The organism is Streptomyces sp. NPDC085927 (genome assembly GCF_044540975.1).
Classification (GTDB): Bacteria; Actinomycetota; Actinomycetes; order Streptomycetales; family Streptomycetaceae; genus Streptomyces; species Streptomyces hirsutus.
Window position 1 is genome coordinate 535,683 of sequence record NZ_JBITSN010000004.1, and the last position, 54,340, is coordinate 590,022.

Annotated in this window: 51 protein-coding genes; 18 read left to right on the forward strand and 33 right to left on the reverse strand. The window is 73.1% G+C overall.

The genetic code is table 11. The annotated features are described in order from the left end of the window. Positions 1–134: 134 nt before the first annotated feature. Positions 135–1,022 carry a SigB/SigF/SigG family RNA polymerase sigma factor gene (locus tag ACIF80_RS14335; protein WP_399803989.1) on the reverse strand — a complete coding sequence of 296 codons (888 nt, stop codon included), beginning with the start codon at positions 1,020–1,022 and terminating at the stop codon, positions 135–137. Positions 1,023–1,208: 186 nt separating this feature from the next. Between ACIF80_RS14335 and ACIF80_RS14340 the strand changes: the two genes are divergently transcribed. Beyond that, a complete protein-coding gene (locus tag ACIF80_RS14340; RefSeq protein WP_399803793.1) occupies positions 1,209–1,625 on the forward strand; it encodes a helix-turn-helix domain-containing protein in 417 nt (138 codons plus the stop codon). A gap of 30 nt (positions 1,626–1,655) precedes the next feature. Here ACIF80_RS14340 and ACIF80_RS14345 read toward each other — a convergent pair whose 3' ends face one another. Together ACIF80_RS14345 and ACIF80_RS14350 are read right to left on the reverse strand one after the other, a co-directional pair. Continuing rightward, a complete protein-coding gene (locus ACIF80_RS14345) occupies positions 1,656–2,258 on the reverse strand; it encodes a ClpP family protease (RefSeq protein WP_399803992.1) in 603 nt (200 codons plus the stop codon). Between the two features lie 2 nt (positions 2,259–2,260). Further along, complete coding sequence (locus ACIF80_RS14350; protein WP_399803795.1) at positions 2,261–2,974, reverse strand: ATP-dependent Clp protease proteolytic subunit; 714 nt, start codon at positions 2,972–2,974, stop codon at positions 2,261–2,263. A 279-nt stretch (positions 2,975–3,253) separates the two neighbouring features. On the opposite strand from ACIF80_RS14350, the gene ACIF80_RS14355 reads away from it, so the two are divergent. Continuing rightward, on the forward strand, positions 3,254–3,736 hold the full coding sequence (locus ACIF80_RS14355; RefSeq protein WP_399803798.1) for a VOC family protein: 483 nt from the start codon (positions 3,254–3,256) through the stop codon (positions 3,734–3,736). Positions 3,737–3,834: 98 nt separating this feature from the next. Here the strand turns inward: ACIF80_RS14355 and ACIF80_RS14360 are convergent, their stop codons facing one another. Next, positions 3,835–4,803 carry an SGNH/GDSL hydrolase family protein gene (locus tag ACIF80_RS14360; protein WP_399803800.1) on the reverse strand — a complete coding sequence of 323 codons (969 nt, stop codon included), beginning with the start codon at positions 4,801–4,803 and terminating at the stop codon, positions 3,835–3,837. 183 nt (positions 4,804–4,986) lie between these two features. On the opposite strand from ACIF80_RS14360, the gene ACIF80_RS14365 reads away from it, so the two are divergent. The 6 genes from ACIF80_RS14365 to ACIF80_RS14390 all read left to right on the forward strand — a co-directional run bounded on the left by ACIF80_RS14365 (position 4,987) and on the right by ACIF80_RS14390 (position 10,731). Then, entirely contained in the window at positions 4,987–5,787 is an 801-nt protein-coding gene (locus ACIF80_RS14365) for a VOC family protein (RefSeq protein ID WP_399803803.1), read from the forward strand. Between the two features lie 107 nt (positions 5,788–5,894). Then, a complete protein-coding gene (locus tag ACIF80_RS14370; RefSeq protein ID WP_399803806.1) occupies positions 5,895–6,605 on the forward strand; it encodes a ribonuclease H in 711 nt (236 codons plus the stop codon). A gap of 215 nt (positions 6,606–6,820) precedes the next feature. Next, on the forward strand, positions 6,821–8,344 hold the full coding sequence (locus ACIF80_RS14375) for an MFS transporter (RefSeq protein ID WP_399803809.1): 1,524 nt from the start codon (positions 6,821–6,823) through the stop codon (positions 8,342–8,344). After that, on the forward strand, positions 8,341–9,072 hold the full coding sequence (locus ACIF80_RS14380) for a TetR family transcriptional regulator (protein WP_399803811.1): 732 nt from the start codon (positions 8,341–8,343) through the stop codon (positions 9,070–9,072). Before ACIF80_RS14375 ends, ACIF80_RS14380 begins: the two co-directional genes overlap by 4 nt. Before the next feature lie 12 nt (positions 9,073–9,084). Continuing rightward, a complete protein-coding gene (locus ACIF80_RS14385) occupies positions 9,085–10,068 on the forward strand; it encodes an aldo/keto reductase (protein ID WP_399803813.1) in 984 nt (327 codons plus the stop codon). Between the two features lie 165 nt (positions 10,069–10,233). Next, positions 10,234–10,731, forward strand: coding sequence for a DUF6328 family protein (locus ACIF80_RS14390; RefSeq protein ID WP_399803816.1), 498 nt, complete (start codon positions 10,234–10,236; stop codon positions 10,729–10,731). Positions 10,732–10,782: 51 nt separating this feature from the next. Here the strand turns inward: ACIF80_RS14390 and ACIF80_RS14395 are convergent, their stop codons facing one another. Beyond that, on the reverse strand, positions 10,783–11,208 hold the full coding sequence (locus ACIF80_RS14395) for an SsgA family sporulation/cell division regulator (protein ID WP_399803818.1): 426 nt from the start codon (positions 11,206–11,208) through the stop codon (positions 10,783–10,785). Between the two features lie 207 nt (positions 11,209–11,415). Between ACIF80_RS14395 and ACIF80_RS14400 the strand changes: the two genes are divergently transcribed. Next, complete coding sequence (locus ACIF80_RS14400) at positions 11,416–12,903, forward strand: serine hydrolase domain-containing protein (protein WP_399803821.1); 1,488 nt, start codon at positions 11,416–11,418, stop codon at positions 12,901–12,903. On the opposite strand, the gene ACIF80_RS14405 is transcribed toward ACIF80_RS14400, so the two are convergent. From ACIF80_RS14405 to ACIF80_RS14440, 8 genes are all read right to left on the reverse strand, one after another. Next, positions 12,856–14,484: a serine/threonine-protein kinase gene (locus tag ACIF80_RS14405; protein WP_399803823.1), complete on the reverse strand. Its 1,629-nt coding sequence runs from the start codon at positions 14,482–14,484 to the stop codon at positions 12,856–12,858. The two genes, ACIF80_RS14400 and ACIF80_RS14405, sit on opposite strands and share 48 nt — an antisense overlap. Positions 14,485–14,698: 214 nt before the next feature. Next, a complete protein-coding gene (locus ACIF80_RS14410) occupies positions 14,699–15,658 on the reverse strand; it encodes a threonine/serine dehydratase (RefSeq protein ID WP_399803995.1) in 960 nt (319 codons plus the stop codon). 135 nt (positions 15,659–15,793) lie between these two features. After that, a complete protein-coding gene (locus ACIF80_RS14415; RefSeq protein ID WP_399803825.1) occupies positions 15,794–16,471 on the reverse strand; it encodes an AIM24 family protein in 678 nt (225 codons plus the stop codon). A 191-nt stretch (positions 16,472–16,662) separates the two neighbouring features. Further along, positions 16,663–17,973, reverse strand: coding sequence for a CAP domain-containing protein (locus ACIF80_RS14420; RefSeq protein ID WP_399803827.1), 1,311 nt, complete (start codon positions 17,971–17,973; stop codon positions 16,663–16,665). A 99-nt stretch (positions 17,974–18,072) separates the two neighbouring features. After that, positions 18,073–19,341: a serine hydrolase domain-containing protein gene (locus ACIF80_RS14425; protein ID WP_399803830.1), complete on the reverse strand. Its 1,269-nt coding sequence runs from the start codon at positions 19,339–19,341 to the stop codon at positions 18,073–18,075. Between the two features lie 241 nt (positions 19,342–19,582). Then, the gene (locus ACIF80_RS14430; protein WP_399803833.1) at positions 19,583–22,546 is read right to left on the reverse strand and encodes a helix-turn-helix transcriptional regulator; all 2,964 of its coding nucleotides are present in this window, start codon (positions 22,544–22,546) and stop codon (positions 19,583–19,585) included. Between the two features lie 100 nt (positions 22,547–22,646). Continuing rightward, entirely contained in the window at positions 22,647–23,000 is a 354-nt protein-coding gene (locus ACIF80_RS14435) for a UBP-type zinc finger domain-containing protein (protein ID WP_399803836.1), read from the reverse strand. Positions 23,001–23,155: 155 nt separating this feature from the next. Continuing rightward, complete coding sequence (locus ACIF80_RS14440; protein WP_399803998.1) at positions 23,156–23,482, reverse strand: VOC family protein; 327 nt, start codon at positions 23,480–23,482, stop codon at positions 23,156–23,158. 85 nt (positions 23,483–23,567) lie between these two features. Between ACIF80_RS14440 and ACIF80_RS14445 the strand changes: the two genes are divergently transcribed. Continuing rightward, positions 23,568–24,440, forward strand: a complete 873-nt coding sequence (locus ACIF80_RS14445) for a universal stress protein (protein WP_399803838.1) — start codon at positions 23,568–23,570, stop codon at positions 24,438–24,440. Positions 24,441–24,511: 71 nt separating this feature from the next. Here the strand turns inward: ACIF80_RS14445 and ACIF80_RS14450 are convergent, their stop codons facing one another. From ACIF80_RS14450 to ACIF80_RS14460, 3 genes are all read right to left on the reverse strand, one after another. Then, entirely contained in the window at positions 24,512–25,747 is a 1,236-nt protein-coding gene (locus ACIF80_RS14450; protein ID WP_399803840.1) for a DUF4032 domain-containing protein, read from the reverse strand. Positions 25,748–25,818: 71 nt separating this feature from the next. Then, positions 25,819–26,565 (reverse strand): MBL fold metallo-hydrolase, encoded by a 747-nt coding sequence (locus tag ACIF80_RS14455; RefSeq protein ID WP_399804001.1) that lies wholly within the window; start codon positions 26,563–26,565, stop codon positions 25,819–25,821. 48 nt (positions 26,566–26,613) lie between these two features. Continuing rightward, a complete protein-coding gene (locus tag ACIF80_RS14460) occupies positions 26,614–27,921 on the reverse strand; it encodes an acyltransferase family protein (protein ID WP_399803842.1) in 1,308 nt (435 codons plus the stop codon). Positions 27,922–28,132: 211 nt separating this feature from the next. Between ACIF80_RS14460 and ACIF80_RS14465 the strand changes: the two genes are divergently transcribed. After that, a complete protein-coding gene (locus ACIF80_RS14465) occupies positions 28,133–28,786 on the forward strand; it encodes a TetR/AcrR family transcriptional regulator (RefSeq protein WP_399803845.1) in 654 nt (217 codons plus the stop codon). A gap of 16 nt (positions 28,787–28,802) precedes the next feature. Next, positions 28,803–30,476 (forward strand): FAD-binding dehydrogenase, encoded by a 1,674-nt coding sequence (locus tag ACIF80_RS14470; RefSeq protein WP_399803847.1) that lies wholly within the window; start codon positions 28,803–28,805, stop codon positions 30,474–30,476. 79 nt (positions 30,477–30,555) lie between these two features. Here the strand turns inward: ACIF80_RS14470 and ACIF80_RS14475 are convergent, their stop codons facing one another. From ACIF80_RS14475 to ACIF80_RS14485, 3 genes are all read right to left on the reverse strand, one after another. Further along, the gene (locus tag ACIF80_RS14475) at positions 30,556–30,915 is read right to left on the reverse strand and encodes a DUF488 domain-containing protein (RefSeq protein ID WP_399803850.1); all 360 of its coding nucleotides are present in this window, start codon (positions 30,913–30,915) and stop codon (positions 30,556–30,558) included. Between the two features lie 102 nt (positions 30,916–31,017). Next, positions 31,018–31,263, reverse strand: a complete 246-nt coding sequence (locus tag ACIF80_RS14480; protein WP_399803852.1) for a WhiB family transcriptional regulator — start codon at positions 31,261–31,263, stop codon at positions 31,018–31,020. 154 nt (positions 31,264–31,417) lie between these two features. Next, complete coding sequence (locus tag ACIF80_RS14485; RefSeq protein ID WP_399804004.1) at positions 31,418–32,314, reverse strand: LysR family transcriptional regulator ArgP; 897 nt, start codon at positions 32,312–32,314, stop codon at positions 31,418–31,420. Between the two features lie 70 nt (positions 32,315–32,384). On the opposite strand from ACIF80_RS14485, the gene ACIF80_RS14490 reads away from it, so the two are divergent. Both ACIF80_RS14490 and ACIF80_RS14495 read left to right on the forward strand, forming a co-directional pair. After that, on the forward strand, positions 32,385–33,002 hold the full coding sequence (locus tag ACIF80_RS14490) for a LysE/ArgO family amino acid transporter (RefSeq protein WP_399803854.1): 618 nt from the start codon (positions 32,385–32,387) through the stop codon (positions 33,000–33,002). 77 nt (positions 33,003–33,079) lie between these two features. Continuing rightward, on the forward strand, positions 33,080–34,468 hold the full coding sequence (locus ACIF80_RS14495; protein ID WP_399803857.1) for an MFS transporter: 1,389 nt from the start codon (positions 33,080–33,082) through the stop codon (positions 34,466–34,468). A gap of 42 nt (positions 34,469–34,510) precedes the next feature. Here ACIF80_RS14495 and ACIF80_RS14500 read toward each other — a convergent pair whose 3' ends face one another. Continuing rightward, a complete protein-coding gene (locus ACIF80_RS14500) occupies positions 34,511–34,966 on the reverse strand; it encodes a cyclic nucleotide-binding domain-containing protein (protein ID WP_399803860.1) in 456 nt (151 codons plus the stop codon). A gap of 454 nt (positions 34,967–35,420) precedes the next feature. Between ACIF80_RS14500 and ACIF80_RS14505 the strand changes: the two genes are divergently transcribed. The 3 genes from ACIF80_RS14505 (at position 35,421) to ACIF80_RS14515 (ending at position 37,385) form a co-directional block, all read left to right on the forward strand. Continuing rightward, entirely contained in the window at positions 35,421–35,909 is a 489-nt protein-coding gene (locus ACIF80_RS14505; protein WP_399803863.1) for an ATP-binding protein, read from the forward strand. A 202-nt stretch (positions 35,910–36,111) separates the two neighbouring features. Further along, complete coding sequence (locus tag ACIF80_RS14510; RefSeq protein ID WP_399803865.1) at positions 36,112–36,957, forward strand: SigB/SigF/SigG family RNA polymerase sigma factor; 846 nt, start codon at positions 36,112–36,114, stop codon at positions 36,955–36,957. Beyond that, a complete protein-coding gene (locus ACIF80_RS14515) occupies positions 36,954–37,385 on the forward strand; it encodes a hypothetical protein (RefSeq protein WP_042172336.1) in 432 nt (143 codons plus the stop codon). The genes ACIF80_RS14510 and ACIF80_RS14515 overlap by 4 nt, the downstream gene beginning before the upstream one ends. 72 nt (positions 37,386–37,457) lie before the next feature. Here the strand turns inward: ACIF80_RS14515 and ACIF80_RS14520 are convergent, their stop codons facing one another. The 8 genes from ACIF80_RS14520 to ACIF80_RS14555 form a co-directional block, all read right to left on the reverse strand. Next, on the reverse strand, positions 37,458–39,773 hold the full coding sequence (locus tag ACIF80_RS14520; RefSeq protein ID WP_399803868.1) for an FUSC family protein: 2,316 nt from the start codon (positions 39,771–39,773) through the stop codon (positions 37,458–37,460). 142 nt (positions 39,774–39,915) lie between these two features. Further along, positions 39,916–41,292, reverse strand: a complete 1,377-nt coding sequence (locus tag ACIF80_RS14525; RefSeq protein WP_399803871.1) for an NAD(P)/FAD-dependent oxidoreductase — start codon at positions 41,290–41,292, stop codon at positions 39,916–39,918. Positions 41,293–41,624: 332 nt separating this feature from the next. Continuing rightward, positions 41,625–43,379 (reverse strand): PP2C family protein-serine/threonine phosphatase, encoded by a 1,755-nt coding sequence (locus ACIF80_RS14530; RefSeq protein ID WP_399803873.1) that lies wholly within the window; start codon positions 43,377–43,379, stop codon positions 41,625–41,627. Next, positions 43,376–44,452 carry a SpoIIE family protein phosphatase gene (locus tag ACIF80_RS14535; protein WP_399803876.1) on the reverse strand — a complete coding sequence of 359 codons (1,077 nt, stop codon included), beginning with the start codon at positions 44,450–44,452 and terminating at the stop codon, positions 43,376–43,378. The genes ACIF80_RS14530 and ACIF80_RS14535 overlap by 4 nt, the downstream gene beginning before the upstream one ends. After that, on the reverse strand, positions 44,452–44,892 hold the full coding sequence (locus ACIF80_RS14540; RefSeq protein ID WP_399803878.1) for an anti-sigma regulatory factor: 441 nt from the start codon (positions 44,890–44,892) through the stop codon (positions 44,452–44,454). Before ACIF80_RS14540 ends, ACIF80_RS14535 begins: the two co-directional genes overlap by 1 nt. After that, a complete protein-coding gene (locus ACIF80_RS14545; protein WP_399803880.1) occupies positions 44,892–45,311 on the reverse strand; it encodes an STAS domain-containing protein in 420 nt (139 codons plus the stop codon). Before ACIF80_RS14545 ends, ACIF80_RS14540 begins: the two co-directional genes overlap by 1 nt. Then, on the reverse strand, positions 45,308–46,207 hold the full coding sequence (locus tag ACIF80_RS14550) for an STAS domain-containing protein (RefSeq protein ID WP_399803882.1): 900 nt from the start codon (positions 46,205–46,207) through the stop codon (positions 45,308–45,310). The genes ACIF80_RS14545 and ACIF80_RS14550 overlap by 4 nt, the downstream gene beginning before the upstream one ends. Before the next feature lie 224 nt (positions 46,208–46,431). Next, complete coding sequence (locus tag ACIF80_RS14555) at positions 46,432–46,839, reverse strand: STAS domain-containing protein (protein ID WP_399803885.1); 408 nt, start codon at positions 46,837–46,839, stop codon at positions 46,432–46,434. A gap of 264 nt (positions 46,840–47,103) precedes the next feature. Between ACIF80_RS14555 and ACIF80_RS14560 the strand changes: the two genes are divergently transcribed. Then, on the forward strand, positions 47,104–47,508 hold the full coding sequence (locus tag ACIF80_RS14560; protein ID WP_399803887.1) for a PRC-barrel domain-containing protein: 405 nt from the start codon (positions 47,104–47,106) through the stop codon (positions 47,506–47,508). A gap of 107 nt (positions 47,509–47,615) precedes the next feature. Here ACIF80_RS14560 and ACIF80_RS14565 read toward each other — a convergent pair whose 3' ends face one another. The 5 genes from ACIF80_RS14565 to ACIF80_RS14585 form a co-directional block, all read right to left on the reverse strand. Continuing rightward, positions 47,616–48,050 carry an ATP-binding protein gene (locus ACIF80_RS14565; protein ID WP_399803890.1) on the reverse strand — a complete coding sequence of 145 codons (435 nt, stop codon included), beginning with the start codon at positions 48,048–48,050 and terminating at the stop codon, positions 47,616–47,618. Between the two features lie 148 nt (positions 48,051–48,198). Continuing rightward, complete coding sequence (locus ACIF80_RS14570) at positions 48,199–50,103, reverse strand: AMP-dependent synthetase/ligase (RefSeq protein ID WP_399803892.1); 1,905 nt, start codon at positions 50,101–50,103, stop codon at positions 48,199–48,201. Between the two features lie 298 nt (positions 50,104–50,401). Next, the gene (glgB, locus tag ACIF80_RS14575; RefSeq protein ID WP_399803895.1) at positions 50,402–52,627 is read right to left on the reverse strand and encodes a 1,4-alpha-glucan branching enzyme; all 2,226 of its coding nucleotides are present in this window, start codon (positions 52,625–52,627) and stop codon (positions 50,402–50,404) included. Positions 52,628–52,630: 3 nt separating this feature from the next. Then, on the reverse strand, positions 52,631–53,989 hold the full coding sequence (locus ACIF80_RS14580; RefSeq protein WP_399803897.1) for a maltokinase: 1,359 nt from the start codon (positions 53,987–53,989) through the stop codon (positions 52,631–52,633). A gap of 28 nt (positions 53,990–54,017) precedes the next feature. Continuing rightward, a partial coding sequence (locus ACIF80_RS14585) for an alpha-glucosidase C-terminal domain-containing protein (RefSeq protein WP_399803900.1) occupies positions 54,018–54,340 on the reverse strand: 323 nt, incomplete at its 5' end.

The window sequence follows — 54,340 nt, forward strand, 5'->3', positions numbered from 1 at the left end:
GGGGCGCGCCCCCCCCCCCCCGCCCGCCCCCCCCCCCGCCCCCCCCCCCCCCCGCCCCCCCCCCCCCCGGCCGGGCCCCCCCCCCCCCCCCGGGGGGGGGGGGCCCCGCCCCCCCCATTCCGTGTTCCGTGCCGTCAGGCGCAGCCGAGCTCGCCGAGCATGCCCTCGCGCAGCCGGCCGATGATCCGCTTGATCAGGCGGGAGACGTGCATCTGCGAGCACCCGAGCCGTTCGCCGATCTCCGCCTGGGTGGCCTCCTCCGCGAACCGCATCCGGATGATCTCCCGGTCGCGGTCGCTGAGCTCGGCCATGAGCGGCGCGAGCGCGTGGAAGTCCTCGACGAGCCGCAGCCCCTCCTCCTCCATGCCGATGAAGTCGGCCAGGACGGACTCGCCGTTCTCGGGGCCGTCACCGGTGAGGGCGGCGTCCAGCGACGACGAGTTGTAGCCGTTCGCGGCCAGCCGGCCCTCGTTGACCTGCTCCTCGGTGATGTTCATCAGCGTGGCGAGCTCGGCGACCGTGGGCTCGCGGTCCAGCCTGCTGGCGAGCTCCTCGCGGGCCTTGGCCAGTTCCACCCGCAGCTCCTGGAGCCGGCGCGGCACGTGGACCGCCCAGGTGGTGTCACGGAAGAAACGCTTGATCTCGCCCACGATGTACGGCAGCGCGAAGGAGGTGAACTCGACCTCGCGCGACAGCTCGAACCGGTCGATCGCCTTGATCAGACCGATCATGCCGGTCTGGACGATGTCCTCCATGTCGTCGCCGCGGCCGCGGAACCGTCCGGCCGCGAACCGCACCAGCGACATGTTCATCTCGATCAGGGTGTTGCGCGCGTACTGGTATTCGTGCGTGCCCTCTTCCAGTTCCGCCAGGCGACGGAAGAACTGACGGGACAGCTCCTTGGCATCGCGCGGAGCGACGGCCCGGGGGTCGACGACTCCGGGCAGGCTTCCGTCACCCGTCCCGGCCTCGGCGTTTCTTTCGACGGCCTGCGCCTGCGAGCGGATCACGGCGGTCTTCATTACCTCTCCCCACGAAAGTCCGATGGACATGTGCCTTGGTCCTTCGGAGTTGCGGCTACCCAGCTTCGTTCCGAACACTCCACCCGACTTTCGCGAATCTTCACGGTGACGCGCAGTGCCGTCCCCTTCACTCAGAGCGGAACGTCGCCCCCTTCCCCTCGGGGCGAGGATTCCTACGCTGGAGGGGTGAGAAACCAAGTGCCCCTCGACGCCCGTGTCGTCCCCCTGCGGCCCGCGCCCGCACGCCGCGCCGCCGCCCCACCGGCTCCGGCCCCGGGTCCCGCCGCTCCCGCTCCCAAGGAGCCGCTGTGGCGCGACCTGGTCGGCGACGTGCTGCGCCGGGAGCGGCTCGCCCAGGAGCGGACGCTGAAGGACGTCGCCGACACGGCCCGGATCTCCATGCCGTACCTGTCGGAGGTGGAGCGGGGCCGCAAGGAGGCCTCCTCGGAGGTCCTCGCGGCCGCCGCCCAGGCCCTCGGTCTGGGCCTGGGCGACCTGCTGTCGCGGGCCCAGGGAGAACTCGTCCGCATCACCAGCCGGCGGGCTCCCGCGGGCCGGAGCACGGCCCGCGCCTCGTACGACGGACTGTGCCTGGCCGCCTGACCCCGGCGCGCCCGTACCGGATCCGGCGCCTCACACACCCACGAGGCGCCGGCTCAGCACCTCGTCGGCCAGGCCGTACGCCACGGCCTCCTGCGCGGTGAACACCTTGTCGCGGTCCATGTCCGCCCGCAGGGTCGCCACGTCGTGGTGCGTGTGCCGGGACAGGACCTCCTCCACCTGGGCACGGATCCGCAGCATCTCCTTGGCCTGGAGCGACAGATCGGAGACCGTGCCCCGCTGCCCGCCCGTGGCCGGCTGCCCGAGGAGCACACGCGCGTGCTCCAGCACGAACCGGCGCCCCGCGTCCCCGCCGGCCAGGAGCACGGCCGCCGTGGACGCGGCCTGCCCGACGCAGTACGTCGAGATCGGAGCCTGCACGAACGCCATCGTGTCGTAGATCGCCATGAGCGAGGTGTACGAGCCGCCCGGGGAGTTGATGTAGACCGCGATCTCACTCTCCGGGGCCGACGACTCCAGATGGAGAAGCTGTGCGATGACGACGTTGGCGACCCCGTCGTCGATCTCGGTACCGAGGAAGATGATCCGCTCGGACAGCAGCCTGCTGAACACGTCGTAGGACCGCTCACCCTGCGGAGTGCGCTCGACGACGTTCGGAATCGTGTACGTCCCCATCGTCACAGCCCTATCCTGCGTCGTGTCGCGGCCGGGCGGACGTCGTCGAGCGACTCCACCACCCGGTCCACCATCCCGTACTCCCTGGCCTCCTCGGCCGTGAACCAGCGGTCGCGGTCGCCGTCCCGGGAGATGGTCTCCACCGGCTGTCCGGTGTGCTCGGCGGTGATCCGCTCGATCGTCCGCTTGGTGAACTCCAGGTTCTCCGCCTGGATCTCGATGTCGGCGGTGGTGCCGCCGATCCCGGCGGACGGCTGATGCATCATGATCCGCGCGTTGGGCAGGGCGAACCTCTTGCCCGGCGCGCCCACGCTCAGCAGGAACTGGCCCATGCTGGCGGCGAACCCCATGGCGAGCGTCGAGACGTCGTTGGGGATCAGCCGCATCGTGTCGTAGATCGCCAGGCCCGCGTGCACGGACCCGCCGGGGCTGTTGACGTACAGACTGATGTCGGTGCGCGGGTCCTCCGCGGACAGGATCAGCAGCTGTGCGCACACCCGGTTGGCGGAAACCTCGTCGACCTGCGTCCCGAGCAGAACGATCCGCTGGGTGAGGAGCTGGGCGGCCAGATGGTCGTCGAACCGGGTCGCAGGAGTGTCGCCCTCCTCGGCCCGGGGCAGCGGGACCGGTGGCCGGCCGGCGCCGAACCCGGCCGTGGGGCCGAATGCGCGTCCGGTGGCGGGTCCGGTGGTAAGTCCGGTACTGAGTGGAGACATCGGCGCTCCCGTGAGGGTCGGTGGGTGGTTGTCCGGTGGTGCGTGGGTGTGCCTGTGCCGTGCGTCGGTACGCGGCCGGTGCGACCGCGTGCCTCCACTCTCGACCGGCCGCGGGGACCCGCGGGGATTTCTCTGCCCGTGGCAGATTCGCCACGGGCAGAGGCCCTCTCCCGGCCCCGGGGACCCGTAACCCCGTGGTGGTTCCGCCGCCGGCCGATGAGTTCCGGGGTCCGGACCGGTCGACACCGATGACCGCGTTCCACGCCCCAGGAGGTATCCATGACCACCGACGGATTCACCACGTGTCTCTGGTTCGACGGCCGGGCCGAGGAGGCCGCGGACTTCTACGTGTCCGTGTTCAAGAACTCCAGCGTCGGCCGCACCCTGCGGTACACCGAGGCAGGGCCCGGACCCGAGGGTTCCGTGCTCACCGTGGACTTCACGGCCAACGGCCAGAGGTTCGTCGCGCTGAACGGCGGACCCGAGTTCAAGTTCACCGAGGCGATCTCCCTGCAGATCGACTGCGCCGACCAGGGCGAGGTCGACTTCTACTGGGACAAACTCGTCGAGGGCGGCGGCGAGCACCAGCCCTGCGGCTGGCTCAAGGACCGGTTCGGAGTGTCCTGGCAGGTCGTCCCCGCCCGGCTGCCCGAGCTGATCGCCGGCCCGGACCCCCGGAAGGCGGCCCGCGCCATGAAGGCCATGATGTCGATGGGCAAGCTCGACGTCGCCGCCCTGGAGAAGGCCTACGCGGGCGAGTGACCAACAGTGCGCAGGGGGCGGGCAGCGGCACGGCCCCGCCCCCGCTGCCCGAGCCCTCGTCCCGTCCCGTCCTGGCGGTGCCGCGACGCCTCGTCCCGTCAGCGCGAGCGGGCGTGCTCCCCGACCACCCGGGTGATCTCCCGTGCCATGCGCAGAATGCCGGGCGAGCGGACCGGGCAGGGCTTCGGCGTCGACGTCGTGGGCGCCAGACAGAAGTGCAGGTAGTCGTCGTCCCGGTGCAGGGCCGTCCGGTCACGGTCCCGCTGGGTGCAGTACTCGGGATGGGCCCGCTCGTAGGCGTCGCAGGGCAGGTGCTGCGACCAGGTGTGGCGCGCCCCCGCCGGACTCACCGCCCTGCCCGCGTCGGCCAGGAGGTCGCCCGAGACGGCGGCCCGCTCCTCGTAGAGCGCGTTCACCCGGCGGACCCGGTCGGGGGTGATCGGGTCGGGACCCTGCAACACCCAGACGACGCGCGGCGGCCGGGCCGCGCCGGCCGCGGCGATCTGCTCGGTGAGACGCCGCGCGTCGGCCGCGTACCGCTCGAGGTACCGCTCGCGGGCGGCGTCGTAGGTGATCCCGTCCATGCAGGGGGTGTAACCCCAGGCGTTGCCCCAGAACTGCAGCACCACGTAGTCCGGCCGCAGCGAACGCACCAGCGCCGCCGCCTTGTCCGCCGCCGGCACCAGGGACCGCTCCGCCGAACCCTCCAGGTAGTCGCACAGGGTGGTGCCCGAGTAGGGCGCGCTGGTGTACCGCGCGCGCAGAGCCCCGCGCAGCTCCCGTCCGAGGACCTCCTGGTTCTCCATCGCGAGGGAGTCGCCGAGGTACAGCACGGTGGGCGGCTTCCCGGATCCGGTGCCGGACGACGACGTGGCACCGGGGGAGGGGGACCCGGAGGAAGCCTTACCGGAGGAAGCCGTCCCCGGGGAGGCCGCGGGCCGCTGGTGCGTGGTGGCCGACGCCTCGGGGAGGGCCGGGGGCCCGGCGGACGGCTCGGACGACGGGTCGCCGCACGCACCGAGCAGCACGGCGGCCAGCGCCACCCCCACGACCCACGGCTTGCGCATACGTGACTCCCACCCCGCCCGGCCAAAAACGGCCCCCCAGGCAAGCACAGCCCGGCCCGCAGGGGAAGACATGCTTCAGGACAGGCCGTTCACCGCGGCCCGGGCGGTTCGGCGGGCGGGTGCGGGCACGGGTGATTAGCGTGAAGGGAGGACCGACCGCTCGTCCGGAGAGGGCACGCCATCATGGCCGTACAGCTCGAGGGAACCCCCTGCTGGGCCGACGTGGTGTTCAACGACGTCGAAGGGGCCGAGGTTTTCTACGGAGACGTCCTCGGCTGGACCTTCGGAGTGTCGTCGCCGGAACTCGGCAACTACACCCAGGCCTACGCCGACGGCAAGGCGGTGGCGGCCGTCGTCCCGCCCATGCCCGGCCAGGAAGGCCAGTCGCAGTGGTGCCTCTACCTCGCGGTCCGGGACGCCGCCGCCACCGCCGTCCGCATCCGGGACAACGGCGGCGAGGTGCTGATGGAGCCGATGCGGGTCGGCGACTTCGGCACGATGTGCCTGGCCCGCGAACCCGGTGGCACCGTCTTCGGCCTCTGGCAGGCCGGCGCCCACGAGGGCTTCGAGGCGACCGGCGTACCCGGCGCGTACTGCTGGGCGGAGATCTGCACCCGGGAACCGGAGAAGACCGACGTGTTCTTCCCCGCGGTCTTCTCCTACAGGTCGAGGCAGCTCGAGGACGAGGCGATCGACTTCCGGCTCTACGAACTCGGCCGGGAGACCGTGCTGGGCCGGATGGGGATGGATGACTTCCCGCCCGAGGTGCCGTCGTACATGAACGTCTACTTCGCCGTCGAGGACTGCGACGAGGCGGCGGCCAGGGCCACCGAGCGGGGCGGCACCCTGCACTTCGGGCCGATCACCACTCCCTTCGGGCGGTTCGCCGCCCTGAGCGACCCGCAGGGAGCGAACTTCTCGGTGATCGACGTCACCACCCTGGGGGGCGGGACGTCCGGCGCCACCGACGTGCCGAACGAGTGATCTGCTCGTCCGGACCGCGCTGACCAGCGGAATCGTCCTGGGAAGCGGCCCAACGGGCTGTCCCGGGCAGGCACCCCGCGTGGCCTGGCGTCCCGCCCGGCCATGGCATGATCGGGCGCATGCGTGAACGTGTTGTGGCCGCGTGCGACGGGGCCTCCAAGGGCAACCCCGGACCCGCGGCCTGGGCCTGGGTGATCGCCGACGCCTCCGAGACCCCGGTCCGCTGGCAGGCGGGCGCGCTCGGCAGAGCCACCAACAACGTCGCCGAACTCACCGCGCTGGAGCGGCTGCTGGCGGCGACCGACCCCGACGTGCCGCTCGAGGTCCGGATGGACTCGCAGTACGCGATGAAGGCGGTCACCACCTGGCTGCCCGGCTGGAAGCGCAACGGCTGGCGGACGGCGGCGGGCAAACCGGTCGCCAACCAGGAACTCGTCGTCAGCATCGACGGACTCCTGCAGGGCCGCTCGGTCGAGTTCCGCTACGTCCCCGCCCACCAGGCCGACGGGGACCGCCTCAACGACTTCGCCGACCGCGCCGCCAGCCAGGCGGCCGTCGTCCAGCAGGACGCGGGCAGCGACGCGGGCTCGCCCGAGCCGCCGCCCTCCCCGGACACCCCGCCCGCCGGTGCCGCCAAGCGCAGGTCCACCGGGGCGAAGACGTCGTCCCGTCCGCGCGGCGGCTCCCCGAACCGCACGATCAAGGCGAAGTTCCCGGGCCGCTGCCTCTGCGGCCGGTCCTACGCGGCAGGCGAGCCCATCGCCAAGAACGACAGCGGCTGGGGCCACCCCGAGTGCCGCACGGCCGAGAGCGCCTGAACACGGCCGAGGCCGGTCCCGCGAACAGCGGGAACGCCAGGCAGCCCTGCTCCCCGTACAGAGCGCGGCCCGCTGCGGCGCTCTGCGGTACGCGAACCCGGGGAACGGGAAGCGCCGGACGAATACGAGGTGAATGCCGATTCACTTGTTAAGGTGAATCGGCATTCACCATGCTCACCGTATTCGCCGAGCTTCCCCTTCCGGCTGGAGTGCCGATGGACCGGGCAGACCGGACAGACCTGGAGGACAGCGCAGACGGGGCCGCGCACATATCCGGGCGGCCGCCGAAGGCGCGCAGCGTCCGGGAACGGCTCACCGTCCCGGTGCTCGCGTTCGGCGGCATCCTCATGGCCGTCATGCAGACCGCGGTCGTCCCGCTGCTGCCCGACCTGCCCCGGCTGACCGGCGCCTCACCCGGCGCGGTCTCCTGGATGGTCACCGCGACCCTGCTGGCCGGCGCCGTCCTGACCCCGGTCCTCGGCCGGGCCGGCGACATGTACGGCAAGCGGCGGGTGCTGATGGCGGCCCTCGCCCTGATGACGGCCGGCGCCGCCCTGTGCGCCCTGTCCTCCGACATCCGGGTGCTCATCGCCGCCCGAGCCCTGACGGGTGCCGCGGCCGCGGTCGTCCCGCTGTCCATCAGTATCCTGCGGGACGAACTGCCGCCCGCCCGCCGGGGCTCCGCCGTCGCGCTGATGAGTTCCACCGTCGGTATCGGTGCCGCCCTCGGGCTGCCGCTGGCCGCCCTGATGGTGCAGTACGCCGACTGGCACGCCATGTTCTGGGCGACCGCCGCACTCGGGGCCCTGGGACTGGCGCTGGTCTGGTGGGTGGTGCGGGAGTCGCCGGTGCGTGAGCCGGGCCGGTTCGACGTGCCGGGAGCGCTCGGGCTCGCCGCCGGACTGGTGTGCCTGCTGCTCGGCGTGTCCCAGGGCGGGCAGTGGGGGTGGGGCAGTCCGACGGTCCTGGGCCTGTTCGGCGCCGCCGTCCTCGTCCTGGCCGGGGGGTGCGTGCAGCAACTGCGCGCCGAACGGCCGCTGGTGGACCTGCGACTGGCAGTCCGGCCCAGTGTCGGCCCGGCCCATCTCGCCGCCCTGCTCGCCGGGTTCGCGTTCTACGCCAACTCGCTGGTCACCGCTCAGCTGGTACAGGCCCCGAAGGCTTCCGGATACGGGCTCGAACTGTCCGTCGTCGCCACCGGTCTGTGCCTGCTGCCCGGCGGGGTCGTCATGCTGGCGCTGTCACCGCTCTCCGCCCGCATCTCCGCCGCCCGCGGACCGCGTGTCACGCTCGCCCTCGGCTCCGCGATCATCGCGCTCGGCTACGCGGTGCGCATCGCGGACAGCCGAGACCTGTGGATGATCATCACGGGGTCCACCGTCGTCGCCGTCGGCACCACCTTCGTCTACTCGGCGCTGCCCACCCTCATCCTGCGGGCCGTACCGGCAGGCCAGACCGGGTCCGCCACCGGGGTCAACGTCCTGATGCGCACGATCGGCCAGGCCGTGTCCAGCGCCGCCGTGGCCGCCGTCCTGATGCGCCACACCAGCCCGGTCGCCGGGCTTCCCGTACCCACCCTGCACGGCTACCTGCTGGCGTTCGCGATGGCCGGCGCGGTCGCGCTCGCGGCCTGCGCGACCGCGCTCGCCCTGCCCCGCGACCCGGACGGGGCCGGGACCCGCCGGGTCTTCGGACGCGGCGGCAAAGCGGTCGGGGACCGGGCGATGGAGGGAGCATGAACGCCGTGAGCACCCCACCCACCCCACCCACCCCACCCACCCCACCCACCCCACCCACCCCACCCACCCCACCCACGCCCCCCGCGCCGGCCGCTCCGGCAGCGCCACCTGTTCCGGCCGCCCCGGTCCGCCGGGACGCCGAGGCCAGCAGGGCCGCCATCCTGCGGGCGACCCGCCACCTCCTGGCCCGGCACGCACACCCCGACATCACGCTCAAAGCGGTCGCCGAACGCGCCGGGGTGAGCCCGCCGTTGATCCTGAAGTACTTCGGCAACAAGGACGCGCTCCTCGCCCGCGTCATGTCCTTCGAGACGGACGCCACCGCCCTGCTGGACGCGCCGCTGGAGGACCTCGGACGGCACATGGTCCGGCAGGTGCTGGTCAGCCAGTCCGAGCACGGCACCGACCCGCTGCTGCGGATCGTGTTCGCGCCCCTGCACGGCGCACGGGGCGACACCATGCGCGCCGACTTCCGCACCCAGGTGACCGAGCGGCTCACCGAACGCCTCACCGGCCCCGAGGCGGGGCTGCGGGCCGAACTGGCCGTCGGTGCCCTGCTCGGCATCGGTGTCATGTACGGACTCGCCCGCGGCACCCATGTGCGTTCCACCGCCGTCGACGTCCTGGTGGACCGGTACGCGCCCGCCCTGCAGGCCCATCTCACCCCCGGGCCGGCCAGGACGGGCGGGCCGGGGGCTGCCGATCGCACGCCCGGCCGTGACGGATGACAGACTGACGCCATGGACGAGCGCACATTCGACAGGTCGGGTCAGCACGCCTCCGTGATCGGTCTCGGCACCTGGCAACTCGGGGCGGACTGGGGGGACGTCGACGACAAGCAGGCCCTCACGGTCCTGGAGGCCGCCGCCGAGTCCGGGGTCACCTTCTTCGACACCGCCGATGTGTACGGGGACGGGCGCAGCGAGCAGACCATCGCGTCGTTCCTGAGCGGACGGCCCGATCTGCACGTACTGGTCGCCACCAAGATGGGCCGCCGGGTCGAACAGATCCCGGAGAACTACGTGCTGGACAACTTCCGCGCGTGGAACGACCGCTCGCGCCGCAACCTCGGCGTCGACCGCGTCGACCTGGTGCAGTTGCACTGCCCGCCGACCTCCGTGTACTCCACCGACGAGGTCTTCGACGCCCTCGACACCCTGGTCGCGGAGGAGCGGATCGCCGCGTACGGGGTCAGCGTGGAGACCTGCGCGGAGGCACTGGCCGCGATCGCCCGGCCGAACGTGGCGAGCGTGCAGATCATCCTCAATCCGTTCCGCATGAAGCCGCTGCGCGAGGTACTCCCGGCGGCCCGCGCGGCGGGCGTCGGCATCATCGCCCGCGTCCCGCTCGCCTCAGGCCTGCTGTCCGGCAAATACACCAAGGACACCGTCTTCCCCGAGAACGACCACCGCACCTTCAACCGGCACGGCGAGTCCTTCGACCAGGGCGAGACCTTCTCCGGCGTCGACTACACGACCGGCGTCGAGGCCGCCGCGGAGTTCGCCGCACTCGCTCCCGAGGGATACACCCCGGCCCAGCTGGCCCTGCGCTGGATCGTCCGGCAGCCCGGTGTCACCACCGTCATCCCCGGCGCCCGCTCGCCCGAGCAGGCCCGCGCCAACGCGCACGCCGCCCGGCTCCCGGAGCTGTCCGGGCAGACACTCACCGCGATCGACGATCTGTACGAGCGGCGGATCAAGAACCAGGTGGAGGACCGCTGGTGACGCACCGGGTGGCAGTCCGGCGGTGAAGGACCGGGCGGGTGCCCGCCGGTGACGGACCCGGTGGAAGCCCGCCCGGGCGCGACCGTGAGGCGGTAAGAGCCCGGGGCGGTGGGCACCCGAGGGGAGGGACGGGCCGAGGCCGTTTCTCACCCCGGGAGGCGCACTGTGTCGCACGCGCAGCAGGGCAAGAGCGGGCGCAGAGGCCGTGACGAGACCGCGGACGAGCGGGCGGACCGAATGTGGCAGGAGCTCATCCAGGAGGTCCGCGTCGCCCAGACGGGCGTCCAGATCCTCTTCGGCTTCCTGCTGACCGTCGTGTTCACGCCCAAGTACGAGGAACTGTCCGACACCGACCAGACGATCTACATCGTCACGGTCGTCCTCGGTGCCTGCGCCACCGGTGCGCTCATCGGCCCCGTCTCGCTGCACCGGCTGGTGGCCGGGAGGAGAGTCAAACCGCAGGCCGTCCGGTGGGCTTCCCGGCTGACCCTGTTCGGCCTCGTCCTGCTGCTCGCCACCACCTGCGCCGCACTGCTGCTGATCCTGCGGGTCGCCACCCGCGACGGCTTCGTCCCGTACCTGGTCGCCGGAGTGGTGGTCTGGTACCTGCTGTGCTGGTTCGTCCTCCCGATGTGGACCCGGTACCGGCACACGGCCCCGTGACGTGCGCGACCACGGGTTCACCGGACCGGGGGAGGGCCGGTGGCCCGAGGCTCAGCGGCCCGTGAGGACCTCCGCGAGGAAGTCGTCGAGGCGGGTCTCCTCGCTGCCGGGCGGGACCGAACGGAAGGTGTCGCTCAGGAAGTCCCCGACCGCCCCGGCCCACGCGAACACCACCGCGTGGTGCCGGCCGCCGTCGGCGTGGGGTTCACCGAGGAACTCCATCCGCAGCTCCCGCCCCACCCCCCTGGACTCCGGGCGAAGCCGCACGTCACCGGTCCCGACCGGTCGGGTGAGGCCGTTGGCGAGCATCTCGCGGTCCAGCTGCCAGCGCGCCAGGACCCGGCCGTCGTGGCTGAAGACCAGCGTGACCGCGAACGGGTCGGCGGGGTCGTGGCTCAGGTGGGCGAGCACGGGAAAGCGGTCCGTGACACCCGCCTGGAGCTCCACCACCAAAGTCTTGTGCACCATCGAGTTCACGAGAGGCCTCCTGGTTGTACCGGCGTAAGGCCCTCTCCTACCCCGAAGGCGAGGAGAATGCTCAGCCGTCCGGGGGATTGATCCGCCCCGCCCCGTGCCGGCCCGCCCGCCGGCCCTCGCCCGGCCGCCCGCCGGGCGAGGGCCTGCGCCCGGCCGGGCGAGGGCCGACGGTGCATCGAGTCCGGGCGGTCGGGCAGGATCCCTCCCATGACTGCCCACCCACTGCCCATCGACGCCCCCGCCGCGCTGGGCGTCGACGCCTCCGGTGTCCACGCCTTCCTCGACGCCCTCGACGACGCCCCGGACATCGAGCCGCACAGCCTGATGATCCTGCGCCACGGCCGGCAGGCCGCCGCCGGCTGGTGGGCTCCGTACACCCCCGAGCGGCCGCACCTGCTGTACTCGCTCAGCAAGAGCTTCACGGCCACCGCCGCCGCCCTCGCCGAGGCCGAGGGGCTGATCGACTTCGACGCCCCGGTCATCTCGTACTTCCCCGAGTTCGAGGCGGACATCACCGACCCGCGCAGCCGGGCGATGCTGGTCCGGCACGTGGCGTCGATGGCGAGCGGCCACGAGACCGAGACCGTGGACGCGGCCTACGCGACCGACCCCGCCGAGCCGGTCCGCGGGTTCCTGCTGCAGCCGCCCGACCACGACCCCGGCACGGTCTTCGCCTACAACCAGCCCTGCACGTACACGCTCGCCGCGATCGTGCAGCGGGAGACGGGACAGCGGCTCACCGACTGGCTGCGGCCCCGCCTGCTGGATCCGCTCGGCATCGGCGAGGCGCCGTGGCAGCGCGACCGCACCGGCCGCGAACTCGGCTTCAGCGGGCTGCACGCCACCACCGACGCGATCGCCCGGCTCGGGCTGCTGTACGCCGACGACGGGATGTGGGACGGCAAGCGCCTGCTGCCCGAGGGATGGGTCGCCAGGGCCTCGCGTCCGCACATACCGACCGCCGGGGCGATGGGGGGGACCGGCCGGCAGGACTGGGACCGGGGCTACGGCTTCCAGTTCTGGATGTCCCGGCACGGGTTCCGGGGCGACGGGGCGTACGGACAGTTCTGCCTCGTCCTGCCCGAGCACGACGCCGTGATCGCCACGACGGCGGCCACCGAGCAGATGCAGCAGTACCTGGACCTGGTCTGGCGGCATCTCGTACCGGCCTTCCGCCCCGGCCCGCTCACCGGGCGGAGCGCCGAGGACCGGGCCCTCGGCGAGCGCCTCGCCCGCCTCGCCCTGCCGCCGGCCGCAGGCGGCCCGGTACCGCCGGAGCGGGTGCGGGACCGGACCACCACACGCTTCACCCCGTACGGCGGGGACTGCGCGGACCAGCCGACGCTCACCGCCGCCGAGGTGGCGGCGGACGCCGGCGGACGCTGGACGCTGAGCCTCGTGGAAGACGGCCACCGCCTCGACCTGCCGCTCGGCGGCGAGGGGTGGGCGGTCTCGGAGCGGCCCTGCCCGACCGCGGTGAGCGGCGGCTGGACCGACGACGGCACCTTCGCCGCGGACGTGGTCTTCCTGGAGACCCCGCACCGTCTCCGGGTCACGTGCTCCCTCACGGACCGGACCTTCACGGCACACTGGCGCACCCGCCCGCTGCGCCGGGCGCCCCTGCACCGGCTGTGCGCACCGCGCGGCTCAGCCTCGGCCGGAGGACGGCCGGAACGTCCGCAGGAACGTCCGTAGCGCCTCCTGGTTCGCGGGTTTCGCCCAGTCGGCGGCCGGGGTCGTCCAGCGCAGCGAGAAGCCGCGTCCACCGCCCAGCAGGAACCCGCGGCCGAAGGTGCGTACCCGGGCGCCGTCATCCGCCGAGAGCCACTCCATGTCGGCGGCCTCACGCCCCTGGTACGTGGTCGCGCGGATCGCGCCGATCCGCTCGTAGCCGGCCGTCCGCTCCAGGGGCGGCTCCACGTCGTCCCGCCACACGGCCACCGGGTCGGTTCCCACCCGCTCGCTGTAGGTGACCGCGAGGGCGCGGGTGCCGCCCTCCGGGCCGAAGGTGACGCGGTAGGCCAGGTCGGAGACACGGGAGGTGTCGAGGCGCTCGAAGTTCTCGGGGAGCGCGACGGAGAAGCCCTCCGGCGCGCGCAGGAGGCTGTAGCCGGGCGGGAGGTCCCCCGTCCCCGGAGGAGCGGGGGTGGGCGGGGCCGGCGTCGGCGCCGGCTCGTCCCGGTCGCCCGGGGCGCCGGACGCCCCGGGTGCGTCCGGCGGGGCGGCCGGAGCGGCGGCGGAGGCGGGCGGCGCGCTCGGCGTGCCGGCGGCGGACCCGGAGTCGGTGCCGGGCAGCCCCTGAGTGGCCGCGACGAGCACGACGAGCGCGACGGTGACCACGGCCAGGGTGGTGCCGAGGACCGCCGTCCGTCTTCTCCCGGTGCGGCCGAGGTCTCCGAGGACGGCGGGGGACGCGCGGCGCAGCCGGAGGCGGCCCAGCACGGCATCAGGGGCCGTGCCCTGGTTCTCCTCCGTGAGCACACGGCCGAGCGCCTCGCGGACCGCCTGTCCGGTCGGCCGTTCCGCCGCGTCCTTGCGCAGCAGTTCCTGGACGACCTGGGTGAGCGGCCCCGCTCGCAGGGGCGCGCGCAACGGCAGCCGGTCCACTGCCTTCAGCGTGGCCTCCGCCCGCCCCCGATCACGGAAGGGCGGGCGCCCCTCGACCATCGTGTGGAGGAGCGCGCCCAGCGCCCACAGGTCCGCCTCGGGCCCGGCGTCCTCGCCACGGGCCTGCTCCGGCGCCGCGTACGACGGTGCCGTGAGCCGGAGGGCCGGGCCGGTGCCCGCCAGGCCGAAACCGGTGACCACGACCGGACCGGTCTCCCGCACGAACACCTGGCCGGGGCCGAGTTCGCCGTGGGTGACGCCCGCGCTGTGTGCGGCGTCCAGTACGTCGAGCAGCTCCAGCCCGATGCGCGCGGCCCGAGCGAAGGCGAACGGGCCTTGTTCGGCAAGGAGTTCGCCGAGAGGAATGCCGTCGACCCAGACGGCGGCGGTCCACAGGAAGCCGTTCTCGTGGACGGAGTCGACGACCGCGGCGATCCGGCCGGGGCACAGCCGCGCCATCATCCCGGTCGCCCGCAGGACATGGGAGGGAGCGTGACGCACGGCCTCGCCCGGGTCCCCGGGCAGCGCGACCTGCGTGACCAGGCAGGGGCGGCCCGTCCCGAGGTCGTCGGCGTACCAGCAGACGTGGTTGGTCTCGCGGTGGATGATCTCGACCAGCCGGTACCGCCCGGCGACCGGCTGGTGTGTGGAGACGTGCGCCCTGCCCATGGCCATCCCTCGTCGAAGCCGCTGCTGTCCGCCTTTCCCAGTGGTACGCGGGACCGCACGGCCTTCGTTCAAGCGGTGGCGCCCGAATCCCGGCTCCGACGCATTCCTGTCCTTCGGTCAAACTCGGGTCGCTCTTCGAACCCGGTCCCGCGTCGGGGAGGGCGACGGACAGGGCGTCACGGACAGGGCGCCACGGGCGGCCCGGCCGGGAGGCTCAGCGCAGCCCGAAGCGGGAGGCCCAGGCGATCATGTCGCCGGTGGTCGTATTGCCCCCGCACACCACCAGCCCGATCCTGGCCCCCTCGCCGACCCGCTCCAGCACCCGCCGCGCGGCGGGCAGCAGACAGCCCGCGGCCGGCTCGGTCCACACCTTGGCATGGTCCGCCAGGTCGAGCGAACCTCGCACGGCCTCCCGGTCGGACACCACCAGCACCTCGGTGACCAGCGCCGACACATGCTCGTACGTCAACTGCGACACGGCCGGGGCACTGAGCGTGGAGACGATCGAGGACAGCCCGACCGGCACCGGTCCGCCCGCCGCGAGGGCCTCGGACATCGCCTGGGCGCCCTCCGTCTCCACCCCCCAGATCCGGATCCCGGGCCGCCGGGCCCGCAGCGCCGCCGCCACACCGGAGATCAGCCCGCCGCCCCCGATGCTCACCAGGACGTCGGTCAGGTCACCGGCGTCGTCGGCGAACTCCAGTCCCACCGTGCCCTGTCCGGCGATCACCACCGGGTCGTCGAAGGGGTGGACGAGGGTCAGCCCCTCCTGCCGGAGCCGCGCCGTCAGCGCGAACGCGCCGTCCATGTCGTCGGCCAGCCGCACCGACGCGCCGGCGGTCTCCGCGACCTCCACCGACCGCGCGGGCGCCGACCTCGGCATCACCACCGTGGACTTGACGTCGAGGGCGGCGGCCATGACCGCGACGGCGATCCCGTGGTTGCCGCCGCTCACCGCCACGACCCCGGCGGCCCGCTCCGCCTCGCTCAGCGACAGCAGCTTCGCCACCGCGCCGCGTGCCTTGAACGAGCCGGTGCGCTGCAACAGTTCCAGCTTCGCCGTGACCGGAGCGCCCAGCAGCGCCGACAGCCCGGGGCTCGGCACCGTCGGCGTCCGCACCACGTGCCCGGCGATCCGCCCGGCCGCGGCCTCGATCTCCACCATCCCGATCACCACAACCACCCTCTCCGGCACGGGGGACATGATCCGCACCGGGACGAACCCTGACCCGGCCGGACCACCGAGGTCAACACGGTTCGCCCGAGGCACGGCCGCGCCCGGGGCCGGAGCGGGTGGCCGGGACGGACCTCAGTGCTGCTGTGCCTTCGCCGGCGTGGCCTCGCTGGGCCGCACGATGACGTACCCCTCGCCCTGCAGCACCAGTTGTACCGCCTCGCCCGAGCCGCCGCGCAACATCGAACCGAGCGACTGCGAGCGGTGCAGGGAGGTCGACAGCCCCGCCGTCCAGCCGACGATCGCGTCCGTGTCGACGTGGACCGGGTACTGCGGGGACACCGGGAGGACCAGCGGGTCGCCCTCGCACACCAGACCCAGGAGGCCGTGCCCCGTGAAGACACTGTTGAACAGGCCGCCACCGGTGATGCCGGCGCCCTTCACGGTCGCGATGCGGTACGACAACGTGGAGTCGAAGCACAGGACGTTGCGGCCGTTGACGGTGAACTCGTCGCCGGCCTCGACCTGGACGATGAAGCAGTTCTGCGCCTCGTGCGCGAACCAGGCCTCGCCCTGCCCCCGCACCGCCATCAACGGCAGCCCCTCGCCGGTCACCGCGCGCTTGAGCATGCCGCCCACGCCCTGGCCCTTGCGCTCGAACTGGAGCCCGCCACGGTAGGCGATCATCGCACCCTGCCGGGCGTGCATCTCTCCGTTGACCACGTAGCGGATGCATTTGGCGTTCTCGACCGTCATGCCCGGAGCCGAGGCGGGCTGCACCATGTGCCGGCTGGAAAACAGATCACCCTTCATGCAGGCATCCTCGCCCGGAGGAGCCGCTTCCGCCAAGGGCCGGCGGCGGCCGGGGCCTGTCCGGCGGGTCAAGTCGGAGGCAATGGACGGTATCTGTCCGGATGGGGCCGGGCGGGCCCGGTGCGTTCAGCCGCGAGGCGGAGGAGGGCGAGCAGGCCCCCGCGTCTCCGGCATGACCCGCCGGACAGGCCCTAAGCGCCGAAGAGCTGGGTCCAGTACGTGCCGGCGCGGCCGCCGCCCGCGAAGCCGACGCCGATGTGGGTGAAGTCGGGCTTGAGGATGTTGGCGCGGTGGCCGGGGCTGTTCATCCATCCTTCCACCACCTCGGCGGCCGACCGCTGGCCGCAGGCGATGTTCTCGCCGATGGTCCGGCGCGCCGAGCCCGCGGCGGCGGCCCGGTCCCAGGGCCGGCTGCCGCCGGGAGCGGTGTGGGAGTAGAAGTCGCGGGCCACCATGTCGGCGCTGTGCGCCTGCGCGGCCGTGACGAGCAGCGGATCGACGGCCAGGGGCGGCAGTCCGGCCCGGGCGCGCTCCCGGTTGGTGCGGTCGACCACGTCCGTCACCGTCCGGGCCAGGCCGGCCGGGGTGAGCGGGACGGCCCACAGCGCCGTCCAGTAGACGTCACCGGCGGTGCCGTCGCCCGCGTGCGCCAGACCGGCGTGGGTGAAGGCGGGACCGTGCAGGGTGCGCCGGGACGGCTCGTTGCTCAGGCAGTGGGCGACGAACTCGGCGGGGGTGCGCGGACCGGACACCAGATGCTCGCCGACGGTGAGATAGGCGTATCCGGCGGCGACGGCCCGCTGGTGGACGGAGACGCCGTCCCGGCTCTCGACGGCGAGGTGCCGCTGTGCCGCCATGGCCTCGGTGTGCGCACGGGCCGCCGCCATCAGCCGTGCGTCGAGCGCGATCGGAGGCGAACCCGCTTCGGCCCGGGCGGAGTTGACCGGACCGAGGTAGCCCGCCGGATCGGGAACGGCCGACGGCGCCGCCGCAGCCGGAACCCCGGCCGCCCCGGGCTCCGTCCCGTCGAGCACGTCGACGCCGAAGTCCCGGGCGAGGCCGGCCAGTCCGTCGGCGTACCCCTGGCCGAGGGCGCGCAGCTTCCAGCCCTCGCCGCGCCGGTAGATCTCCGCGAGGAGCAGCACCGACTCCTGCCCGGGGCGCGCCGGTGAGAACCGGGCGAGAAAGCGCCCGCCGGCGCCGGTGACCTGGAGGGCGGGCGGGGGCAGGTCGCTCAGCGGGACGGCGGGGTCGGCGGCACTGAGGGCCACCGTGACCCGGACGGCGCCGGGCCGCAGGGCGTCCGGGTCGACGGTGAGCGTGTCGCCGTGCAGGCGGGCGCCGGGGGCGGACGGCTGGTTGAAGAACACGAAGTCGGCGTCGTCCCCGACCTTTCCGTCGTCGCCCGTGATCAGCGCGGACACGTCGTAGGGGCCCGGCACCCGGACGGTCACCGTGCCGCCCGGAAGGGCCAGATTGCCGCCGGGGACCAACTCGCTCATCGCGCCGCCCTGCTGTCGTCAGCCGTCAGTGGTCCGTCGTCACGGACCGGTGGGGGTGCCCGGACAACGGCCGGCGGCGGGCGCGGGTTCCCGGGACGGTCAGCCGGGCGAGGCCCCCGTTCCCGCGGGTTCCGTTCCCCCTGGTCGCGTCCCCGCCGTGGTGTCCTCGTGCCACGGTGCCGCAGCGGAGCCCCGCCGGACCGCCGTTTCCTTGCCGCAGAAGGCGGACTCCAGTGTGCCCAGCATCGTGCTCATCACCGGGGCGTTGTTCGAGGTGGTGGCGAGCGCGGTGAGGCTGCGCCCGCCGTCCTTCGAGGTGAACGCGTAGGTGTAGTAGCCCTGGACGGCGCCGGTGTGCCCGTACACGGACACCCCGCACGACAGATCGCGGCGCCGCAGCCCCAGCCCGTACGCCTGATCCGTGCCCGCGGGGACCCAGCGCTGCATCTGCGCCAGGCCGGCCGCCGAGGTGAGCCTGCCGGCGAGCAGCGCCGACAGGAAGGTGTTGAGGTCCCGGGCGCTCGAGACGACGGCGCCCGCGCTCTGTGCCCAGGACACCGTCTGCTCAGTGGCGTCGACGAGTTCCGTCGCCGGTGCGTCCGGGGTGAGGTAACCGCGCGTGTGGCGGCCGGGGATCGTGGTGCGGGGATGCGGGTAGGACGTGTCGCCCAGCCCGAGGGGGGTGATGATCCGGTTGCGGTATTCGGTCGCGAGGGAGTGGCCGGTCAGCTTTCTGATGAGCAGGCCCGCGACGACGAAGTTGGTGTTGGAGTAGCTGTAGGCGCCGCCGGGGGCGGTGGTCCGGGGGTGCTTCAGCGACAGTTCCACCAGCCGGGTCAGGGTGAAGGTCTTGGTACGGACCGCCTCGAAACCGGGAACGGTCCGCGCGAACAGGTCGTCGGTGTAGTCGTACAGCCCGCTGCGGTGGCTCAGCACGTGGCGGACGGTGATCCGGTCGTCGGGCAGCAGTCCCGGCAGGTGGCGGTCGACCGGGTCGTCGAGCTTCACCTTGCCCTCGTCGGCCAGTTGCAGGACCACCACGGCGGACATGGTCTTCGTGACGCTGCCGATGCGGAAGCGGTCGGTGGTCGCGATGGCCCGCCCGGTCCCGCGATCGGCGAGGCCGAAGGACGTCCGGTGCACCGTGCCGTGGTCGTCGATCCGGGCCAGGGCGCCGGGCGCGCCCTGCGACCGTGCCGTGCGCAGCACACTCCCGAGACCGGCCGGGTCGGGGGCGGGCAGCGTCGTGGTCACCGAGGGCCGGGCCGTGTCCGGAACCGGGGGAGCGGCATGCGCCGCAGCCGCCGGGAGGGTCAGGGCGGCCACTACGGCGGCCGTCCCCCTGCGCATCGTCGTCGCTGAGACCATTCGGCTGTTCTCCCGTGTCCGCCGGCCATCCGTCACCTGACTGTCGGCAGCGCACAGTTGCCCACCGTGCCGGACGTACCGGGCGCGACCGATCGGCACAGTATTGCGGTGCCATCCGCTCAAAACGGTTATTCGGCGTGGGTGTAGGGAGTGTCGGAAAGGGCGGGAACGGCGGGAGTGGCGAGAGCGGCACGGCCCGCCGCGCCGGCGCGGCGGAAGGAGGGCAGCCGGATGCCGCCGCTCAGCCCGAGGCCGCGGACTCCGGGGAGATCAGGCCCTTCCGGTAGGCGACCGCCACCGCCTCGGTGCGGCTCGCGGCACCCAGCTTGGCGAGGATGTTGGAGACATGGACGCTCGCCGTCTTGCCGCTGATGAACAGCTCCTCGCCGATCTGACGGTTGCTGCGGCCCCGCGCGAGCAGCCGCAGCACCTCCTGCTCCCGCGCGGTGAGCAGCGTGACGGCGCGCTCGCCCCCTGCCGGCGTCTCCGCCGGCCAGGCACGGTTCACCAGGGCGTCCAGCCGCTCCCGCAGCAGGACGGCGCCGAGCCGGTCGGCGGTCTCGCGCACCGCCCGGGCCTCGGCCGCGGCCTCCTCGCGCAGCCCGGCGGCCAGCAGCGCCTCCGCGTGGCGCAGTCGGCAGCGTGCCCGCTCGTACGCGTCGCCGTAGGCGAACCCGGCCACCGCCTTCGCCCACGCCGTCACGTCGGGGCCCGACACGGCCCGCGTCCACTCCGCCTCCGCGCGGGCCAGCCAGGCCTGGCCCTCAGGGCCCTGAGGCGTGCCGTCCTCGCCGTGCGCGGCCGAGGCACGGGCGGGACCCACCAGCTCCGTCGCGGCGTCGGCCCAACGGCGTGCCCCGGCCTCGTCGCCGGACAGCCGCAGCGCGACGGCCGCGTCGGCGACCGCGGCGAGCGCGAGCGCCGTCAGCCGGACCGTGACGTCGGGGCGGGTCCCCGCCTCGTCGGTCAGGGACGCCAGCGTGGACCGCACGCACCGCACGGCCTCCTCCGGGTCGCCCCGCAGCGCGGCGGCGTCGGTGAGCACGATGCCCGCGACCAGTGCCGCCATCCAGTCGAACGGACCCTGAAGCAGGGTCCGCGCGCGGTCGGCGGCCGTGAAGTCGCCGCGGGCCAGCGCCACGAACAGCGCCGGTGCGACCGTGAATCCGCCGGCCGGGGGCAGCGCCTCGGCATCGGCCGCCGCCGCGCGCACGCACTCGTCCCAGCGGCCCAGCGCGTACAGCACCAGCAGCCGCAGATACCGCATCTCCAGCGGGTACGCCGACGACAACAGGCCTGCGCGGCGCGCCCGCTCCAGACCCTCGGTCAGCCAGGGCAGACACGCCTCGGGGTCACCGGACTCGTAGCAGCCCATGGCGAGGTTGAACAGCGCGCGCAGCTCCACCGGGGCGTTGCCCGCCCCGCGCGCCAACTCCAGTGCCCGGACCAGCCGTTCGCGGCCGGCTTCGGTGCTCCGGCCGTTCCCCTCCAGACCGGCCATGGAGATCAGCAGGTCCGCCCGGGCGTCGGCCATCCCCAACTGCTCGGCCATCCCCGAGGCCTGGCGCGCCACCCGCAGCGCGGTGCCGGCCGCACCCGTCTGCCGCGCCGTCATGGCATGGGTGGCCGCCGCCCACACCCAGGTGGGCGACGGGGGTTCCTCGGGGATCATGGCGAGCGCCTCACTGCTGTGCGCGAACGCCGCGGACAGGCTGTCGACCCGCAGCAGGTTCCCGGCCAGGGTGTAGCGGACCCGGGCCGCCAGCTCCAGGTCGGCGTCCTGGCCGAGGTCCGCGAGCGCGGACCGGGTGAGGGAGACCGCGCGGTGCAGCTCGCCCGCGTGCGCCGCCGCGGCCGAGGCGCGCAGGGTGAGGGTCACCGGGTCGAACCCGACGCCCTCGGGCAGCCCGGCGGGCCCCACCGCCGGCCACAGATCGAGGGCGGTCTCCAGGTGGCGCAGTTCCTCGGCGGGCGCTCCCACTCGCTGGGCGTGATCGGCGGCCTCCAGCGATGCGGCGAGCGCCCGGGCCGGGTCGTGGCTCTCCCGGTAGTGGTGGGCGCGCTCCGCGGCGCTCGCTCCGCGCAGTCCCCGGCCGGTGAGCAGCCGGGCGAACGCGCCGTGCAGCCGGGCCCGTTCACCGGGGAGCAGATCCGCGTAGACCGCCTCGCGGGCGAGTGCGTGCCGGAAGGAGTACGTACCGTCGTGCGCGGCCACCAGGAGCTGCCGCCCGGCAGCCTCACGGAGCGCGGACTCCAGCTCCTCCTCGGGGAGCCCGACCGCCTCGCGCAGCACCTCGTGCTCCACCCGGCGGCCGGCGACGGCGGCGGTCCGCAGCACCTGCTGGGCGGTCTCGGAGAGCTGTTCGATCCGGATGAGGAGCACGTCGGCCAGCTGGCCGGGCACCCCTCCCGCGGGGGAGTCCGTGGCTGCGAGCAGTTCCTCGGCGTAGAAGGCGTTGCCCTCGGCACGCTCGACGATCCGGCGGACCGTGGCGTCCGGCAACGGCCGCTGTTCGAGGGCGCGCACCAGCCGGGCCACGTCGGGATCGGGCAACGGCCGCAGCTCCAGCCGTTCCACCGAGGGCAGTCGTACCAGCTCGGCCAGCAGGGGCCGGAGCGGGTGCCGGCGGTGCAGGTCGTCCGCGCGGTACGAGCCGTACACCGCCAGCCGGTGCGTGGGCGCGCCGCCCGCCGGCCGCTGGAGGACGCCCCGGCTGAGCAGGAACCGCAGCAGGTCCCGGGAGGACTGGTCGGCCCAGTGCAGATCCTCCAGGACGAGCAGCAGCGGCGCGATGTCCGAGACGTCGGCCAGCAGCCCGGCCATGCCCTCGAACAGCCTGAGCCGCGCGTCCACGTTCCGCAGGGCGTCGGTTCCGGCGCCGAGCAGCCGGCCGACCACCGGACGGGCGTCGACGGCGGAGACGAACCGCTCGTCGGCGGTGAGCCGCCCCAGCACCTCGGTGAAGGGCAGATACGGCAGGCCCACGTCCCCGAGGTCCACGCAGTGGCCGGTCACCACCGTCATGCCGGCCCCCGCGGCCCGCGCGGACACCTCGTCCAGCAGCCTCGTCTTGCCCACCCCGGCGTCCCCGGCGATCAGCGCGGCACGCGGCTCACCCTTGCGGGCGCGCTCCAGCACCCGGGCGAGCCGGGCGAGTTCGTCGTCGCGGCCGACGAGCGGACCGGCGAATGAGGTCTGCGACACGCGCCCATCCTGGCACGCGCCACCAGCCCCGCCTTCTCCGCCGGTGATCCCCGCGGAGGGGCCGGCCCTGTCCCGGTCCCGCCCCGGTCCCGCGGGCTCCTCAGCGCCGCAGATTCTGCTTCCAGTCCTCCGGGACCCGCCCCGCCGGGCCCGGAGCCGGCTGGCCGGCCGGACGGCTCGCGGGCGGGGCCAGGTCCGGGCCCGACTCGTACAGCTCCTCCGTGGCGTAGTTCCAGAACCAGGCCTCGCCGGGTTCGTAGGTGCGGACCACGGGGTGCCCGGTGGCTTTGAAGTGCGCCGTGGCGTGCTGCCCCGGCGAACTGTCGCAGCAGCCGACGTGTCCGCACCGCGCGCAGCGCCGCAGATGGAACCACCAGCCGCCCACGGCGTCGCAGTCGGAGCATCCCGCGCCACTCGGCGCGGCACCGGGGTCGATGGCCTGGTCGCTGGTCATGCCGGCTCCTCGGGAGGTCGTCGGGGCTCCGGCGGTGAGCGCGAGCGGTGCCGGAGAGCGGGTGCCGCCGTCCGGTACCCGGCGCCACGGAAACACCACCGGCAGCCGGTCCATCGTAGGTTCGAACCAGGTGTCGCGCGCGGCGAGGACGAGGCTCAGGCAGGGTGTGAGGAGAGCACGCGGAACTCGTTTATCCCGGGGCCGGCGAGGACCCGCCACGGCTGCTCGCCCTGGCCGTCGTTTGCCGGGCGGGCACCGAGGGCGAGGAGCCGGGCGACCTCCGCCGCCCGGTCGCCGGGCCGGAAATCCGGGTGGAGGCGGTTCTTCGCGGTGCGTTCGTCCGGCACCGGCACGAAGACGAGCCCCGGCGGACGGTTCCGCTCCGGCCGGATCCCGTACCCGTCGGGCGAATCGTTGAGCACCACCCGGCCGAGGGCCCCGTCCCACCAGCGTCCCGGCGCCACCGGATCGGCCGCGTCCATCACCACCTGCTCCCAGGTCAAGGCCGTGCGGGGAGGTTAGGGAAGACTGGACCGTGCGTAGTGGACACGACACAGGAGGAACCGCATGACGCGCCCGATCACGGCAGGGGTCGACGGAACCGAGGAGAGCCTCGCAGGACTGGCCTGGGCGGCGAGGGAAGCGGTCCGGCGGGGGCGGCCGTTGCGGGTGGTGCACGCCTGGCGCTTCCAGACGCACGAGGCGGTCGACGCCGGCGACGCCGCCACCCAGGAGCGGTGGGTGCGTGACGCGGTGGCCGAGTCGGTCCGCCGGGTCACCGAACGGCACTCCGCTCTCGCGGTGACCACCGATGTCCTGGAGGGGGACGCCGTCGGGGCCCTGACCGGCGCCGCCGCGGACGCCGAGATGCTGGTGCTCGGCTCCCGCGGGCACGGGCGGATCATGGGCTTCCTGGTCGGCTCGGTCGGTCAGCAGGTGATCGTCGAGGCCCGGCGGCCGGTGGTGTTCGTACGGGCCGGGGACATGCCGTCCGGCGAGGTCGCCGGGCGGGAGATCGTCGTCGGCCAGCAGGGCGACCCGGAGGACAGCGCCGCCGCGCTGGAATTCGCCTTCGAGGCCGCCGCCGCGCGGGGTGCCACCCTGCGCGCCGTACGTGCCTGGACCCTGCCGCCGATGTTCGCCTACAGCCCCGACACGCTGCGTCTCATGGACGAGGCCGGGGGCCTGGAGCCGTACGAGCAGAAGTCCCTGTCGGACGCCCTCGCGCCGCTGCGTGAGCGCCATCCGCAGGTGCGCGTCGTCGAGCAGGTGGAGATGGGCAGCGCCGGGCAGGTACTGCTGTCGGTGGCCGGCACGGCCCAGCTGATGGTCGTCGGCCGCCGCGCGCGCCGCAGCGCCGTCGGGGCCCGGATCGGCTCGGTCGCCCACGGCGTCCTGCACCATGCGGACTGCCCGGTGGCGGTGGTGCCGCACGACTGAACCGGCCGGTCCCGGACGCCGGGGCCCGGCCGGCTGCCACCGTCGGCGCTCCGGTCGCTGCCCCGCCCGGTTCAGTCGGTCGGGGGCAGCAGCGTCTCCCGGGCCTTGGGCAGGATGTTCCTGATGTAGTCATCGACCGCCGTGTCGAGACCGATGTCGTGCTGGGCCCGCTCGGACAGGTACCAGCGGTGCTCGAGGAGTTCGTGGTAGATCTCCGCCTGGTCCATCGCGCCACGCAGTCCGGGCGGCACGGCACGCACGGTCGGGCGGAACACCTCCCGCACCCAGCGGTGGGCGAGGACCTCCGGGCGGGCGCCGGGCAGAGCGCCGTCGGGGGTGTGGTCGTCCTGGGTGGCCATCCAGCTCTCCAGGTCGTTCAGCAGCCGCCTGGCCTGGTTCTCCTCGGCGTCCAGCCCGGTCAGGCGCAGCAGCTGGCGCTGATGGTGCCCGGCGTCGACGACCTTCGGCACGAAGGTGACCGTGTCGCCGTTGGAGGCGTGCTCGATCTGCATCTCGGCCACGTCGAAACCCAGGTCGTTCAGCCGGCGGATCCGGCGCTCGATGTAGTGGTACTTGCCCGCCGGATAGACGGAGGTACGGGTCAGCTCCCGCCAGAGGCCCTCGTAGCGGGCGCAGATCTCGGTGCCGAACTCGATGGGGTCCACGGACGGGTGCAGCGCCCCGGAGGCCTCCAGGTCGAGCAGTTCGCCGCTGATGTTCACGCGGGCGAGGTCCAGGTCGTACGCGCGCTGACCGGGACTCAGCTCCGGGTGCAGCTCACCGGTCTCGGCGTCCACCAGATAGGCGGCGTAGGCGCCCGCGTCCCGCCTGAACAGCGTGTTGGACAGCGAGCAGTCGCCCCACGCGAACCCGGCGAGATGCAGCCGCACCAGGAGCACGGCGAGCGCGTCCATCAGCCGGTGCATGGTCGCCGGACGCAGCGTCGTCTCGAACATCGACCGGTACGGCATCGACCCGCCGAGGTGCCGGGTGATCAGCACGCTCTCCAACGGCTCCCCGCCGGTGCCCGCGCGGCCGGTGACCACGGCGAGCGGGTCCACCGCGGGGATGCCGATCCGGTCCAGGCCGCGCAGCAGCTCGTACTCGCGCAGTGCGGGCCGCCGGGCGAGTTCCTTGACGGCGATCACCTCGTCACCGGCACGGGCGTAGCGCACCACGTGCCGGGAGATGCCGCGCGGCAGCGGTACCAGGTACTGCTCGGGCCACTCCTGGAGCGGCAGGTGCCAGGGCAGTTCCAGCAGGAGCGCGGGATGCTCCGGGTTGGTCGCGCTGATCTGCAGGGCCATGGCTCGGGGGTCCTCGTCTCGCGGGCGGCCGTCTCCGGAGTGATGATCACACCGGTGGTCGTCCGCTCACCCTATTGCGCGCGTTCGCGGGCCAGTTCCGCCGCATCCTCCAGGGGCCCCCGGTGCGCGGGGCCGTGTCCGGGCAGCATCAGGTCGCCCTCCAGCTTGGCCAGGATGTCCAGCGAGCCGACGGCGGTGGCCCGCTCGTGGTGGAACATGCGGGGCAGCAGCTGCGGTCCGTCGATCCGGGACGTCGGGTGGGCGCTCACCAGGGCGTCGCCGGACACCACCACCCCGAGGTGCGGGAGATGGAAGACGCAGTGCCCGTCGGTGTGGCCGGGCGTGTGCACGGGCACCGGCCGGCCGGGCAGGTCCAGCGGGCCGGACCGCGGGAACGGCTCGGGTGCGGCGACCGGCACGTGCGCCGTGCCGCCGGAGCGCAGCACGTGCAGTGCCCAGGGCAGCACACCCGGCCGCCAGCTGTTGCGCAGGACCTGTCCGACGGTCACCTGCTGGAGGAAGTCCCGGCGGGCGTGGGGGACTTCGGCCTCGTGCGCGTACACGGGCGTGCCGTACGTGGCCCGCAGGTACTCGGCGGAGCCCAGGTGGTCCGTGTGGGCGTGGGTGATGAGGACGGCCGCGACCGATTCCGGTGAACCGCCCACCTCCGCAAGGGAGGCGAGGAGCTGTTCGCGGTCGCCGGGGTACCCGGTGTCGATCAGTGTGACGGCGTCCCCCTCCCGGAGGATCACCCAGTTGGTGTGGGAGCCGTGCACCAGGTGAGTGCCGTCTGCCACCTGCCGTACCTCTGCGCGCATGATCGCCCCGAGTCCGTCGTCCCTGTCGGAAGCCACCAGGAAAGCAGATCAGGACGTCGTCGGAGGAGGCGGTTCCGTTCGTGTCGCAGCCGGTACGGGGCGGGTCGGGGGCGCGGTGCGCATCCCGAACAGGAAGCGCGTCACCCGGGTCCTGCGCACCCCGTACTCGTGGACGGTGAAAACGACCGCCAGTGAGGAGGCCACGATCACGGCGTACTTGACCGCCGCCGGCACGGACCAGCCGACCACTCCGTAGGCGACGGCGACCACGGCCGGCTGGTGCAGCACGTACCACGGCAGCGCGGCAAGTGCCCCGTACCGCAGGGCGCGGTGGAGGAGCCGGTCCCTGTCCTGTGTCCCCTGGGCGCCGCCCCGTTCCCCCGCCGTGCCGCCCCGTCCCCCCGCCGTGCCGCCCCGTCCCCTCGCCGTGCCGTTCCGGGGCCGGTCCAGCAGGCCGAGGATCGCGAGCACCCAGCACCAGCCCGCCGCCCCGAACAGCGCCCGGGTGACCAGCGCGAACGACGTCCACGCGGTGAACGGGTCGTCCCCGGCGACGAATCCGGGTGCCGTCCCGGCGAAGAGGACCAGTCCGAGCACGCCGACGGGGACGGCCGCGCGGTGGATCAGGGCGCGGACCTGCTCGTCGTCGGCGAGAGCGAACCCGAACAGGAGGAACAGGAGGTAGGCCCAGCGGTTCCAGCCGGCGAAGCCCTCCTCCATGCCCAGCAGGGCGTTGACAGCGGCGAGCGGCAGCGCCGGAAGCAGAAGCAGGAGCGGGTGGCGGCGCAGCGCGGGAACGACGTGCCCGGCCGCGGCCAGGCACTGCCGCGCGACGGGCGCGAGCAGCAGACAGAAGGTCAGCAGCAGTACGACGAACCACAGGTGTCCGGTCTCGAAGTGGTCCCCCTCGAGCACGAAGGGGAAGTCGGCGAGGTCCGGGCGTACGGTGAGGAAGCGCGGCCAGAACCGCCAGTACGGTTCGTCGTACCCGGAGTCGGCCGCGCGCAGCCGCAGCCACTGCGGGAGCGGGCACAGGACGAGGGTGCCGAAGACCAGCGGGACACCGAGCCGCAGCAGGCGCTCCCGGGCGAACCCGGCGGGTCCCCGGCGGCGGAGCGAGTGCCGGGCGCCGAGACCGGCGACGAGGAACAGCATCGGCATCGCCCACACCACCCCGAACCCGGCGAGGACGGTCACCACGCCGCTGGTCTGCGGGTTCTTGACGTAGAAGTCGTCGTCGGGGGAGAACACCAGGGCGGCGTGGAAGAAGACCAGACCGAGGACGACGAGGGCGCGCAGCACATCGAGTTCACCGCGTCGCCCGCCTCCGGCCGGTCGCCCGGTGTCTGCGCCCATCGGCCCTCCCCGCAGGTGTGCGGCCCAGTGTGGGGGAGTGGAGGGGGAGGACGACAGGCTTCCGGCAGGGGCAGGGGCAGGGGCAGGGGCAGGGGCAGGGGCAGGGGCGGCGCATCGCGTGCTCCGACCGGGACCGGGAAGTTCCCGTCACCGAGGGCTATGGATACATCGATGTATCGGATACGTTCGCGTATCGAACGGAGGTGGCGGGATGACCGGGGACGGCAGTACGGGGCGTGGGGCCGGACGGGTGACCAGACGCCGCGTCCGCACGCGCGCCGACCTCCTCCGGGCGGCGTTCGCCGTGTTCGCGGCCAAGGGCTTCGGGCACGTCTCGATCGAGGAGGTCTGCGAGGCCGCCGGATACAGCAGGGGCGCCTTCTACTCGAACTTCGCCACCCTGGACGAGTTGTTCTTCGCCCTGTACGCGGAGCGCGCCGAGCTCATCGCCGAACAGGTCTCCGCAGCCCTCGCCGGTGGCGGCCCCGACCTCGACGTGCCCGCCACCGTGGACCGCGTCACCGAGGTGCTGCTGCTCGACCGGGACTGGCTGCTGGTGAAGACCGACTTCCTGGTGCGCGCCGCCCGCGATCCGGACGTCTCCCGCACCCTGCTGGAACACCGCGCCAGGCTGCGCCGCGCCATCGCGGACCACCTGGGCCGGGCCCGGGGGCACACCGAACTGCCCGCCGTTCTCGGCACCGTCGAGGGCGCCGCGCACGCCGTGGTCGCCGCGTACGACGGAGTCACCGTCCAACTGCTGCTGGACGGGGACGTCGAGCACGCCCGCGCCTGGCTGAAACAACTACTGACCGCGCTGCTGACCGACGGCAGCGCCGAACCGGCCGCGCACCGGCGCGGATGAGGAAGGGACGGTCGCCATGGATGCCGACGTCATCGTCGTCGGAGCGGGTCTCGCGGGCCTGGTCGCGGCCCACGAACTGACCAGCCGGGGCCGCAGGGTCGCCCTCGTCGACCAGGAGAACGCCGCCAACCTCGGCGGACAGGCCTTCTGGTCCTTCGGCGGGCTGTTCCTCGTCGGCTCCCCGGAGCAGCGGCGCCTCGGCGTCAAGGACTCCTTCGACCTGGCCTGGAGCGACTGGCAGGGCAGCGCCGGGTTCGACCGGCTCGAGGACGAGGACACCTGGGCGGTGCGCTGGGCGCGCGCCTATGTCGAGTGGGCGGCGGGGGAGAAGCGGTCCTGGCTGACCGGGCACGGCATCTCCTTCCTGCCCACCGTCGGCTGGGCCGAACGCGGTGACCTCCGCGCGGACGGGCACGGCAACAGCGTGCCCCGCTTCCACATCGCCTGGGGCACCGGCACCGGCGTCGTCGAACCCTTCGTCGGCCACGCCCGGCAGGCCTCGCGCGACGGTCTGCTCACCTTCCACCACCGGCACCGGGTCGACGAACTGGTCGCCCGGGACGGCGCCGTGAGCGGAGTGCGGGGCGTGGTCCTCGCCCGGGACGACGCCCCGCGCGGTGTCGCCTCCAGCCGTGAGGCGATCGGCGACTTCGAACTCACCGCCCAGGCCGTGATCGTCACCAGCGGCGGCATCGGCGCCGACCACGACATCGTCCGCCGTCACTGGCCCGAGCGGCTCGGCACCCCGCCCCGGGAAATGGTCACCGGGGTCCCCGCCCACGTGGACGGGCGGATGCTCGGCATCAGCGAGCGCGCGGGCGCGCGCCTGGTCAACCGGGACCGGATGTGGCACTACACCGAGGGCGTACGGAACTGGGACCCGGTCTGGCACGGTCACGGCATCCGCATCCTGCCCGGACCGTCCTCGATGTGGTTCGACGCCCTCGGCCGCCGGCTGCCCGAACCCTGCCTCCCCGGCTACGACACCCTGGGCACGCTCAAGCACCTGCGCACCACCGAGGACATCGCCGGCTACGACCACTCCTGGTTCGTCCTCACCCAGAGGATCATCGAGAAGGAGTTCGCGCTGTCGGGCTCCGAGCAGAACCCCGACATCACCGCCAAGGACCGGGCCGGGTTCCTGCGCGAACGCGTCCTGGGCAAGGGCGCCCCCGGCCCGGTCGACGCCTTCCTGCGCGAGGGCGCGGACTTCGTGACCGCCCCGACCCTGGAACAGCTCGTCGAGCGGATGAACGCCCTCACCGACAAGCCGCTCCTCGACGCGGCCGCCGTCCGGCGCCAGATCGAGGCCCGCGACCGGCAGCTCGGCCACTCCTTCAGCAAGGACGCCCAGGTGCAGGGCATCCGCAACGCCCGCCGCTACATAGGCGACCGCCTCGGCCGCGTGGCCACCCCGCACCGCATCCTCGACCCCGCGGCCGGCCCGCTGATCGGCGTCAAGCTGCACGTCCTCACCCGCAAGACCCTCGGCGGCATCCAGACCGACCTCGACTCCCGCGCGCTGGACGGCGAGGGCAGGCCGGTCGAGGGACTGTACGCGGCGGGCGAGGTCGCGGGCTTCGGCGGCGGAGGCGTCCACGGGTACAACGCCCTGGAGGGCACCTTCCTCGGCGGCTGCCTCTTCTCGGGCCGCGCGGCGGGCCGGGCGGCGGCGCGGCAGACGGCGTAGCCGGTTCGGGGCGGGCCGCAGGGACACGGCTGCTGCCGGCCGCTCCGGTGCCTCGGACACGCCGGAGCGGCCGGAGAGTTCAGCCGTTCCGGTCGTCGAGGAGGTGGGCCAGCACCTCGGCGTGGCTGGTCTCCGGCTCCCTGGCCGCGGTCACCAGAGTCACCCGGCCCTGCGTGACCAGATCCCGTACGTGGTCGAGGAGTTCGGCCGCCTCGGGAGTGGCGAGTTCCTTCTCGTAGCGCCCGCGGAACTCCTCGTACGGCCGCTCGCCCGTGTGGTACCAGCGGCGCAGGTCCGTCGACGGCGTCAGGCCCTTGGGCCACTCGTCCACGCGGGCCAGGTCCTTCGCCAGGCCACGCGGCCACAGCCGGTCGACCAGGACACGGATCCCGTCGTCCGGCTCGGGCGCTTCGTAGACACGGCGCACTCGCACGCTCATGATCGGCCCCTTCCCGAGCTCTCCCGGCGAGCCTAACGCCGCCCACCGGGCCGGGCACGGCGGGCGCAGCGGCGGACGGACAGGGCGGAAGGCGGGCCTGCCTCAGGCACGTCGCGTCTTCAGGCGTCGCTTCAGCGCGCGCCGCTCCGTCTCACTCGTGCCGCCCCACACCCCGAGGGACTGCCCCGTGTCCAGCGCCCAGTCGAGGCACTGCTGCTGGACGGGGCAGCGTCGGCACACCCCCTTCGCCTGCTCCGTCTGAAAAAGGGCCGGGCCGGAGGTCCCGATCGGGAAGAAGAGGTCGGGATCCTCGTCCCGGCAGGCCGCGCGGGTCCGCCAGTCGTCCATGGGAAATCACCTGATTCGCAGTGGATACGCACCCTTGGGGTGCCGTGCTCCCTTACGGGTCACCTGTCGGCACGGGATGAAACAGCGGCCTCCGCGGCGCGCGTCACCGCGGACACCGTCGGCCGGCCGACGACGGGAGCACGGTCCCGGCTTCTCAACTCCGCAGCGCCGTCGCCGCAGTTGCCGCCACCGCCTCGGCCACCGCAGCCAGGGCCGGGGAGTCCAGCTTCCACTGCTGCCAGTACAGGGGCGCGTCGGCCGCGCGGTCCGGGGCGAAGACGGTGAGCCGGCCGGCCCGCAGCAGGGGGCCGGCCTGCGTCTCGGGGACCATGCCCCAGCCCAGGCCCGCGGCGACCGCCTCGGCGAACCCCTCCGAGGTCGGAATGAGGTGCCGCCCCGTGCCCGCCCCGGTGCGGCCGCCGGTGAGCCGGCGGACGAAGGCGTCCTGGAAGTCGTCCCGCCGGTCGAAGGTCACCACGGGTGCCCGCGGCAGCGTCTCCTCCAGCGGACCGGCGAGGTACCGCGCGGCGAACTCCGGGCTGGCCGCGGGGAGATAGCGCATCCGGCCCAACCGTCGTACGGAGCAGCCCGGCACCGCGTCCGGCGAGGAGGTCACCGCGGCCATCACCGCTCCCTCCCGCAGCAGTACGGCGGTGTGGGACTCGTCCTCGCGGCGCAGTTCGAAGCAGAGGCGCAGCTCGGCCGGGACGCGGCTGAGGGCCCCGAGGAACCAGGTCGCCAGCGAGTCCGCGTTCACCGCCACCGACACCCGGGTCGGTTCCCCGGCCGAGCTCAGACCCAGCTCCGCGTACGCGTCCCGCTCCAGCCGGGCCACCTGGCGGGCCAGCCGCACCAGCACCTCGCCCGACTCGGTCGGCCGGACCGGGCGGGTCCGCAGCAGCAGCACCCGCCCGGTGCGCTGCTCCAGCGCCTTCACCCGCTGGCTCACCGCGGAGGGCGTCACATGCAGGGCCGCGGCCGCCGCGTCGAAGGTGCCCTCGTCCACCACGGCGAGCAGGGTCCGCACCTGGTCCAGCGGAAGGTCGTCCATCACATCGGCTAAGGGTACGTAAGAATCATTAGCTGTACTGCAGCGGGGCGTGGCCTCTAGCGTCCTGTGCATGACCGCCGCCCTGACCACCGCCGCCGCCGGATTCGGCACCGGCCTCTCCCTGATCGTCGCCATCGGCGCCCAGAACGCCTTCGTCCTGCGCCAGGGCGTCCGCCGCGAGGCGGTGCTCGCCGTGGTGGGCATCTGCGCGGTGTCCGACGCGCTGCTCATCGCCCTGGGCGTCGGCGGGGTCGGCGCGCTGGTCGTGGCCTGGCCCGGCGCGCTGACCGCGGTCGGCTGGATCGGCGGAGCGTTCCTGCTCGGCTACGGCGTCCTGGCCGCGCGGCGGGCGTTCCGGCCGGCCGGGGCCGGGCTCGAGACGGAGGGCGAGGCCGTGACCTCGCGCCGCCGGGCCGTACTCACCTGCCTGGCGATGACCTGGCTCAACCCGCATGTCTACCTCGACACCGTGTTCCTGCTGGGCTCCGTGGCCGCCGACCACGGGCCGCTGCGCTGGACGTTCGGGCTCGGCGCGGTGCTGGCCAGCCTCTGCTGGTTCGCCGTCCTCGGCTTCGGCGCCCGGCTGCTGAGCCGCTTCCTCGCCCGGCCCACCGCCTGGCGGGTCCTGGACGGCCTGGTCGCCACCACCATGATCGTCCTCGGCTGCACACTCATCGCCGGAAGCTGAGGCGGCGGGCGAGTGCCGCCGCGGGTGCTGCCATAGTGATCCCCGGAAACAAGATGTAGTCACCAACCGGGACGGTCGTGGACCCCAGCGAGAACAGCACCGAACCCTGGGCCGAGGAGCCCGCCTCCGAACGGGACGCGCCCGGACCGGCCATGTCCGCGCCGGCCGGCCCGCCCGCGCCGGCCGTGTCCGGAGCGCCCGGTCCGACGGAACCGTCCGCACCGCCCAGGCCGCGCGGCCTGCGCCGCTGGGCCATGGACACCCGGCCCCTGCGCCGCCCGGCCTACCGCCGGCTGTGGACGTCCACCATCGTCACCGCGGTCGGCAGCCAGCTCACCGCCGTCGCCGTGCCCAAGCAGATCTACGACATCACCGGCTCCTCCGCCTGGGTCGGCGCCGCGAGCCTGGCGGGACTGCTGCCGCTGATCGTCTTCGCGCTGTGGGGCGGCGCGATCGCCGACGCCATGGACCGCCGCACCCTCCTGCTGATCACCAACACCGGTATCGCCGTCACCTCGGTGCTCTTCTGGGCGCAAGCCGCCGCCGGGCTGGACTCCGTCGCCGTGCTCATGATCCTGCTCGCGGTGCAGCAGGCGTTCTGGGGGCTGAACGCCCCGGCCCGCAGCGCCTCCATCGCCCGCCTGGTCCCCGAGGACGAACTGCCCGCCGCCAACGCCCTGGGCTCCACCGTCATGCAGACCGGGCAGATCGCGGGGCCGCTGCTCGCGGGCGCTCTCATCCCGGTCGTCGGGCTGGCGGAGCTGTATCTGATCGACGCGCTGGCGCTGTGCGTCACCGTCCGGGCGGTGTACCGGCTGCCCGCCCTGCCGCCGCTCGGGGCCGCGGTGGCGCGGCGCGCGGGCATCCGGGAGATCGTGGACGGGTTCCGCTACATCGCCGGGCACGCGGTCCTGCTGCTGTCCTTCCTCGCCGACATCGTCGCCATGGTCCTCGGCATGCCCCGCGCCCTGTTCCCGCAGCTCGCCGCCGAGACGTACGCCCCCTACGGCGAAGGGTTCGCGCTGGGGCTGCTGTTCGCCGCGATCCCGATCGGCGCGGTGCTGGGCGGACTTTTCTCCGGCACGTTCTCCCGGGCCCGCCGGCACGGCTGGATGGTCATCGGGTCCGTGGTGGTCTGGGGCGTCGCCATCACGGGGTTCGGGTTCAGCGACAGCCTGTGGATCGCCGTGGCCTTCCTCGCCGTCGGCGGCGTCGCGGACATGGTTTCGATGGTCTTCCGCGGGGCGATCCTGCTCTCCGCCGCGACCGACGAGATGCGCGGCCGGATGCAGGGCGTCTTCACGGTCGTCGTCGCGGGCGGACCCCGGCTCGCCGACGTCCTGCACGGCACCGCCGGTTCCTCCCTCGGCCCCCGTACGGCCGTGGCGGGCGGCGGACTGCTGGTCGTCGTGGTGATGCTCGCCCTGGCCGCCGCGATGCCGGCGCTGCGCCGTTACCGGGTGTGAGACGAGCGCGCCCGGCTGCGGCGGGCCCCGCCGGAGCAAACCTCAGAGGACCCCGCGGGTACGCGTCGTCGGCTGTTCCATCAGCCGGACCCGCGTCGCCTCCAGCCGGTGCGCGAGGATCTCGGCGACGCAGCGCACCAATGTCAGCCCGAGCGCCGGATCCTCCTCGCACAGCCGCAGGACGGCCGCCGCGTCGAACTCGTAGGCGCGGACCTGGCTGAAGGCTTCGGCGCCGAAGTCCCACTTGTGGGGAGGGAAGAGCCAGGACCAGCCCAGCAGGTCACCCGCGCCGAGCGTGGCGACCGTGACCCGCCGGAGCTCGTTCACCCGCTGATCGAGCGACACCGCCCCGGAGCGGATGACCCAGAAGCGGTCGGCGGTGGTTCCCGGCTCGAAGATCCGGGTGTCCTCGGGGAAGGACACCTCCCGAGCGAGCGCCATCATGCGCTCCCGCTGCGGCGGAGGCAGGGCGGTCAAGAGTTTGATCGCTTTGGTCATGGGGCGGGGCTCCTCGCCGGGCCATCGGATGGTCCTACGTCCATTGGAGCCGCTGCCGCCGTCCGGGGCACCTCGGCGGCAGCGGCCGTGGTCCGGGAAGTGGAAAGCCCTGGCTGGACGGGGGAAACCAGCCAGGGCCGCACAAGGTGGTCAGGGAGGACGGTCGTCGACTCCGTCACCACATATGTGTGAACGATAAACCATCTCTCGGGGCTCGTACCGCCGGAATCGGGTCGGGTGACCCGTTTCACTCCGAGGGGGTGGTCGCCGCATCCGCCGAGCCGGCCCGCTACCCCGGTGCTCCGGTGCTCCGGTGCTCCGGTGCTCCGGTGCTCCGGTGCTCCGGTGCTCCGCAGAGATGACAATCGCTCCGGAACGGGTCGAAAGGTTTGCCGGTGCCATGAGGGGTGAGCCGGAAGGGGGTGACCTTTCTCATCGAACAGGGAGCCGAACAATGTGCCAGGAGCACATGTTTTCAGCCGACATGAAGCAGCCCGCCGTGGAACCGCTCGCCGGGGAAGGGCTGTCCACGGAACCGCCCGGCACCGTCCGGTCCGCACTCCGGCGCCCCTACCGGCCGGCCCAGGTGCGTGAGGCCGTGCAGCGTGCGGTGTGCGAACGCTGCCGCGCCACGCACACGCCGTGCGACACCGACGCCCTCGCGGACGCCCTGCTCGTCGCCTCCGAACTCACCACGAACGCGATCCTGCACGGCGGCGGCATCACCGACGTCAGGGTCGACGTCGCCGGCCCCGGCGTACGGGTGTCGGTGAGCGACCGCAGTACGGAACTGCCCGTCGCCCGGCCGGCGGCCGGGCCGCAGGGACGCCTCACGCCCGGCGGTCACGGCTGGCCCATCGTCTGCCTGCTGTCCCGCGACATCCGCGTCCGGGACCTGCCCACGGGCGGCAAGTGCATCAGCGCGCTGGTCCCCCTGCCCTGAACTGCGACCGAACCCTTTCCCCGGTTTTGTGCAGCGAAGCGGAGTTTGCGCCACCGGGCACAGGGCAGTCGGAGGGTCGTGCCTCGGACCGACGGCGCACCGGCGGGAGAGGCATGGCTGCTGTGGTACTTCCCCCGGACGTCCTCACAGCGGCCGCCCCACGGTAGATCCCCCCACAACAACTGTTCGGGAGCGAAACCGCATGCTCATAGACACGCCCACCGACCGCCCCGACACCTCCGCCCCCACGGCCGCAGCACCTCGCAGGCGGCACGACGACGCCCCCGACACCGCCGCCCTGTTCACCCGGCTGGCCTCCCTGGAGGACGGCCCCGAGCGGGACGCCGTACGCGACGAGCTCGTCACCGCGTGGCTGCCCATGGCCCACCGCATCGCCGGCCGTTTCCGCGACCGCGGCGAATCCGTCGAGGACCTGCGCCAGGTGGCCGCACTCGGCCTGGTGAAGGCGGTGGACCGCTTCGACCCGGACCGCGGAGCCTTCGAGAGCTACGCCGTCCCGACCATCACCGGCGAGGTCAAGCGGCACTTCCGGGACCGGATGTGGGCCCTGCGGGTGCCCCGCCGCGTGCAGGAACTGCGGAACAAGGTACGGATCGCCCGACGGGACCTCACCCAGACGCCCGGCAGTCCCGAACCCGCTCCGGCGGACATCGCCCGGCACACGGGACTGACCGAGGAGGAGGTCACGGCCGGACTGGAGGCGTTGGAGAGCTTCAGCACCCTGTCGCTGGACGCGGAGATGTCACCCGACGACGACGGCTACAGCCTGGCCGACACTCTGGGCACCTCGGACGCGTCCTACGACATCGTGGTCGACCGAGAGTCCGCCAAGGAGGGCCTGCGCCGCCTGCCGGAACGCGAGCGCACCATCCTGTACATGCGCTTCTTTGAGGACATGACACAGAGCCGCATAGCCGCCCAGCTGGGGATCTCCCAGATGCACGTCTCCCGGCTGATCAGCCGGAGCTGCGCCCGGGTACGGGCCGACGCCATGGGCGGCCGCGTGAGGGGAGCACGGAGCCGATGAGTGAATCCGAGATTCCGCCGGACGACGGACGGCCCGTGGACGTCTACCTGGACCTCTTGAGCATCCGGATGGACACCGAGGACTACCGCCTGCTCCTCCGCGTGGTGGAGCCGGTGCTCCGGGCGATCGAGGAGCACCGGCTGTCCGGTCTCGACCTCGCCCTGGACGGCGGTGACGAGGAACTGCCCCAGGAGGTCCGCGACGAGGCCGCCCTCGTCATCGCCACGGCCGTCACCGGACGCATGGACAACGAGGTGGTCGAGCTGGAGGTCGACGAGAGCGGACCGGTCAGGGTGGTCACCGACGCGACGACCGCAGCCGATCCGTCCCGTCTCGACGAGATCGCCGACTACATCAGGCAGCGCCACCGGCAGAACGACGAACTGCGCGGCATCGCGGAGGCCAGCGGCCTTCCCACCGACTTCTGAGCCGGGCAGTCACCGGCTTCCGAGTCCGGCGGTCACCGCTTCCTGAGCCCGTCACCCGTCACCCGTCACCCGCTACCCACGACGTCCGGACCTGTCGCTTCCGTCCTCCGAGCGCGCGGCCTTCACCGCTCGGCCGTCGCTTCGGCCGGCGCTCGCCAGCGGGACGCCCAGCGGGCGGGCGAGGCCCACCACCGCCTCGTCCAGCCGCTCCAGGTGCCGCAGCACCCGGCCGGTGACCCGGCCATAGCGCGACGCGCCGTCGTCGCCGGAACCGCCCAGCAGCGAGGCGAAGCTCGGCCCCGTCTCGATCCCGGCCGTGGAGTCCTCGCCCGCGACCCGGGCAGCGATCGTCGCGATGTTGCGCACGGTGCGCGCCGCCGCTCCGCGCAGCCGGGGGTCCGCCGCGATCGAGGGATGCGCCGGCAACAGCTCGGCCGTCGCCGCCAGCGAGCGCGCCTGGTACGCACAGGTCTCCAGGAGCGCCACGACGTACCGCGCGGTGTCGCGCCGGCCCCGCAGCGGAGTGACCGGATGGGTGAGCGGCTTGGTCGCGGCGCGCAGGTCGCCCAGCGCCTTGTCCAGCTCCCGCGCCCGGTCCAGCAGATCGGCGGCGGGCCCGCCGCTGAGCTGCTCGACGGCCGCCTCGGTGACCTCGGTGAGCCGTTCCAGCACGGTGCCCAGCAGCTCGTTCGTCCGCCGGTCCGTACGCACCGGCAGCACCAGGAACGCGGCGAACACCCCGCAGGCGGCGCCCAGCGCGGTCTCGGCCACGCGCAGGACCAGCACCTCCCAGCTGTAGGTGTGCAGCAGCGTGTACAGCAGCCCCACCATCGCGGTCACGAAGAACGACATCAGCGTGTACGAGAGCGGGGCCGTGTACGCCATCGCGAAGATCAGCACCAGCATCAGGGCGAACGCGGTCCAGGTGTGCCCGCCCACCAGCCCCGCCAGCGCGATGCCGGCGACGACGCCGAGCACCGTCCCCAGCAGCCGCCGGTAGCCCTTGACCAGGATCTCGCCCGTCGACTCGGTGTTGATGAAGACGAGCCAGCAGGTCAGCACCGCCCAGTGCCAGCCCTGGGAGGACAGCAGCTCACCGCCGGCGATGGCCAGCGACGACCCCACGGCGACCTGGACGGCGGCCCGGGTGGTGGGCCGCCGCAGCCCCTTGGCCTCCTCGGCCGGCTCGCCCTCCTCGACGGCGTCGATCGCGGCGTCCTCGGCGTCCATCTCCTCCCGGGACCGGGCCGTCGCGGGGGTGTCGTCCGACTCGTCCTGCGGGCCGTCCAGAGCGATCCGCAGGCCCATCACCGCGCGGGACGCCTCGCCGATGGCCCGGAACACGTCCTGGAAGGCCGGGGAGCAGGCCGGCAGGTTCTCCTCGTCCCGGTAGGAGAGCAGCCGGTTGCGCACATGCGCGATCGACGTCCCCTCCACCCCGGGCCCGGCGTGCAGAATCTGGGTGCGCAGGGAGAGCAGATCGCGGCGCAGCGCCGCGGTGGCCTCGTCGGGCGCGGGTGTACGGCCGGCCTCCGGGGCGGGCGCGCCCGGAAGATGCAGGGTCAGCGTGTCCGCGCGTTCGGCGCTGCGGGCGGTGAGCAGCAGCAGGCCGAGCCGCTCGGCGGAGATCTCGGCGTCCGCGATCCGGCGCTGCACCAGCCGTGCCGACGACGCGTCGGGGGTGCCCCGCTCCAGCCGGGTCTGGATCATCAGAGCCGTCTCGTGCAGCCGGGCGGTGCCCGTGCGGACGTCCGCCAGAGCCTCGTCCGCCCCGGCGCCGTCGGCGTCGAGCAGCGCCAGCTGCGCCGTCACGAGCTGCGCCAGCCGGGCACGGAAGGCCTCCCGCAGCCGCGCGAGGAGCCCGGCCGGGGTCACCGGGACGACGGCGAACCGCATGACGGCACTGCATCCGAACGCGACGGCCAGGGCGGCCCAGATCCCCGGCAGTCCGTCGACGGACGCGCCGACGAACAGGGACACGAAATAGACCTGGAAGGCGATCAGCCCGAGCCCGGTCCCGCGGTCGCCGAACCGGCGGGCGTACACCGCGCAGAAGATGAGGACGACGAAGAAGAGGTCCCCGGCAGTGGTCCGCTCGCTCAGCACCGCGGACAGCGACACGGACACCATCGCCACCGGCAGACCGAGGGCGAGCGTGACGGCCTGGCCCCCGCGCCGCTTCTCCCGGATGGCGAAGTTGGCGACCGCCGCGGTCATCGCCCCCGCCACCAGTTGGGTGACACCGGCCCCCGCCACGGCGAGCACGGCCAGCGTCAGCGCGAGGGAGCCCACCATCCGCAGCCCGGCCGTCATCCGCAGCATCCCGGGATCGGACGCCGCCAGGCGGTCCCGCAGCCGCGTCCGTACCGAGAACCCCGCCGCCTTCACGCCGCCGCACACTCCCCGTAGCTCGCGTTGATCGGAATGCAAGCATGGCACGTGCCGCCACTGATCCACCGGGGGGCTCCCACCAGCCGGAACACCGGCCGGGCACGGCCCGCGGAAGGTCGGAGCGGCCGCGGGAGCCGGGTCACCGCACGGCCAGGCCCGCCTCCTCGACGTGCGCCCGCACCTGCTCCGGAGTCAGATAGACGTCCGTGTACTCGAAGTCCCGCAGCTTGGCGGGCTGGCGGGCCTGGAAGCCGGTCCGTACGAAATCGTCGCCGGCGATCGAGTTCAGCAGCCAGTTGGTCATCACCCTCGTCTTGGCCACATTGGTGCGCAGCGCCGACCAGTGGTATCCGCGGGCCGCCACCTGGGCGGGCAGGCCCCGCAGCTCCACGCCGAGCGGCTTGGAGACGGCGTCGGTGCCGCCGAGGTCCACGACCAGCCCGAGGTCCCTGTGGTGGTACGGCTGAAGCGGCCGGCCGGTCAGCGTCGCGATGATGTTGTCGGCCACCTGCCTGCCCTGCCGCATGGCGTGCTGCGCGGTCGGCGGGCACACCGCGCCCTCCACACCCTTGGCGTCGTCGGGCACCGCCGCGGCGTCACCGAGAGCGAAGACCCCGTCCTCGCCCGGCAGACACATGTCCGCGGTGACCGCGAGCCGTCCGCGCACGGTTTCCGCGCCGAGCGTGGCGATCAGCGGGCTGGCGACCACGCCGGCCGTCCAGATGAGGGTGCGGGTGGGAACCACCCGGCCGTCGGTGAAGGTGACCTCCGTCGGCCCCGCCTTCGCGATGGAGACGCCCAGCGAGATCTCGATGCCGCGCCGGGTGAGGATCTCCTGCGCGCTGCGCCCGAGCTTCTCGCCCAGTTCGGGCATGAGCTTCGGCGCGATGTCGATCAGATGCCACTTGATCAGGCCCGGGTCCAGCCGTGGGTAGCGCTCGACGGCGGCATGGGTCAGCCGCTGCAGGCAGGCCGCGGTCTCGGTGCCCGCGTAGCCGCCGCCGACCACCACGAACTGCAGCCGCGAGGCCCGCTCGGCCGGATCCTCGCTCGCGTCGGCGAGATCGAGCTGGGCGATGACGTGGTCGCGGATGTAGGCGGCCTCGGCCAGTGTCTTCATGCCGAACGCGTGGTCCGTGAGTCCGGGGATGTCGAAGGTGCGGGTGACGCTGCCGGGGGTCAGCACGATGTAGTCGTACGGCTCGTTGACGATCCGGCCGGTGATGCTGCGAATGACGCAGACCTTGGCCTTCAGATCCACGCCGATGGCACCGCCCGGGATGATCCGGGTGCGGTACTTCGCACTGCGGCGCAGCGACACGGCGACCGACTGCGGGGTCAGCACACCGGAGGCGACCTGGGGGAGGAGCGGCAGATAGAGCTGGTAGGAGATCGGTGTCACCAGGGTGATCTCGGCATCGCCGGGGGAGAGTTTCCGCTCCAGTCGGCGGACGCACTCCACTCCGGCGAAGCCTGCGCCCACCACCAGGATCCTGGGTCGTGTCACGGTGTTCATCCCTTTCTGCGGCTCCACACGGTCCGTCCCGAACGCCGACGCCCCTTCACCTGCCCCCGGACCACCGCCCCGCACCTCCTCGATCGCAGCGCATCACGATCGCGACAGCGCTCCGGGCCGGGTCCGGACGCCGATCCGGCACGCGCACACGTTCGGCACCACGATGCCCGCACCGGTGCCGGAGCGCACCGGGAGAACCGTGGTGCGGGCGGGGCCGCGGGTTCCCGCGCCCCGTACGGTGGGTGCCCGGCCACCGGGCGGACACACCCGAACGCCGACCGGCGACCTGGGGAACCTGTGGGACCTTGAGGGAGGAGACCGGCGGGCGGCGATCAGCCCTGCAGGTGGCAGAGCAGCAGACAGACGTCGTCGTCGCGCTCGGAGTCGCTGAGGAGAGGATTCAGGATCCGGTCCGCCGCGTCCTCCAGGTCCGTGTCGAGTTCCGCGGGGCCGAACGAGCCGAGCGCGGCCGAGAGCCGTTCGATGCCCGGATCGATGCCCTCGGCACGGCGCTCGACCAGTCCGTCCGTGTAGAGCGTCAGCGTCGAGCCGGGCCCCACCTGCTCGGTGTGGTCGGCGATCTCCTGCTCCAGAGGGATGCCGAGCATCGCACCCGGCTTGGCGTCCAGGATGCGCACCCGCCCGTCGGGCAGCCGCAGCACCGGCGGCGGATGCCCCGCGGCAGCCCACGTCAGCGTGGACTCGTCCGGGTGGAACCGGGCGATGACCGCTGTGGCGTACAGATTCGGCTGGAGCCGGTGCAGGAACTTGTGCAGCCGGCTCAGCAGCCGGCCGGGACTGCCGTCGTCGACGGCGTAGGCGCGCAGCGCGGTGCGCAACTGGCTCATCATCACCGCCGCGTGCAGCCCGTGCCCGGTCACGTCGCCGATGACCGTGATCAGACTCCCGTCCGGCCGGTGGAAGGCGTCGTACCAGTCGCCGCCGATGTTCATGCCGTGGGTGGCCGGCAGATACCGTGCGGCCAGACTCAGCCCCGGCGTCGTGGGCAGTTCGGTGAGCAGGGCGCGCTGCAACGTCTCCGCGATGTCCCGGTTGTGCTCGAAGCGGCGGGCGTTGTCGATGGCGATGCCGGCCCTGCGGGTGAGCTCGATCAGCATCACCGCGTCGTCCGGATCCCAGCGCTCACCGGGCGGCGACAGCGTGAGCACGCCCAGCGGCGCCCGGTGCGTCAGCAGCGGGACGCACAGCAGGGGCCGGTCGGGGTGGAGGACGGAGGGCGGCTGGTCGTCCACGCCGCGCAGCCCCCCTGGATGATCGGCGGCGTACTGCGGCCGACCGGTGCGGGCCGCGCGCACCGTCGCGGCCGGGCGGGGCAGGGGGCGGTGCGGATCGTCCTCCTCGTCGAACAGCCAGATGCCGACCTCGGCCGCGTACCGCGGCACCAGCAGTTCGGGCAGCCGGCGCACGATCTCGCCGTGGTTCAGCGAGGTGTTCAGCACGGCGCTGGCGTCCGCCAGGAAGGTCAGCCTGCGGCGGGCGTTCTCCGCCTCGTTGCGTGCCCGGCGCTCGGCGGCGAAGGCCTCCCGCTGGGCGCGGCCCGCCGCGTCGAGTTCGGCGTGCAGGGCCAGGACGCCCTGGTTGGTCTGGTGCAGCTCGTCCCGGTGGAAGGCGACCAGCGCCTCCTGCTCGGCGAGCCGGTCGAGCACCAGGGCGGTGTCCGCGTCGGCGCTCATCAGCGCCTGGGACAGGACCACCGGATCGTCACCGGGCACCATGTCGCTGTCGCTGTCGCTGTCGCTGTCGCTGTCGCCGGTGCCGCCCGGCCGGTCCGCCCCGGACAACGGGACCGTCGTCTCCCATCGTGTTCCTTCTCCGGCGGCGGACGCGTCCGGAGGGGGCGCCAGTACGGCGTGCAGCGCATCCCCGCCACTGCCCGCGCCGCACACGCCCAGGGTGAGCCGCCAGGTGCCGCCCTCGGCGAGGCACTGCCGCAGCCGGGCGCCGAGCGCCGCGGCCAGGCGGGCCCGCTCGAGGGCCGGGACCCCGTGGCGGGCGGCAAGCCGCGCGGCAGCCGCACGCGCGGCTGCCGCATCGGTCACGCTGTCGATCTGCCATGTGTTCGTCATGGATGGTCCGGTGGTGAGGAGGTCATGACGGCCACCGCGGTGTCGTCCCGCACCGGACGGGCGGCGCTGCCCGCGTCACGGATCACCTTGGCGGCCGTCACGGCCGGGTCGGCCGCCGCCGTACCCGGGTCCGACGGCGGGGTCCAGCGGCTGGGCAGGCCGTCGGTGTGCAGGACCAGCACGCTGTCGGCGGACCACGCGAACTCGTCCTCGCGAATGGTGCCGGGCCGGTGGACCCCGACGATGCCGGGCCTGGAGAGCAGGGCCCGCCACCGGTCGCCCTCCCGCACCCGGGCCCCGATGTTGCCGATCCCGGCGAACCACAGCCGCCCGGACCGGGCGTCCAGCTGGGCCACCGCGACGGCCGCGCCCCGGGTGGCGCCCAGCTCCGCGTGCATCAGGCGCAGCATCTCGGCAGGGCCGAGATGGGGCCGGCCGCGCACCGCGTCCACCGCGGCGGTCGAGGCGCGGGCCGCCTCGGGGCCGTGACCCAGCCCGTCGGCCAGCATCAGGGTGTGCCGGTCCCCGGACCTGACCCAGGTCCAGGCGTCCCCCGAGTGATCGGCTCCGGCGTAGGGGACGTTGACTCCGCCGGCACGGATCACCGGCACCTGCGGACCGCCGTCCCGGCCACCCCCGTCGGGCGCCGGGGGCGTACCGTGCCCCACGCGGGCCACCGCCACCGTGCCCCGGCCGAGGACGCTGTGCAGGCCGAAGTCGTCCGAGAGCCGCCGGCAGGTGCCGAGGCCCGCCCCCAGCGAGCGGGTCGTGCTGAACCCGTCCCGCAGCGCCCCGGCCACATCGGCGATGCCGGGCCCGTGGTCGATCGCCGCGATCTGTACGACCCGGCCCTGCCCGCCCTCGCGCAGCACCGGCGGCTCCACCACGTCGACGAGTACCTCACCGTCCCGCGCGTGCTTGAGGAGGTTGGTGGCGAGCTCCGTGGCCACCAGGGAAACGGCCGCGGTACCCCGCTCGTCGAGACCGGCCAGGGCCGCCGCGTCCTCGGCGGCGACGCGGACGTCCCGTATGCGGGTGGAGTCCCGCACCGGCACGTCCCAGACACGGGGCATCAGCCCTCCTCCCGTGCCCGGGGCGGCCGGTTCACCCACGAGGTCACCCGCACCGTGGTCCCCGACCCCTCCGCACTCTCGACCTCGAACTCGTGCACAAGGCGCCGGGAACCGCCCAGACCCATCCCCAGCCCGTCGCCGGACGTGAAGCCGTCACTGAGTGCCCGGTCGAGGTCGGCGATGCCCGGCCCGTTGTCACTGAACGTCAGCCGCAGCCCGTGGCCGAACCCGGCGGTCACCGGGGCGACGTCCATCTGTCCGCCCCCGCCGTGCACCAGGGTGTTGCGTGCCAGCTCGCTGGCCGCGGTGACCAGCTTCGTCTGGTCCACCAGACCGAAGCCGAGCAGGGCGGCTGCCTGCCGCACGTGCTGGCGCACCCACACCAGGTCCATGTCCGAACGGATGGGCAGGCTGGCCTCGATCTCCGAGGCGGTGGACATCACGCACGCTCCCGGCGCATACCGCCCGCGTGCGACAGCACGACGGGCTGCTCGAGCAGTGCCATCGCCGCCTGGGCGTCGAGCGCGGTATGCAGCCCCGGCAGTGTCAGGCCCAGTTCCACCAGTGTGATGGCGACCGCGGGCCGCATTCCGGCCACCACGGTCCGGGCGGCGAGCAGTGAGGCCTGCGCCGCGATCTCGGCGAGCACCCGCCCGAGAAAGGAATCGACGATCTCCACGCCGGAGATGTCGATCACCACCCCCGTGACCCCGGCGCTCACAATGGTCTCCGACAGGTCCTGCTGCAGTTGCTGAGCCGTACTGTCGTGCAGATCGCCCTGGAGGGTCACCAACAGAATGTCGCCAAGTCTCAGCACCGGCACGTGTCCCGCTCCGGGGCGGGAGTACGCCTCGTTCACCGGCGGACCGCACTGCCGGCCGCGGGACTCGAGACGGCGACTCCCAGCTCGTGCAGGCAGTAGCCCAGCGCGTCGGCGAGGCTCGCCCGGGTGAGTACGGAGCCGAGATCGAGGCCCAGGTGGACCATGGTCTGCGCGATCGCCGGGCGGATACCGGAGACGACGCACTCCGCGCCCATCAGCCGGGCCGCCGCGACCGTCTTCATCAGGTGCTGCGCCACCAGCGAGTCGACCGTCGGCACCCCGGTGATGTCGAGGATCGCGAACCGCGCGTGCTGGTCGACCACCGCGTTCAGCAGCGTCTCCATCACCACCTGACTGCGGGCGCTGTCGAGCGTCCCGATCAGCGGGACCGCGACGATCCCGTCCCACAGCCTGATGACCGGCGTCGCCACCTCCATCAGCTGCAGCTGCTGCCGGTCGATGAGCGCCTGCCCCTCGCTCAGTGCCGTCTGCATGGCCACCACGCGCAGGGTACCCATGAGCGTGCTCAGCATGGTCGCGCAGGCCCGCAGCTCCTCGACCGGCCTCTCCTCCAGTTCGGAGGCGAGGAGATTGTCGACCGGCGGCCACAGGGCGGCCAGCTCGTTCGACACCTGCGTGATGGACAGCCCCGCCCGGGAGCGGGACGCGCTCATCCGCGCCAACTGCTCCCGCACACCGGTGAATCCGGCGGCGTCCGAGTCCTCCACCCGCTGCGCGTCGGCGACTTGGGCCAGGGCGTCGACCACTGCCTTGCCGGCCTCGACCGCTTCGTCGCGGGAAAGGGTGAACACCGTACGGAACAGGGGCTCGTCCGCCCACCGCTGCGCGATCTGCTCACGCCTGCGCCGTAGGAAGTCCCTGACCTCGAGCGTCGGCGTTCCCAGCGGTCCGCCCGCTTCGTGCTCAGGCACCTGTGTCTCCTCGTCTTCGTTTCCGCACCGATACCGCGCCGGGCCACGAAAGGGTGCCGGGACCCGGCCGGACGACCACTCTAACGACGCCCCGGACCTGCGCGGCATCCTGTGCCGGAGTCGGGGTCCCGCAAGGTGGCGGGCGCCGCGCGCCGGGCACCCGGGCCCGTGCGAGAGCCGGGGAGGTCCGGCGCGACGATGCGCCGGACCTCCCCGGGCTCGGCTCAGGACTCCGGTCGTCCTGTCTCCGGCTGCTGTGACCCACCGGGCGTGGCGTCGACCCGCTCCAGCGCCTCCTCGGTGCTCTGGGACACCGGGACCGTGATGCTCACGCCGGTCAGGTCCAGGATGCGGCGTACCGCGGGCGTGGGGGAGATGATGTGCACGCTGCCCGGCAGTTCCCGGGCTTCCTGGTAGACGCGCAGGATGATGTTCATTCCGGACGAGTCCATGAAGGGGACCGCCGCCAGGTCCAGCAGGAAGTGCCGGCGCCCGTGATGGAGCTGGTTGGCCAGGTGATGCTGGAATTCGGTCCCGGTGTCGGCGTCCAGGTCGCCCTGCACCGTGAGCAGGGCGACATCCTCCCGGACCACGGTCACCTCCACGGACAGCGGGTTCAGGGCCATGGACACACATACCTCCCACATCGAGCCGACGGCCGGGTCCGGCCGTACGCGCAGGCGCCTACCCCGGGATCACCACGTCATGCCGGTCCGTGCGTGCAGGTCCGGTGGGCGGGACTTTCGGGACAGGCCTGGACCTGTGCAGGTTTTGTGTCTTCGCCGGCCGAATGCGCTCGCTCCAGGAGGGTAGTTGGCTGCTGTGGAGACGGACGGAGCCGGAGAGCGGGTCCCGCCCGCTCCGGGATCGTCATCACAGGGGAGGCGAGGAACAGCGTGCCCACGGACAGCATCTGGTCATACGCGCCGGAGCTGGGTCCCGCCCAGGGGCAGGATCCGGACCTCACGGGATACACCGTCGTCGCGAGCGACGGCAGCACCATCGGCCATGTGGACCGGCAGGCCGACCATCACGGCATGCGGCACCTGGTCGTCGACACGGGCGTCTGGGTGTTCGGCCGGAGTCTCCTCGTACCGGTCGGCGTCGTCGCCGCCGTCGACACAGGTGACCGGAAGATCACCGTGTCCTGCACCAGGCCCGAGGTGAAGGCCGCGCCCCGGTTCAGGACCGACAGCGAGACCATGGACCCGGGCTACCTCACGACGGTCGGCGACTACTACTGGGCGCTGACGCGGCCCGGGCCCCCGCCCGAGCACGCTCCCGGCGCCCCGGCCGGATGACCGTCGCCCGGTGATTCCCGCACCGGGCGCCGGCCGGTGGTCCCCGTGCCGGACACCGGCCGGCACCGTACGGAACCCGGCGCGGGCGTCACCGGGGCGGACGGCCGTCACCAGGGCAGGAACACATGGATGTCCTTGCCGTCCGCGGTGCCGACCACGCTGACCTGATCGCACAGTGTGTGGATCAGGTGCCAGCCGATTCCGCCCCCGCCGTGGCTCGGCCTGAAGGGCCGGGGCGCGGGCTCGGTGGTGCTCGTGTCGTGCATCACCACATGCACCCCGTCGAACGTCCTGCGCAGCCGCAGCCGGAACGGTCCCGGCGCGTACTGGACCGCGTTGGCGGCGAGTTCCGTGACCACCAGGAGGATGTCGTCCCAGTGCTCCGGGGCCGTCGGCGGAGAGACGCGGGCCAGGTCGAGGAGGAACTCCTCCGCCACCAGGCGTGCGTCGGTGACGTCGTGCAGCTCCCCGATGAAGCCGACGACGCGTTCCATGATGTTCTCTGCGGCCAGTGACCTGTCCCTGTGCGGCTCGGATGCCATGTCGCCTTCCCTGCCCCGGCTACCACGGGCCAGTCATTCCTGTGCTGTGCGTTCCTTCGTTCTCCTGGTCTGTGGGTTCCCGGGCCGCCGGACCCTACGCGCCCGTATCCGTGTGAGCCGGGGGTGACGTGCACGTCACCCCCGGCGGTCAGCGGAAGACGTTGTCCGAGTCGTCCCAGACCGAGGGCTCCTCCGGGAACGGCTCCCGCTCCGGACGCGAACGGGAGTGGTACATCGCGTCGATCTCCAGGGCGTAGCGCCGCACGATCTCGTCCCGGCGCAGCTTCATCGACGGCGTCAGCAGCCCGTTGGTCACGTCGAACGGCTCGGGCAGCACCCGGAAGACCCGGATCGACTCCGGACGCGACACACTGCTGTTCGCCGCGGTGACCGCCCTCGCGATCTCCTCACGCAACGCGTTCTCCTCCCGGGCCTCGCGCGTGGGCGCGTCGCCCGGCAGCGAGAGCGCCCCGCGCCAGTGCGTGAGGAACTCCGGGTCCAGCGTGATCAGTGCCCCCACACAGGGCCGGTCGTCGCCCACCACGACGGCCTGGTGGACGAGTGGGTGCATCCGCAGCCGCTGCTCCAGTGCCGCGGGCGCGACGCTTTTGCCGCTGCTGGTGATGATGATGTCCTTCTTGCGGCCGGTGATCGTCAGATAGCCCTCCGAGTCCAGCCGGCCGATGTCCCCCGTGGCCAGCCAGCCACCGGCCAGCGCGGTCAGGGTGGCGGCCTCGTCGCCCGCATAGCCCTGGAACACCGACGGCCCGCGCACCAGGATCTCCCCGTCCTCGGCGACCCGGATCTCGCTGCCCGGCAGCGCCCGCCCGACGGTGCCGGACTTCTCCCGGCCGAGCGGCTGCATCGTCACTCCGCCGCCGGTCTCGGTGAGCCCGTAGCCGTCGTGGACGTAGATGCCGATGCCCTCGTAGAAGAGGGACAGATCGCGGCTGAGGGTGGAGCCGCCCGAGGTGGCCCTGCGCACCCGGCCGCCCAGCGCGGCCCGCAGCCTGCGGTACACCGTCCGCTCGTACAGCGCGTGCTGCAGCCGCAGGTCGAAGCCGGGCCCCGAGCCCCGGCCCAGCCGCTGCCGTTCCACGGCGGCGGCGAAGTCACGGGCCGTGTCGGCGGCCCGCTCGAACAGGGCCCCGCGGCCCGCCTGCTGCGAGGCGCGCAGAAAGTTCTTGTAGATCTTCTCCAGCAGCGAGGGGACCGCGTACAGATAGGTGGGCCTCAGGGTGCGCAGGGCCGAGGACAGGGCCTCCGGGCCGAGATCGGGCTCGTGACCCATCAGCAGGCCGCCCCGCACGCACAGGCCCTGGATCATCAGCCCGTACACGTGGGAGAACGGGAGGAAGGCGAGGACGACCGCCTGCTCACCCGGCTCCGCGGCCGTATGGGCCCAGCCCTCCAGCAGGGTGTCGCAGGGGGCGGCCAGGTTGCGGTGGCTCAGCGCGCACCCCATCGCCTGCCCCGAGGTGCCGGACGTGTAGGCGATCACCGCCGTGGAGTCCGGGAGCACGATCCGGCGCAGCGAGTCGACCGTGGCCGGCGGTATGTACTCGCCGCGCGCCACCAGCTGGTCCAGCGCACCCGAGTCCAGCTGCCAGACGTGCCGCAGCCGCGGCAGCGCGGCGCACACGGACCCGACGGTCATCACGCCCTGCTCGTCCTCGACCACCACGGCGACGCATCCGGAGTCCCTGAGGATCCACTCCACCTGCTCCCGCGACGAGGTCGGATAGATGGGGACGACCTCGGCGCCCACGGTCCACAGCGCGTAGCACAGGACCGTCCACTCGTAACGGGTCCGCGCCATGATCGCCACACGGTTGCCCGGGGACAGCCCGGAGGCGACCAGTCCCTTGGCCAGGTCGACGACCTGGTCGCGGAACTCCAGCGCGGTGACCTCCTCCCAGGACGCGGAGGCCGGATCGGCGCGGCGGGCGAGCATCGGCAGATTCGGGCTCTCGGCCGCCGTCTCGAAGAGGCTGTCCGCGAGGCCGCCCGTCAGGGGTGAGGCGGCCTGGGGAGCGAGAGCGAGGTCGCGCATGCACTGCTCCTGACATGTACGGGCTGTGACTCGGCCGACGAGCGGAGTCATCGGCGGTGCCTGAATGTAGCCGAGCCCGAGCGCTCCGGGGCCGGATCGCCGGAACTGTGGCCACACTGATGATCACGCCGCCCCGGCAGCCCGGTCCTGCCCGTACATTCCGCCCGTATCCCCTTCCCGCTTCCTCTCCCGCTCCTCCTCACGCCTTTCGCCCCGGCATTCCGCCGGTACGCCCCGTACCCGCGCCGGTTGCCGTCCGGACGCGGGTACGGGGCGGGGCGGGAGAGCCCGCCGGGCCTCACAGGTCGTGCGGCACCAGCCACACCGTCGCGAGGGGCGGGAGGGTGATCCGGAGACTGCCGTCCTCGGGCTTGACCGGACCCGGGTTGGTGACGTCACCGCCGCCGTAGCGGGCCGCGTCCGTGTTGAGGACCTCCCGCCAGGCGACCACGTCCTCGGGCACCCCGAACCGGTGGCCGTGCCGGACGACGGGGGAGAAGTTCGACACCGAGAGCAGCGGCCGGCCCCCGGAGTCGTACCGCAGGAAGGCGAGCACGTTGTCCTCGGCCGCGTCCACCGACACCCAGCGGAACCCGGCCGGATCGGTGTCCCGCTGCCACAGCGCGTCCGTAGCCCGGTAGCGGGCGTTGAGGTCGCGCACCAGGTCCTGTACACCGCGGTGGTCGCCCGCGGAGTGGTACGCGTCGTCCAGCAGCCACCACTCCGGTCCGTGCTCCTCGGACCACTCGGCGCCCTGTGCGAACTCCTGGCCCATGAACAGCAGTTGCTTGCCGGGATGGGCCCACATGAAGCCGAGATAGGCCCGGGTGTTCGCCCGCCGCTGCCACCAGTCGCCGGGCATCTTCGACACGAGGGCCTGCTTGCCGTGCACGACCTCGTCGTGGGAGATCGGCAGGACGTAGTTCTCGCTGTAGGCGTACACCATCGAGAACGTCATCTCGTGGTGGTGGTACGTGCGGTGGACCGGCTCGTGGCTCATGTACTGCAGCGAGTCGTGCATCCAGCCCATGTTCCACTTCAGCCCGAACCCCAGGCCGCCGGCGTCGGTGGGCCGGGTCACCCCGCCCCACGCGGTCGACTCCTCCGCGATCGTCACCACTCCCGGGCACCGCCGGTACACGGTCGCGTTCATCTCCTGCAGGAACGCCACCGCCGCCAGGTCCTCCCGGCCGCCGTGCACATTGGGCTCCCACTCGCCGGAGTCCCGTGAGTAGTCCAGGTAGAGCATCGAGGCGACGGCGTCCACGCGCAGCCCGTCGATGTGGAATTCCTGGCACCAGTACACGGCGTTGGCGACCAGGAAGTTGCGTACCTCGGTCCGGGCGAAGTCGAACGTGTACGTCCCCCAGTCCGGGTGCTCCGCCCGCCGGTCGTCCCCCGGTTCGTACAGCGGGTCCCCGTCGAACCGGGCCAGCGCCCAGTCGTCCTTCGGGAAGTGCGCCGGCACCCAGTCCATGATCACCCCGATCCCGGCCCGGTGCAGGGCGTCGACCAGGTACTTGAAGTCGTCCGGGGTGCCGAGGCGGGCCGTGGGCGCGTAGAAACCGGTGACCTGGTAGCCCCAGGAGGGGCCGTAGGGATGCTCGGCGACCGGCATCAGCTCGACATGGGTGAAACCGAGGTCCTTGACGTAGGCGGGCAGCTGCTCCGCCAGTTGACGGTACGTCAGCCCCGGTCGCCAGGACGGCAGATGGACCTCGTACACCGAGAACGGCGCCTCGTGCACGGACACCTGGGCGCGGCGCTTCATCCACGCGGCGTCGTCCCACGTGTGGTGCGAGGCCGTCACGATCGACGCGGTGTTCGGCGGTTCCTCCGCGAGGCGCGCCATCGGGTCGGCCTTGAGGGCACGCCCGCCGTACCGGGAGTGCACCTCGAACTTGTAGCGGGCACCCTCGCCGATCCCCGGCAGGAACAACTCCCACACGCCGGACGAGCCGAGCGAGCGCATCGGGAACGCCGTGCCGTCCCAGCAGGTGAAGTCGCCCGCGACCCGGACGCCCTGTGCGTTGGGCGCCCACACGGTGAAGCGGGTGCCGGTCACCCCCTGGTGGGTCATGGGGTGCGCGCCGAGCGCCGTCCACAGTTCCTCGTGGCGCCCCTCGCCGATCAGATGCAGATCCAGTTCGCCGAGCGAGGGCGGCATCCGGTACGGATCGTGCACCTCGGCGGCGTCCTCGTCGCCGTACGCCACCGCCAGCGTGTACGCGGGGACCGCGTCCAGCGGCAGCACCCCGGAGAAGAGGCCGTCGCCCTCCGAGGCGAGCGGGGTGCGCTCGCCGCCGATGACCACGCTCACCGTACGCGCGAACGGCCGCAGCGCCCGGAAGGCGATGCCGTCCGGCACCGGGTGGGCGCCGAGCAGCGCGTGCGGATCGTGGTGGGCACCCGCCAGCAGGCGCCCCCGGTCGACGGGGTCGAGGGCAGGTGCGGTCCGGTACGTCTCCGGGGCGGACGGGACGGACCCGGCCGACTCGGGAAGCGGTGTGTCGTGCAGGGCCACGGCTCAGTCTCCTCTCACGGCGAGGCGCTCGATCGCCGCCATGGGTACGGGCAGCCAGTCGGGTCGGTGCCGGGCCTCGTACAGCACCTCGTACACGGCCCGGTCCGTCTCATAGGCGCGGAGCAGGCCGTGCTTCTTGCGCGGGTCCCAGCCGGCGCGGGCCGCGTAGCCCGCGCAGTAGGCCTCGCGACAGCGGCGCGCCCACTCCGGGCGCCAGGGGCGGCGCTGGCGGGCGGCGTAGTCGAACGAGCGCAGCATCCCGGCGATGTCCCGCAGGGGGGAGTGGGCGCTGCGCCGTTCGGAGAGCGGCCGGGACGGCTCGCCCTCGAAGTCGATGACGAACCAGTCGCGTCCGGCCCGCAGCACCTGCCCGAGGTGCAGGTCGCCGTGGATGCGCTGGGCGGGCGGCCCGGGATCGCAGGTCGCGAGTGCGGAGAACGCCGCCTTCAGACCGGGGACGAACGGCTGGAGCACGGGTACGGAGTGCGCGGCGGCCGTCAGGTGTTCGGTCATCCCCTCCGCCGTCAGCCGGTTCTCCCCGGGGCCGCCGACGGGGAAGGCCGCGCCGAGCGCCAGATGCACGTCCGCGGTGGCCCGGCCGAGGGCGTGCGACTGCGTGGTGAAGTCGTCGCCGGCGGCCAGCGCCTCCAGGGCCAGCGTCCAGCCGTCGGAGGCGTTGCGCAGGAACGGCTGGAGGACGCCGAGCGTCGCCTTGAACGGATGGGTGGTGCGCAGCCAGGCCACCGGAGCGGGCACCCGGTGGCAGCCCTGCCGTGCCAGGGCACCCGGCACCTCCAGATCCGGGTTGACCCCGGGCTGGATCCGCCGGAAGACCTTCAGGATGAACTCGTCGCCGTACACCAGCGAGGAGTTGGACTGCTCGGCGTCCAGCAGCCGCGGCACCAGCCCGGAGGGCACCCGCCGGGCCGCGTCGCCCTCGAACCGCAGCGGGCCCACCACTCCGGGGTGCCGCAGTCGTTCCAGCAGCAGCTGCGCCGACCGTGGATCGTGGAGCGCGTCGTAGACCGTGCGCCCGGCCAGTGGCCCGTCCTGCACCCTGCCGATGACCGCCCGGCCCAGGCGCGGTGACGGGTGCTTCCGTACGCCGAGGAGGAGTTGGTAGCAGTCCCCGGCCCAGGGAGTGTTCCCGGGAGAGGGCACGCCGCCGTGGCCGGCGTGGACCAGCAGATGCAGACAGCCGGGGAACAGCTCCGTCATCGACAGCACGTGGAGGTCGGTGACGGGGCGGTCCTTGCCGGCGAACCAGCGCTGCTCCGGCAGCCACTCGCGCAGCAGCCCGGCGAACGACTCCATGGGTTCGGCGATCGCGCTTCGCGGGCGCAGGAATGCGGTCTTCGTCATGGTGACGCCTCCTCTCGTCGGCGCACGGTCACAGTCGCCGGCCGATGCGGGTGCGGGCCGCGGCTCGGGTGAGCCGGAACCAGTAGAAGCCGTGGCCTCCCAGGGTCAGCAGATACGGCAGTTCACCGATGGCCGGGAAGCGGACGCCGCCGAACAGCTCGACCGGATGGCGTCCGTCGAACTCACGCAGGTCGAGCTCGGTGGGCTGGGAGAAGCGGGAGAAGTTGTTGACGCAGAGCACCAGGTCGTCCTCGTGCTCCCGCAGGAAGGCGAGGACGGCGGGATTCGTCGACGGCAGTTCGGTGTAGGTGCCCAGGCCGAAGGCGGGGTTCTGCTTGCGGATCTCGATCA

Excerpts from the sequence above, each read along its gene's own strand:
- ACIF80_RS14375 (WP_399803809.1), top strand. The coding sequence starts at position 6,821 with ATGGACCGGGCAGACCGGACAGACCTGGAGGACAGCGCAGACGGGGCC.
- ACIF80_RS14425 (WP_399803830.1), bottom strand. The coding sequence starts at position 19,341 with ATGGTCTCAGCGACGACGATGCGCAGGGGGACGGCCGCCGTAGTGGCC.
- ACIF80_RS14360 (WP_399803800.1), bottom strand. The coding sequence starts at position 4,803 with ATGCGCAAGCCGTGGGTCGTGGGGGTGGCGCTGGCCGCCGTGCTGCTC.
- ACIF80_RS14505 (WP_399803863.1), top strand. The coding sequence starts at position 35,421 with ATGTGCCAGGAGCACATGTTTTCAGCCGACATGAAGCAGCCCGCCGTG.
- ACIF80_RS14450 (WP_399803840.1), bottom strand. The coding sequence starts at position 25,747 with ATGGCCCTGCAGATCAGCGCGACCAACCCGGAGCATCCCGCGCTCCTG.
- ACIF80_RS14540 (WP_399803878.1), bottom strand. The coding sequence starts at position 44,892 with ATGTCCACCGCCTCGGAGATCGAGGCCAGCCTGCCCATCCGTTCGGAC.
- ACIF80_RS14345 (WP_399803992.1), bottom strand. The coding sequence starts at position 2,258 with ATGGGGACGTACACGATTCCGAACGTCGTCGAGCGCACTCCGCAGGGT.
- ACIF80_RS14415 (WP_399803825.1), bottom strand. The coding sequence starts at position 16,471 with ATGAAGGGTGATCTGTTTTCCAGCCGGCACATGGTGCAGCCCGCCTCG.
- ACIF80_RS14500 (WP_399803860.1), bottom strand. The coding sequence starts at position 34,966 with ATGACCAAAGCGATCAAACTCTTGACCGCCCTGCCTCCGCCGCAGCGG.
- ACIF80_RS14355 (WP_399803798.1), top strand. The coding sequence starts at position 3,254 with ATGACCACCGACGGATTCACCACGTGTCTCTGGTTCGACGGCCGGGCC.
- ACIF80_RS14435 (WP_399803836.1), bottom strand. The coding sequence starts at position 23,000 with ATGACCAGCGACCAGGCCATCGACCCCGGTGCCGCGCCGAGTGGCGCG.
- ACIF80_RS14385 (WP_399803813.1), top strand. The coding sequence starts at position 9,085 with ATGGACGAGCGCACATTCGACAGGTCGGGTCAGCACGCCTCCGTGATC.
- ACIF80_RS14580 (WP_399803897.1), bottom strand. The coding sequence starts at position 53,989 with ATGACGAAGACCGCATTCCTGCGCCCGCGAAGCGCGATCGCCGAACCC.
- ACIF80_RS14535 (WP_399803876.1), bottom strand. The coding sequence starts at position 44,452 with ATGCCCCGTGTCTGGGACGTGCCGGTGCGGGACTCCACCCGCATACGG.
- ACIF80_RS14455 (WP_399804001.1), bottom strand. The coding sequence starts at position 26,565 with ATGCGCGCAGAGGTACGGCAGGTGGCAGACGGCACTCACCTGGTGCAC.
- ACIF80_RS14515 (WP_042172336.1), top strand. The coding sequence starts at position 36,954 with ATGAGTGAATCCGAGATTCCGCCGGACGACGGACGGCCCGTGGACGTC.
- ACIF80_RS14530 (WP_399803873.1), bottom strand. The coding sequence starts at position 43,379 with ATGACGAACACATGGCAGATCGACAGCGTGACCGATGCGGCAGCCGCG.
- ACIF80_RS14460 (WP_399803842.1), bottom strand. The coding sequence starts at position 27,921 with ATGGGCGCAGACACCGGGCGACCGGCCGGAGGCGGGCGACGCGGTGAA.
- ACIF80_RS14570 (WP_399803892.1), bottom strand. The coding sequence starts at position 50,103 with ATGCGCGACCTCGCTCTCGCTCCCCAGGCCGCCTCACCCCTGACGGGC.
- ACIF80_RS14485 (WP_399804004.1), bottom strand. The coding sequence starts at position 32,314 with ATGGACGACCTTCCGCTGGACCAGGTGCGGACCCTGCTCGCCGTGGTG.
- ACIF80_RS14480 (WP_399803852.1), bottom strand. The coding sequence starts at position 31,263 with ATGGACGACTGGCGGACCCGCGCGGCCTGCCGGGACGAGGATCCCGAC.
- ACIF80_RS14490 (WP_399803854.1), top strand. The coding sequence starts at position 32,385 with ATGACCGCCGCCCTGACCACCGCCGCCGCCGGATTCGGCACCGGCCTC.
- ACIF80_RS14420 (WP_399803827.1), bottom strand. The coding sequence starts at position 17,973 with ATGAGCGAGTTGGTCCCCGGCGGCAATCTGGCCCTTCCGGGCGGCACG.
- ACIF80_RS14465 (WP_399803845.1), top strand. The coding sequence starts at position 28,133 with ATGACCGGGGACGGCAGTACGGGGCGTGGGGCCGGACGGGTGACCAGA.
- ACIF80_RS14525 (WP_399803871.1), bottom strand. The coding sequence starts at position 41,292 with ATGAACACCGTGACACGACCCAGGATCCTGGTGGTGGGCGCAGGCTTC.
- ACIF80_RS14370 (WP_399803806.1), top strand. The coding sequence starts at position 5,895 with ATGATCGGGCGCATGCGTGAACGTGTTGTGGCCGCGTGCGACGGGGCC.
- ACIF80_RS14350 (WP_399803795.1), bottom strand. The coding sequence starts at position 2,974 with ATGTCTCCACTCAGTACCGGACTTACCACCGGACCCGCCACCGGACGC.
- ACIF80_RS14510 (WP_399803865.1), top strand. The coding sequence starts at position 36,112 with ATGCTCATAGACACGCCCACCGACCGCCCCGACACCTCCGCCCCCACG.
- ACIF80_RS14475 (WP_399803850.1), bottom strand. The coding sequence starts at position 30,915 with ATGAGCGTGCGAGTGCGCCGTGTCTACGAAGCGCCCGAGCCGGACGAC.
- ACIF80_RS14380 (WP_399803811.1), top strand. The coding sequence starts at position 8,341 with ATGAACGCCGTGAGCACCCCACCCACCCCACCCACCCCACCCACCCCA.
- ACIF80_RS14405 (WP_399803823.1), bottom strand. The coding sequence starts at position 14,484 with ATGGGCAGGGCGCACGTCTCCACACACCAGCCGGTCGCCGGGCGGTAC.
- ACIF80_RS14335 (WP_399803989.1), bottom strand. The coding sequence starts at position 1,022 with ATGAAGACCGCCGTGATCCGCTCGCAGGCGCAGGCCGTCGAAAGAAAC.
- ACIF80_RS14440 (WP_399803998.1), bottom strand. The coding sequence starts at position 23,482 with ATGGACGCGGCCGATCCGGTGGCGCCGGGACGCTGGTGGGACGGGGCC.
- ACIF80_RS14400 (WP_399803821.1), top strand. The coding sequence starts at position 11,416 with ATGACTGCCCACCCACTGCCCATCGACGCCCCCGCCGCGCTGGGCGTC.
- ACIF80_RS14365 (WP_399803803.1), top strand. The coding sequence starts at position 4,987 with ATGGCCGTACAGCTCGAGGGAACCCCCTGCTGGGCCGACGTGGTGTTC.
- ACIF80_RS14565 (WP_399803890.1), bottom strand. The coding sequence starts at position 48,050 with ATGGCATCCGAGCCGCACAGGGACAGGTCACTGGCCGCAGAGAACATC.
- ACIF80_RS14470 (WP_399803847.1), top strand. The coding sequence starts at position 28,803 with ATGGATGCCGACGTCATCGTCGTCGGAGCGGGTCTCGCGGGCCTGGTC.
- ACIF80_RS14445 (WP_399803838.1), top strand. The coding sequence starts at position 23,568 with ATGACGCGCCCGATCACGGCAGGGGTCGACGGAACCGAGGAGAGCCTC.